Here is a 56,702-nt window from a genome sequence, read left to right as displayed (position 1 = left end):
CTTCTGATCATCTTCATGGTGGCGGCACCGCTGATGACCGTGGGCGTGCCGGTGGAACTGCCGAAAACGGCGGCCACGCCGCTGCCGTCGGTCGAGGAGGAGCCGCTGACCATTTCGATCACCGCCGAGGGCACCATCGCGCTGATGAAGACCGAGATCGCGCCCGACGAGCTGATCTCCAAGCTGCGCGCCATCGCTGCCGAGCGCACCGACGACAAGATCTTCCTGCGCGCCGATGGCCGCGTGCCCTACGAGGTGGTGGCGCAGGTGATGGGGGCGCTGAATTCCGGCGGCTTCCACAATATCGGGCTGGTGACGGACACCGGCGGGCCAAACATGGACGGGCAATAACCGAGCGCCATGAAAACCGGCTACATCATCTCGGGGATCGCGCATCTGCTGCTGATCCTGTGGCTTCTGTTCGGGGGCCTGATCCTGCGTGACCGGGATGAACCGCTCTTGAACGTGGCCGAGGTCTCGATCGTCTCCGCCGAGGAGTTCGCGGCCCTGAGCGCCCAGCCGCAGCCCGAGGCCCCCAGCCTTGCCCCCGAAATCACCGCCGCGCCGCCGCCGCGCCCGGCACCGCCGGTGCCCGAGCCCGAGCCCGAGCCCGAGCCGGAACCGATCCCCGAACCACCCGCCGTGCCGCCGACCCCCGAGGCCGTGCCGGACGACCAGCCGACCCCGCCCGAGGCCGACCGCGTCGCGCCCGAACCGGCCCCCGCGCCGGAGCCCGAGGCCGTGCCCGGCCCCGAGGTCATCGACGACACGACGCCCGCCGACACCCCGACCGATCAGCCGGTCGAGGAGTTGCCGCCGACCGCACCCGAAGAGGCCACCACCGAGATCGTGACCGAGGCCGAAACCCCGTCCTCGGCCCCCGTCACCTCGATCCGGCCCCAGGCCCGGCCGGACCGGCCGCGCCCGCCGGTCGAAACCGCCGAGCCGGCGCCGCAACCCGACCCCGAACCGGCCCCCGACCTGACCGACGCCATCGACAGCGCCGTGGACGACGCCCTGGCCGACATCCTGAACGACACCGCCACGCCCGCGCCCGATCCGTCCCCGGTGCCCTCCGGCCCGCCGCTGACGCGCGGCGAGAAGGACGGGCTGCGGGTCGCGGTATCACAATGCTGGAATCTCGGCTCGTCCTCGACCGATGCCATGGCGACAACCGTGGTGGTTCTGGTAAGCATGTCTCGCGGCGGGCAGCCGGACGCCATCCGGCTGGTCTCGTCCGACGGGCCGAACCAGACCGCGATCAACACCGCGTTCGAGGCGGCCCGGCGGGCGATTATCCGCTGCGGGGCGAACGGCTATAATCTGCCGAGTGACAAGTATGAACAATGGCGAGAGATTGAAATGACGTTCAATCCGGAGAACATGAGGATCAAATGAAACTGCTGCGTATCCTGACACTGACGCTGGTCGTCATCGGCCTGGCCCAGGCCGCCCGGGCGCAATCCGGTCCGCTCCGGATCGAGATCACCGAAGGCGTCATCGAACCCTTGCCCTTCGCCATCCCGACCTTTGTCGGTGAAGGCGGCGACGGTGCGCAATATGCCGCCGACATCAGCCGGGTGGTGGCCGCAGACCTCGCCGGCACCGGGTTGTTTCGCGAGATCCCGTCATCGGCCTTCATCTCGAGCGTGACCAGCTTCGACGCGCCGGTGTCCTACCCGGACTGGAAGGCGATCAACGCCCAGGCGCTTGTCACCGGCGCGGTGGCGACCGGGCCGGGCGGCACCCTCAGCGTCAAGTTCCGCCTGTTCGACGTGTTCTCCGGCGCACCGCTGGGCGAGGGGCTGCAATTCTCCGGCACCGTCTCGGGCTGGCGGCGGATGGCGCACAAGGTGGCCGATGTGGTCTATTCGCGCATCACCGGCGAAAACGGCTATTTCGACAGCCGGGTGGTGTTCGTTTCCGAAAGCGGCCCCAAGGATGCCCGGCGCAAGCGGTTGGCGATCATGGATTACGATGGCGCCAACGTGCAGTATCTGACCGATTCCACGTCGCTGGTGCTGGCGCCGCGGTTCTCGCCCACCGGCGACCGGGTGCTCTATACCTCGTATGAAAGCGGGCGGCCGCAGATCTACCTGCTCGACGTGGCCAGCGTCGGGCGCATGGCGCTCGATACCGGCGGCGGCAACATGACGTTTTCGCCCCGCTTCAACCCGAACGGCACGGGCGTGGTGTTCTCGCTCGAACGTGGCGGCAACAGCGACCTCTATACGATGGACCTGGGCGGCGGCGGGCTGCGCCAGTTGACCGATACGCCGGCGATCGAAACCGCGCCGTCCTATTCCCCCGACGGCAGCCAGATGGTGTTCGAGAGCGACCGCTCCGGCACCCAGCAGCTTTACGTCATGCCCGCTGGCGGCGGGGAGGCCACGCGCATCAGCTTCGGCCCGGGGCGCTATTCGACGCCGGTGTGGTCGCCGCGCGGTGACCTGATCGCCTTCACCAAGCAGAACGCCGGGCGCTTTCACATCGGGGTGATGCGGGTCGACGGCTCCGAGGAACGCCTGCTGACGGCCTCGTTCCTCGACGAAGGGCCGACCTGGTCGCCCAATGGCCGGGTGATCATGTTCACCCGCGAAACCCAGGGCGCCGAGGGTGCGCCGGGGCTTTACTCGGTCGATATCTCCGGGCGCAACCTGCGCCGGGTGCAGACCCCCGAGGCCGCCTCGGACCCGTCCTGGGGCCCGCTCCAGAACTAGGCCGATTCCCAAACCGCGCGCGATCTGCTAGACTCGCGGCTGTCGGGCGAAATGCAACGAATACAACAACGAACCAGAACACAGGAACTCAGGATGAAACACGTTACCATGGCCGCGATGCTGATCGGTGCCCTTGCGCTGGCGGCCTGCGACAAGAACAGCCGGTTCGGCGATGACGCCGCCGCGGCAGGCGGTGCCTTTGCCGCCGGGTCGGCCTCGGACCCGACCTCGCCGGCCTATTTCCAGCAGACCATCGGTGACCGGGTGCTGTTTGCCGTCGACCAGTCGACCCTGTCGCCCGAGGCGCAGAACATTCTGACCAAACAGGCCGCCTGGCTGGGCGAGAACCCGGAATACACCGCGCTGATCGAAGGTCACGCGGACGAACAGGGCACGCGCGAATACAACCTCGCACTCGGCGCCCGGCGGGCCTCGGCGGTGCAGTCCTTCCTGATCGACCGCGGTGTGGCGCCCAATCGGCTCAAGACCATCAGCTATGGCAAGGAACGCCCGCTGGCGATCTGCTCGGACGAAAGCTGCTATGCCCAGAACCGCCGCGCGGTGACGGTGCTGACCGCCGGCGTCGGCAGCAGCTAGGGCAGGGCGGCGAAAGGACGGGCGATGCGCGTTTCCAGACCTCTTGTCGCGGCCCTGGCCGCGGCGCTGATCCTTGGCCTGCCGTTGGGCGGGCTGGCGCAGGACCGCGCCCAGACGCTGGCGGATGTGCGCCAGGAACTGACCGTGCTTCATGTCGAGATCCAGCGTCTCAAGCGCGAGCTCAACACCACCGGGGGCGCCACCGTGCCCTCGACGGCGGGCACGCTGCTGGACCGGGTCAACGCGATCGAGGCGCAGGTGCAACGCCTGACCGGCAAGACCGAAGAGCTTGAGTTCCGCATCAACCAGATCGTCAAGGACGGCACCAACCGGATCGGCGATCTCGAGTTCCGGCTGGTCGAGCTCGAGGGCGGCGACGTGTCGAAGCTGGGCGAGACCTCGACCCTCGGTGGCGGCGAATTGCCCGAGGTGCCGACCGCGCCGACGCCGACCACGCCCTCGGGCGGCAGCCAGCTGGCGGTGGGCGAGCAGGCCGATTACGACGCCGCTCTCTCGGCCTTCAACGCGGGCGACTACGCGCTGGCCGCCGATCTCTTTGCCGAGTTCACCGCCACCTATCCCGGCGGTCCGATGACGGGCGAGGCGCAGTTCCTGCGCGGCGAATCGCTGGCCCGACAGGGGCTGGTGTTCGATGCCGCGCGCGCCTATCTCGACGCCTTTTCCGGCAACGAAACCGGTCCCCGCGCCGCTGAGGCGCTGCTGAAACTCGGCGCCGCGCTGGGCGAGCTTGGCCAGGTCAAGGAGGCCTGCGAGACGCTGGGCGAAGTGGCCCGGCGATTCCCCTCGGACCCCGCCGTTGCCGACGCCCAGGCCGCGCGCCGGGCGCTGGGATGCGACTGACCGACCCCGACGCGCCGCTTCTTCGGCAGGTTTGCGCCCGGCTCGACGACACCGGCCTGACCCGGCTGGGCGTCGCGGTTTCGGGCGGCGGCGATTCCACCGCGCTGTTGCATCTGCTGGCCGCCTGCGCCCCCGACCACTCGGTCGCGCTCGAGGCGGCCACCGTCGACCACGGCCTGCGCCCCGGCAGCGCCAATGAGGCCGCGACCGTCGCCGCCACCTGCGCGGGTCTCGGCATTACCCATCAAACCCTGCGCTGGCACGGCTGGGACGGCAGCGGCAACCTTCAGGCCGAGGCCCGCGCCGCGCGCTACCGCCTGCTGGCGGCGTGGGCCGGGGCGCAGGGCCTTGACGCGGTGGCGCTGGGCCATACCCGCGACGACGTGGCCGAGACCTTCGTGATGCGGCTGGGCCGCGCCGCCGGCGTCGACGGGCTGGCCACGATGGCCGATGATTTCCACCGCCACGGCGCCCGGTTCCTGCGCCCCGCGTTGGGGCTGGGGCGCGACGCGTTGCGCGGCTTTCTGCGCCGTCACGGGCTTGGCTGGGCCGACGATCCCAGCAACGACGACCCGCGCTTCGACCGCGTGAAGGCCCGCAAGGCCTTGGAAACGCTCGCCGATCTCGGCATCGCGCCGGAAACGCTGGCAGAGGTCGCGGACAACCTGGCCGAGACCCGCGCCACCCTGCGCCAGATCACCGCCGATACCGCCCGCACGCTCGCCCGCCAACAGGCCGGCGACGTGGTCATCGACCGCGCGGCGCTGGCCCGGATCGCCCCCGGCATCGCCCGCCGCCTGCTGCTGGCCGCGCTGGGCTGGGTCTCGGGCGCCGACTACGCCCCCCGGCGCGAGGCGCTGGCGGGGCTGGAGCGCGCCATCGCCGCGGGCCGCGCCCATACCCTGCACGGCTGCCTGATCCAGCCGGGTGACACAGACCTGCGCGTGAGCCGCGAATACGCCGCCGTCAAGCACCTGGCCACGCCGCTCACCGCGCCCTGGGACAACCGCTGGCAGGTCACCGGACCCGACCCCGCCCTGACCGTGGCGGCGCTGGGCGAGGGGCTGCGCGACTGCCCCGACTGGCGCGACACCGGCCTGCCACGCACCACCCTCATGGCCAGCCCGGCGGTCTGGGACGGCCCCCGCCTCATCGCCGCGCCGCTGGCGGGATTGGCGCAGGGCCACGCGGCAACAATCCACCCATCCCGCGGTGATTTCTTCACATACGCTTTATCGCATTGAACCTGCCGCGACCTTGCCTATTTTAGAAGGGACCGTGGGCGATTTGCCCGCGCCCGAAATCTTCAAAGGAGAACCTTTTGGGCAACGCGAGAAATTTCGCCTTCTGGATCGTGCTGTTTCTGCTGATCCTGGCCTTGTTCAACCTGTTTTCGAACGGGCAAAGCACCATTGCTTCGAGCACCGTGCGCTATTCCGATTTCGTGGCCGCGGTGGAGGCGGGCGAAGTGTCGCGCGCCACCATCGACGGTGAGAACGTCCAGTATGTCGGTGGCGACGGCAAACTCTATACCACGGTGGTTCCGGCCGATGCCGAACTGACCAACATGCTGATCGCCAACAACGTCACGGTCGAGGCCGAGCGGCAGGAGCAATCGGGCTTCTTCTCGCTGATGTCGCTGTTGCTGCCGGTGATCATCCTGATCGGCTTCTGGTTCTTCATGATGAACCGGATGCAGGGCGGCGGGCGCGGCGGCGCGATGGGCTTCGGCAAGTCCAAGGCCAAGATGCTGACCGAACGCGAGGGCCGCGTGACCTTCGACGACGTGGCCGGCATCGACGAGGCCAAGGAAGAGCTTGAAGAGATCGTCGAGTTCCTGCGCAACCCGCAGAAGTTCTCGCGCCTCGGCGGCAAGATCCCCAAGGGCGCGCTGCTGGTCGGCCCGCCGGGCACCGGTAAAACACTGCTGGCGCGCGCCATCGCGGGCGAGGCGGGCGTGCCGTTCTTCACCATTTCCGGCTCCGACTTCGTCGAGATGTTCGTGGGCGTCGGCGCAAGCCGTGTGCGCGACATGTTCGAACAGGCCAAGAAAAACGCGCCCTGCATCGTCTTCATCGACGAGATCGACGCCGTGGGGCGCCATCGCGGCGCCGGCTACGGCGGCGGCAACGACGAGCGTGAGCAGACGCTGAACCAGTTGCTTGTCGAGATGGACGGGTTCGAGGCCAACGAAGGCGTCATCATCATCGCCGCGACCAACCGCAAGGACGTGCTCGACCCGGCGCTGTTGCGCCCGGGCCGTTTCGACCGCCAGGTCACCGTGCCCAACCCCGACATCAAGGGCCGCGACAAGATCCTCAACGTTCATGCCCGCAAGGTGCCGCTTGGCCCCGATGTCGACCTGCGCATCATCGCGCGCGGCACGCCGGGCTTTTCCGGTGCCGACCTCGCCAACCTTGTGAACGAGGCCGCCCTGATGGCCGCCCGCATCGGCCGGCGTTTCGTCACCATGGTCGATTTCGAGAACGCCAAGGACAAGGTGATGATGGGCGCCGAGCGCCGCTCGATGGTGCTGACCGACGAGCAGAAGGCGCACACTGCCTATCACGAGGCCGGACACGCCGTGGTCGGCATGGCGCTGCCGAAATGCGATCCGGTCTACAAGGCCACGATCATCCCGCGCGGCGGCGCGCTGGGCATGGTCGTCAGCCTGCCCGAGATCGACCGGCTGAACTGGCACAAGGACCAGTGCGAACAGAACCTGGCGATGACGATGGCCGGCAAGGCCGCCGAGATCCTCAAATGGGGCGAGGACGCGGTGTCCAACGGCCCCGCCGGCGACATCATGCAGGCCAGCCAGTTGGCCCGCGCCATGGTGATGCGCTGGGGCATGTCCGAAAAGGTCGGCAACATCGACTATGCCGAGGCGGCCGAGGGCTATTCCGGCAACACCGGCGGTTTCTCGGTCTCGGCCAGCACCAAGGAGCTGATCGAGGAGGAAGTGCGCAAATTCGTGCAGGACGGCTATGAACGCGCCAAGAAGATCCTGCTCGAACGCAAGGACGAGTGGGAGCGTCTGGCCCAGGGCCTTCTGGAATACGAAACCCTGACCGGCGAAGAGATCAAGCGCGTGATGGCGGGCGAGCCGCCGCATGTCGACGAGGACGACGACGGCAGCGCCCCCGAAGAGGCGACCGCCTCGGTCGCCGCGATCCCCAAGACCAAGCCGCGCAAGAAGCCCAAGGGCGACAGCGGGCTGGAACCGGAACCGACCGCCTGATCCCGCCGACCCCATCGACCGAAACGCCGAGCCGGCCCCTGACGACTTCGTCACGGGGCCGGTTTCGTTTTCGGGGTCGGTCGGGCCTTGCGATGAATACGCATTCAGAGTATGCATTCATGGCTGAACGTGCACCGTAAAGCGCCGGAAAAGAGTCGGTTTCCCGCTGGCCTTGCCCCGGCATCGGTCTTAACGGTAGCCAATGACCACGACCAAGCCAGGGGAAAGGGAGGCCATGGCCCACAAATCCGACATCGAGATCGCCCGCGCGGCGCAGAAACGACCGATCCAGGAGATCGGTGCCAAGCTGGGCATCGGGTCGGACCACCTGCTGCCTTACGGCCACGACAAGGCCAAGGTCAGCCAGGAGTTCATCGATTCGGTCGCCGACCGCCCCGACGGCAAGCTGATCCTCGTGACCGCGATCAACCCGACCCCCGCGGGCGAGGGCAAGACCACCACCACCGTGGGGCTCGGCGACGGGCTGAACGCGATCGGCAAGAAGGCGGCGATCTGCATCCGCGAGGCCTCGCTGGGGCCGTGTTTCGGCATGAAGGGGGGCGCGGCCGGCGGCGGCTATGCCCAGGTCGTGCCGATGGAAGAGATGAACCTGCATTTCACCGGCGATTTCCATGCCATCACCTCGGCCCACAACCTCTTGGCCGCGATGATCGACAACCACATCTACTGGGGCAACGCGCTGGGCATCGACGAACGCCGGGTGATGTGGCGCCGGGTGCTCGACATGAACGACCGGGCGTTGCGCGACGTAGTGACCTCGCTTGGCGGCGTCGCCAACGGCTTTCCGCGCCAGACCGGCTTCGACATCACCGTGGCCTCCGAGGTCATGGCGATCCTGTGCCTGTCGAAGAACCTCGCTGATCTGGAGGCGCGTCTGGGCGACATCATCGTCGCCTATACCCGCGAGCGCGCGCCGATCTATTGCCGCGACATCGGGGCGGCGGGCGCGATGACGGTTCTGCTGAAGGACGCGATGCAGCCCAACCTGGTGCAGACGCTGGAAAACAACCCGGCCTTCGTGCATGGCGGCCCGTTCGCCAACATCGCGCATGGCTGCAACAGCCTGATCGCCACCCAGACCGCGCTGAAACTGGCCGATTACGTGGTGACCGAGGCCGGTTTCGGCGCCGACCTGGGGGCCGAGAAGTTCATGAACATCAAGTGCCGCAAGGGCGGGCTGGCGCCATCGGTGGTGGTGGTCGTGGCCACGGTGCGCGCGATGAAGATGAATGGCGGCGTCGCCAAGGCCGATCTCGGGGCCGAGAACGTCGACGCGGTCAAGGCGGGCTGCCCCAACCTCGGGCGCCATATCGAGAACGTGAAGGGCTTCGGCGTGCCGGTGGTGGTGGCGATCAACCACTTCGTCACCGACACCGACGCCGAGGTGCAGGCGGTGATGGATTACGTCGCGGGGCATGGCTCGGAAGCGATCCTGTGCAAGCACTGGGCCGAGGGCTCGGCCGGGGTGATCGAGTTCGCCACCCGCGTGGCCGAGATCGCCGATGCGGGCATCGCCAATTTCGCCCCGCTCTATGACGACGACCTGGGCCTCTTCGAGAAGATCGAAACCATCGCCAAGCGCATCTACCGCGCCGACGAGGTGCTGGCTGACAAGAAGATCCGCGACCAGTTGCGCGCCTGGGAAGAGGCGGGGTATGGCAACCTGCCGGTCTGCATGGCCAAGACGCAGTATTCCTTCTCGACCGACCCCAACCTGCGCGGCGCGCCGACCGGGCATTCGGTGCCGGTGCGCGAGGTGCGGCTGTCGGCGGGGGCGGGCTTTGTCGTGGTGATCTGCGGCGAGATCATGACCATGCCGGGCCTGCCGTCGAAGCCGGCGGCGATGACCATCGGGCTGAACGACGCTGGCGAGATCGAAGGCCTGTTCTGAGCGGGGACCGCGCGCCCGGGCATCGAGCCCGGCCGCGCGGTGCCTTCGGCGAGAGTATTTTGACCAAGATGAAGGGGATGGGCATGACGGCGGAAATCATCGACGGCAAGGCCTTCGCGGCCCGGGTGCGCGGCCAGGTGGCCGAGCAGGTGGCGCGGCTCAAGGCCGATCATGGCATCACGCCGGGGCTGGCGGTGGTGCTGGTGGGCGAAGACCCGGCGAGCCAGGTCTACGTGCGCTCCAAGGGCAAGCAGACCGTCGAGGTCGGCATGAACTCGTTCGAGCACAAGCTGCCCGCGGACGTGTCGCGCTATGATTTGTTCGCCCTGATCGACCGGCTGAACGCCGACCCGGCGGTGAACGGCATTCTCGTGCAATTCCCCGTGCCCGATCATCTGAGCGAGGCCGAGATCGTGGCCCGGATCGACCCCGCCAAGGACGTCGACGGGCTGCATATCGAGAACGCGGGGCTGCTGGCCTCGGGGCAGAAGGCGATGGTGTCCTGCACGCCGCTGGGTTGCCTGATGATGCTGCGCGACCGGCTGGGCGATCTCTCGGGGCTGGATGCGGTGGTGATCGGGCGCTCGAACCTGGTGGGCAAGCCGATGGCGCAGCTTCTGCTGCGCGACAGTTGCACGGTGACAGTGGCGCACTCGCGCACCCGCGATCTGCCCGGCGTGGTGCGCCGCGCCGATATCGTGGTCGCCGCGGTGGGCCGGCCGCGTTTCGTGCCGGGCGACTGGATCAAGCCCGGCGCCACGGTGATCGACGTGGGCATCAACCGGCTGCCGCACGAGGAAGACGGCGGCAAGGGCAAGCTGGTGGGCGATGTCGATTTCGACAGCGCGGTTCGGGTGGCGGGCGCGATCACCCCGGTTCCGGGCGGCGTGGGTCCGATGACGATTGCCTGCCTGCTGGCCAATACGCTGACCGCGACCTGTCGGGTCAACGGGCTGGACGAGCCTGAGGGGCTGACCGCCTGATTACGGGAAAAGTGCAATTGGTCTTGGCTTTTCCCGGCATCCGAGCCGTCGAAATGTTGAAAAAGTGCAAGTGTCGCGTCAGACCGCGTCAGTCGGTGAATTTCGGCTCGCGCTTCTCGAAGCCCGCCATCACCGCCTCGAGCTGGTTGGGCTGACCCACCAGCGCCTCCTGCGCCGCGCTTTCCTCGAGCAGCACGTCGCCTGCGCCCATCACCTCGGTGTCGGAAATCAGCCGCTTGGCCGCGCGCACCGCATCCGGCGAGCGGCTGGCGATCATCGCCGCCAGCGCCTGCGCGCGCGCCAGCGGGTCGTCGGCCAGTTCGGTGACGACGCCCCAGTCCAGCGCCCCCTCGGCGTCGAACACCTCGGCGGTGTAGGTCAGCCGCCTGAGCACGTCGCCGCGCAGGAGCCGCCGCGCCAGCACCATGCCGCCCATGTCCGGCACCAGGCCCCATTTCGCTTCCATGATGGCGAATTTCGCCGAGGGCGCCGCCACCCGGATATCCGCCCCCAGCATGATCTGGAAGCCGCCGCCATAGGCGTGGCCCTCGACCGCCGCGATCACCGGCTGCGGCAGTTCGGCCCAGGTCATCGCCGCCGCCTGAAACAGGTTGGAACGTCCGTGGCTGCGGGTCATGAACCCGGTCGAGCGCGCGAGTTCCGCGATCACCGGCATCGCCGCGATGTCGAGCCCGGCGCAGAAACTGCCGCCCGCCCCCGTCAGCACCACCGCGCGCACGTCGCGCGCGGTTGCCAGGCTGGCCCCGGCAGCCACGATCGCCTCGATCTGGGTGACATCGAGCGCGTTGAGCTTGTCGGGCCGGTTCATGGTCACGGTGGCGACGGGGCCGTCGCGGCTGATGGTGACGCGGTCGCTCATGGCGTTTCCTTCTGGATCGGGACGGGCACCATGGTGCCGGTCATCACCGCGATATGGCGGCGCGTGTCGGCATCCACTGCCCAGACATTGGCTTCGACGGTCATCAGGCGGCGTCCGGGGCGCAGCACCCGGCCCTCGGCGATCAGCCCGTCGCCGCGCGCCGGCGCCATCAGGTTGATCTTCATCTCGGCGGTCACCACTTCCTGGCCCGGCTCCATCAGGCTGAGGGCGGCATAGCCCGCCGCGCTGTCGCCGATCGAGAAGGTCAGCCCGGCGTGCCCGACGCCATGCTGCTGGCGCGCGCCCGGCGGGATCGTCGAGGTGATGCGCACATGGCCCGGGGCCACCTCGGCCAGCGTGGCGCCCAGCGTCGTCATCATCGTCTGGGCCGCGAAACTGGCGCGGATGCGGGCCTCGAAATCGGGATCGGGTGCTGTCGTCATGCCGCGAGGATGCCGCGTGCCGGGCGCCGGAGCAAGCGTGACGCCGCGCTCACCTCGGCATCGGCACCGCATGCGCCACCGGCCCGGTCATCACCGCCAGCGCCTCGGGCCGCATCAGGCGGGCCAGCGCCGCGTCATCGCTGCGCAGGCCGCCGGTATAGGTGCCGAAGGCCGGCAGGATCACCCGGTCGGCATCGTAGAGAAGGCAGGGCCGCGCCCGCGCGCGCCCGCCCGCCGAAATCCTGACCTTGGGGTGGTAGTGCCCCGAGACCTCGCCCGCCGCGCCGGGCCGGGCGATGTGGCGAAAGGTCAGCGGCGGCACCGGCAGTTCGGCCATGTGACTGCCGCCCAGCGCCACCGGGCCGGGGTCGTGGTTGCCCTCGATCCAGATCCAGCGCCGCCCCGCCATCAGCCGGGTCAGCCAGTCGCTGATTGGCGCATCCAGCCCGTCGGCGGCGGCAAGGTCGTCGAAACTGTCGCCAAGGCACACCACCATGCCCGCCCCGGTCGCCTCGATATCCGCCTCGAGCCGGGTCAGCGTATCGCGCGTTTCGTAGGGCGGCAGCAGGGCACCGGCGTTGCGGGCATAGCGTTCCGAGCGCCCCAGGTGCAGGTCTGACACGCAGATCAGCCCGTGCAGGGGCCAATAGACAGCCCCCGAGGGCAGCATTTCGAGGTCGGTTCCCGCGATGGTGAAGGCGTAGCGGCTCATCCCCCTTTGGTTCCGCGTTCGTGCCGGTTTGGCAAGCCCAAGATGCAGCCGGGCGGGGTTGTGGCCGGGCCGGGGGCTGCTAGATTGCCGCCGGATCAGGTGGAGAGGTTATGCAGATCGCATTGATGATCGGGCTGGGGTTGCTGGGGTTTGCCCTGACGCTGTTTCTGACCACCCGGGTCAGCGTGCAGGCCGGGCGGGTGACCGCCGCGGTCTCGGCGCTGTTGCTGGCGCTGGGGGCGATCGGCTTCGGCGGCGGGCGGGCGCGCGGCGCCACCACCATCGAGGCGCTGGCCGCCGATTGGTTCGCGCCGGTGGTGGTGGGGATGCTGGTCGGGTTCCTGCTGGGCAAGCGGAGGCGCGCGCAATGACCGATCTGCCCCGGATGCTGCCCGAGGTGCGCGGCACTCTGACCGAGAACCGCGATCTGTCCGGCCTGACATGGATGCGCGTCGGCGGCCCGGCGGACTGGCTGTTCCAGCCCGCCGACCTCGACGATCTCAGCGCCTTTCTCGCCGCGCTCGACCCCGCGGTGCCGGTTTTCGCGATGGGCGTCGGATCGAACCTGATCGTGCGCGACGGCGGCATTCGCGGCGTGGTGATCCGGCTGGGGCGCGGCTTCAACACCATCCGGATCGAGGATGGCCGGGTGATCGCCGGGGCCGCCGCGCTTGATGCCCATGTGGCGCGCAAGTCGGCAGAGTCGGGGGTGGACTTGACCTTCCTGCGCACCATTCCCGGCGCCATCGGTGGCGCGGTCCGGATGAACGCGGGCTGTTACGGGCGCTACACCGCCGATGCCTTTGTCGAGGGCAGGGCGGTGACGCGGGCGGGCGAGGTGGTGCGCCTGACGCCCGAAGACCTGGCCTTCGGCTACCGCCACAGCGCGCTGCCCGACGGCTGGGTGCTGGTCGAGGCCACGCTCCAGGGTCCGCCCGGCGACCCCGACGAACTGGCCGCGCGCATGGCCGAGCAGTTGGCGCGCCGCGACGAGACCCAGCCGACCAAGGACCGCACCGCTGGTTCGACCTTCCGCAACCCCGCCGGGTATTCCTCGACCGGGCGCGCCGACGACTGCCACGAGCTGAAAGCGTGGAAGGTGATCGAGGATGCCGGCATGCGCGGAGCCACGCTGGGCGGCGCGCAGATGAACCCCAAGCATCCGAATTTCCTGACCAATACCGGCGATGCCACCGCCGCCGAGCTGGAAGCTCTGGGCGAGTTGGTGCGAAAAAAGGTTTACGATTCCAGCGGCCTCACGCTAGAGTGGGAAATCATGCGCGTGGGCGAACCGGCGCAGGATCAAGAACAAGAAGAAATCGAACGATAACTGGTCGCAAAAGGCCGGGAACGAGGCAGACAATTGGGCAAGTCGAGCAGGACAGCCCTCAAGGTTGCGGTACTCATGGGTGGCCCCTCTGCCGAGCGCGAGGTGTCGCTGAGTTCAGGGCGTCAATGCGCCGCCGCGCTCCGGGGCGAAGGCTATCAGGTGGTCGAGGTCGAGGCTGGCCCCGATCTCTGCGCGCGCCTGTCCGAGGCCGGCCCCGATGTCGTCTTCAACGCGCTCCACGGCCGCTGGGGCGAGGATGGCTGCGTGCAGGGAATGCTGGAATGGATGGGCCTGCCCTATACCCATTCGGGCGTGCTGGCCTCGGCGCTTGCGATGGACAAGACCCGCGCCAAGGACGTGTTCCGCGCCGCCGGCCTGCCGGTGGCCGAAAGCCTGCTGGCCCCGAAAGCGGCGATCGTCAAACGCCACCTGATGGCCCCGCCCTACGTGGTGAAGCCCTATAACGAAGGCTCCTCGGTCGGCGTGCATATCGTGGCCGAGGGCGCCAACACGCCGCCGCAACTGACCGATGCCGACCCCGAGGTGATGATGGTCGAGGCCTATGTGCCGGGGCGCGAACTGACCACCACGGTGATCGGCGACAAGGCGCTGGCGGTGACCGAGATCAAATCCGAGGGCTGGTATGACTACCACGCCAAATACGTCGCCGGCGGCTCGCATCACGTTGTGCCCGCCGACATCCCTGCCGAGATCGAACTGCATTGCCTCGACTATGCCCTGCGCGCCCATGAAGCACTCGGGTGCCGCGGTGTCAGCCGGGCCGATTTCCGCTGGAACGACGCCGCCGGGCTGGACGGTCTCATCCTGCTCGAGGTCAACACCCAGCCGGGCATGACGCCCACTTCGCTGGTGCCCGAACAGGCCGCGGTGCAGGGCTGGACCTTCGGCCAGTTGTGCCGCTGGATGGTGGAGGATGCCTCATGCAACCGCTGAGCGCCCCGCGCCGCGCGCCCTCGGGCCGCAACACCCGCCGCGACCCGGCTCCGTCGCGTGTCGCCTACCGCATCCACCGCATGTGGCTGACGCCGCTCTATCGTTCGCTGTTTCGCGTCGGCATCCCGGTGTTCGTGATCCTGACCGCGACGGGCTGGTATTTCGCCGAACCCGCCAACCGTCAGGCGGTGGTCGACAAGGTCGCCGAAGTTCGCCGCTCGGTCGAGACGCGGCCCGAGTTCATGGTCAAGCTGATGGCGATCGAGGGTGCCTCGCCGGTGCTCGACCGCGAGATCCGCACCCGATTCCCGATCGACTTCCCGGTGTCGTCCTTCGACCTCGATCTCGACGCCATGCGCGCCGAGATCGCCGCCTTCGACGTGGTCAGGAACGTGGAACTGCGCGTGCGCCCCGGCGGCGTGCTCGAGGTCGCGATCACCGAGCGCGAGCCGGTGCTGGTCTGGCGCGCGCCGACCTCGATCGAGCTGATCGACGCCACCGGCCACCGCGTCGCCTCGCTGACCGGCCGGGCCGCGCGCCCCGACCTGCCGCTGGTGGCGGGCACCGGCGCCAACGAGAACGTGCCCGAGGCGCTGGCCATCCTCGACGCCGCCCGGCCCCTGGCGGGCGATCTGCGCGGGCTGATCCGGGTCGGCGAACGGCGCTGGGACGTGGCCCTGTCGGGGGACCGGCGCATCCTTTTGCCCGAGACCAGCCCGGTCGCGGCGCTGGAACAGGTGCTGGCGCTTGACCAGGCGCAAGACCTGCTGGCCCGCGATGTCGCCGATATCGACATGCGCAACCCGATGCGTCCGACCTTGCGGCTGACCCCGCCGGCGATGGACGAGTTGCGCCATATCCGCAGCCTGTATTTGGAGTGATCTTGCCATGACCGATCTCTATCAGCAGCAAAGAGCGATGCGCGCCATGCGCCGCGCCGCCATGCAACGCGGCGTGATCGCCGTTCTCGACATCGGCACCGCCAAGATCGGCTGCCTCGTGCTGCGCTTCGACGGGCCCGAGCGGTTTCGCGACTCGGATGGCATCGGCTCGATGGCCGGGCAGTCGGCGTTTCGCGTGATCGGCGCCTCGACCACCCGGTCGCGTGGCGTGCGCTTTGGCGAGATCGACGCGATGCAGGAGACCGAGCGCGCCATCCGCACCGCCGTGCAGGGCGCGCAGAAGATGGCCAACACCCGCGTCGATCACGTCATCGCCACTTTCGCCGGGGCCGGGCCGCGCAGCTACGGCTTGGCAGGCTCGGTCGAATTGCGTCACGGCTCGGTCACCGAAGACGACATCGCCCGCGTCCTGGCCGCCTGCGAGGTGCCCGATTTCGGCGAGGGGCGCGAGGTTCTGCATGCCCAGCCGGTCAACTTCGCCATCGACCACCGCTCCGGCCTCAGCGATCCGCGCGGCCAGATCGGCAACCGGCTTTCGGTCGACATGCACGTGCTGACGGTCGACGCCACCGTGGTGCGCAACCTTCTGCATTGCATCAAGCGGTGCGACCTCGAACTGGCCGGCATCGCCTCATCGGCCTATGCCGCTGGAATCTCGGCGCTGGTCGAGGATGAACAGGAACTTGGCGCGGCCTGCATCGACATGGGCGGCGGCGCCACCGGCATTTCGATCTTCATCAAGAAGCACATGATCTATGCCGACAGCGTGCGCCTTGGCGGCGATCACGTCACCTCGGACATCGCCAAGGGCCTGCGCGTGCCGCTGGCCACTGCCGAGCGCATCAAGACCTTCTATGGCGGGGTCTATGCCACCGGCATGGATGACCGCGAACAGATCGAGATCGGCGGCGACAGCGGCGACTGGGAACGCGACCGGCGCACCGTGTCGCGCTCGGAACTGATCGGCATCATGCGCCCGCGCGTCGAGGAGATCCTCGAGGAGGTGCGCGACCGGCTCGATGCCGCGGGCTTCGACCACCTGCCCAGCCAGCAGATCGTGCTGACCGGCGGCGCCAGCCAGATCCCCGGCCTCGACGGGCTCGCGCCCAAGATCCTCGGCCAGCAGGTGCGCATCGGCCGCCCGCTGCGGGTGCAGGGCTTGCCGCAGGCGGCGACCGGCGCGGCCTTCGCCTCGGCGGTCGGATTGTGCCTGTTTGCCGCCCATCCGCAGGACGAATGGTGGGATTTCGAGATTCCCGCCGACAGCTACCCGGCGCGGTCTTTGCGCTGGGCCGTGAAGTGGTTTCGCGACAACTGGTAGCCGGGTTGTCGGCGGGCGCCTGCCCATCGCGGCAATATCTCGCTGAAATCGCGCCGAATCGCGCCATATTTCGCGTTACCCTGTGGTTTTTTCCGTGACGGCAGGGCAAAACGCGTTTAGATTCCGTCAGGAGTGGACAACCCGTCCGGAAGTGGCGGGACGGGACAGAACGCAAAGGACAGGCGGAAGATCATGACATTGAACCTCACCATGCCAGCGCAGGATGAACTGAAACCGCGGATCACCGTGTTTGGCGTCGGCGGCGCGGGTGGAAATGCCGTGAACAACATGATCGACAAGGCCCTTGAGGGCGTCGATTTCGTTGTCGCCAACACGGATGCCCAGGCGCTTCAGCAGGCCAAGGCACCCAACCGCATCCAGATGGGTGTGAAGGTGACCGAGGGTCTCGGGGCAGGGGCGCGCGCTTCGGTCGGGGCGGCGGCGGCCGAGGAATCGATCGAACAGATCGTCGATCACCTGGCCGGCGCGCATATGTGTTTCATCACCGCCGGCATGGGCGGCGGCACCGGCACCGGGGCCGCGCCGATCATCGCCCAGGCGGCGCGTGAACTTGGCGTTCTGACCGTCGGCGTCGTGACCAAGCCGTTCCAGTTCGAAGGCGCCAAGCGGATGCGCCAGGCCGAGGAAGGCGTCGAGGCGCTGCAAAAGATGGTCGACACCCTGATCATCATCCCGAACCAGAACCTTTTCCGGATGGCGACCGAGAAGACCACCTTTACCGAAGCCTTCTCGATGGCCGACGACGTGCTCTACCAGGGCGTCAAGGGCGTGACCGACCTGATGGTGCGCCCGGGCCTGATCAACCTCGACTTCGCCGACGTGCGCGCGGTGATGGACGAGATGGGCAAGGCGATGATGGGCACCGGCGAAGCCGATGGCGAGGATCGCGCCGTGCAGGCCGCCGAAAAGGCCATCGCCAACCCGCTTCTGGACGAGATCTCGCTCAAGGGCGCGCGCGGCGTGCTGATCAACATCACCGGCGGCTATGACCTGACCCTGTTCGAACTGGACGAGGCCGCCAACCGGATTCGCGAAGAGGTCGACCCCGACGCCAACATCATCGTCGGCTCGACGCTGGACACCGAGATCGAGGGGCGGATGCGCGTCTCGGTCGTGGCCACCGGCATCGACGCGAACGAGCATTATTCCGACATGCCGGTGCCGCGCCGCCGCATGTCCGAGCCGCTGCACACCCCCGACGAGGTCGAGCAGAAGCTCGAAAGCGAAGCACCCCAGGCCATCGCCGCAGCCGCCGCGATCGAAACCGGCCATCACTTCGACGACTACGAATCCGAAGGCGACTACGCCGACGAGCCGCAGCAATCCTTCTTCGACGAGGGCATCGACGCGACCGCCGCCGCCGCCGAGGAGCAGGCCGAGAACATCTTCCCGGCCGAGGAAGCCGGTGGCGACCTGCCGCCGCCCGCCTACCAGCCGCAGCCCGAATACCGCCACCAGCCGCAGCCGACCCGCCCGATGCGCGGCGAACAGCCGGAAGTGGCGCGTTTCGTCGCCCCCAAGGCCCCGGCCCCCGGCGCACCGTCGCCCGAGGCGATGGCCCGCCTGCAGGCTGCGGTCCAGCGCACGCCGCGGCGCGAGCATGAACAGCCCGCCGCCGCCACCGCATCGGACCCGCGCGCGCCGCAGGAGCCGAACAAGCCGCGCTTTGGCATCAATTCGCTGATCAACCGCATGACCGGGCATTCCGGCGGCGGCGAGCAGACGCAGTCCTCGCCGCGCCAGCAACCGCCGGTCAAGTCGGGCTATCACGAAGACCCCGAAAGCGACCCCGAGCATGAGCGGGTCGAAATTCCGGCCTTCCTGCGCCGCCAGGCGAACTGAGCGGGCATGACAGACACGCGACAGGGCCGGCCTCAGCGCCGGCCCTTTTTTCGTTTGCACATACTCATTTCCCACGCCGTTTCGCACCCGCGATCTGTCGCCGTCACCCACCGCGACGGGGCGATGCGAAAGATGCGCAACAGCATGACAAATTCCGGGCCGAAACCATTTTGCCCCGGGAAGTTATGTGCTAGGGATGTGAGCAATCCGACCCGGACCCACTAGGTCTGGGTGTGAATCACTTGCACGGGGTAGGCGCGGGCCATGGGGGATACGCGGCAGGACGAAAAGGCAAGGCGCAGCGCGCTGAAACGGACCGCTCAGGGGGCCGCGATCACGGTATTGGCCGTGTCGCTGGCCGGATGCAGCGGCGGCGGTGGCGGCGGCGGCTGGTTTTCAAACCTGTTCGGGGGCAACGCGGTCGAGTCGAAACCGATCGAGGAATACACCGCCGAAGAGATCTACAAGCGCGCCGAATTCGACCTTGAAGAGGGCGATTTCGACAGCGCCGCCAAGTGGTTCGGCGAGGTCGAGCGTCTGTATCCCTATTCCAGCTGGGCCAAGCGCGCGCTGGTGATGCAGGCCTATGCCTTCCACAAGGATGGCGAATTCGAGGAATCGCGCGCCGCCGCGCAGCGCTTCATCGACTTCTATCCGGGCGACGAGGATGCGGCCTATGCGCAGTATCTTCTGGCCCTCAGCTATTACGACCAGATCGACGCGATCGGCCGCGACCAGGGCCTGACCTTCCAGGCGTTGCAGGCGCTGCGCGACGTGATCGAGCGGTATCCCGACACCGAATATGCCCGCTCGGCGATCCTGAAATTCGATCTCGCCTTCGACCACCTGGCCGCGAAAGAGATGGAAATCGGGCGCTACTACCTCAAGCGCAAGCATTACACCGCCGGCATCAACCGCTTCCGCGTCGTGGTCGAGCAGTTCCAGACCACCTCGCACACGCCCGAGGCGCTGCACCGGCTGGTCGAGAGCTACCTGATCCTGGGCTTCACCGACGAGGCGCAGACGGCGGGCGCGATCCTGGGCCACAACTTCCGCTCGACCAAGTGGTATGAGGACAGCTACGAACTTCTGACCAAGGCCGGGCTCCAGCCCGAGGCCAAGGGCAGCAACTGGCTGACCGCGCTCTATCGCCAGCTGATCAAGGGCGAGTGGCTGTAGGCGGCTTTTGGCCCCATGCTTAGACATCTCGACATCCGGGACGTGCTTATCATTGACCGGCTGGAACTGGAGTTCCGGCCGGGTCTGAACGTGCTGACCGGCGAGACCGGGGCGGGCAAGTCCATCCTGCTCGATTCGCTGGGCTTCGTGCTGGGCTGGCGCGGGCGCGCCGACCTTGTGCGCGCCGGAGCCGACGAGGGCGAGGTGGTGGCGGTGTTCGACCTCGAGGCCGATCACCCGGCCCGCGCGGTGCTGGACGAGGCCGGCATCCCGGCGGGCGACGAGCTGATCCTGCGACGCACCAACCGCACCGACGGGCGCAAGACCGCCTGGGTCAACGACCGCCGCGCCTCCGGCGACGTGCTGCGCGCGCTGTCCGACACGCTGGTGGAACTGCACGGCCAGCAGGACGACCGCGGCCTTCTGAATCCGCGCGTTCACCGCGACCTTCTCGACAGTTTCGGCGATCTCGGCCCCGACCGCGCCGCCACCCGCACCGCCTGGCGCGCACTGGCCGAGGCCGACAAGGCGCTGACCGAGGCCGAGGCCCGCCTGGCCGCCGCCCGCGACGAGGAAGACTTTCTGCGCCACGCCTGGGACGAGCTGGAAAAGCTCGCCCCCGAACCCGGCGAGGATGCCGACCTCGACACCCGCCGCCGCCAGATGCAGGCCGGGCAGCGGATCGGCGAGGATGTGCAGAAAGCCGCCCAGGCGCTTGGTCCGGGCGAGGGGGCCGAGGGGCGGATGGGCGACGCCCTGCGCTGGCTCGAAGCGGTGGCCGACAAGGCGGGCGACACGCTCGACGCCCCGATCGAGGCCGTGACGCGCGCGCTGGCCGAACTTGGCGAGGCCACCCAGGGCGTCGAGACCGCGCTCGAGACACTCGCCTTCGACCCCGGCGAGTTGGAGCGGGTCGAGGAACGCCTGTTCGCCATCCGCGCCGCCGCCCGCAAGCACGGCGTCGCGCCGGACGATCTGGGCGATTTCGCCGCCGGGATCGCGGCGAAGCTGGCGGCCCTCGACAAGGGCGCTGGCGACATCGCGGCGCTGACATCGGCCCGCGACGCGGCCCGGGCCGACTATGACGCCGCCGCCGCCCGCCTCAGCGCCGCCCGTGCCCGCGCGGCGCAGGCGCTCGATGCCGCGATGGGCACGGAACTGGCCCCGCTCAAGATGGAACGTGCTGTGTTCGCAACGGAAATCGCCCCCACAGCCCCCGGCCCCGAAGGCGTCGATGCGGTCACCTTCACCGTCGCCACCAACCCCGGCGCGCCGTCCGGCCCGCTCAACAAGATCGCCTCGGGCGGCGAACTCAGCCGCTTTCTGCTGGCGCTCAAGGTCTGCCTGACCCGCGACGCCACTGGGCTGACGATGATCTTCGACGAGATCGACCGCGGCGTCGGCGGCGCCACCGCGGACGCGGTCGGGCACCGGCTGATGACGCTGGCGGGCGAGGGCGGGCAGGTGCTGGTGGTGACCCATTCGCCGCAGGTCGCGGCCCGTGGCGCGCATCACTGGCGGGTGGAAAAGGCCGTCAGCGGCGGCCAGACCCGCACCCGCGTCACCCCGCTGGACGCCGCCGCCCGGATCGACGAGGTGGCGCGGATGCTCGCGGGCGAGACCGTGACCGACGCCGCGCGCGCCGCCGCCCGGGCGCTGCTGGGCGCGCCCCGGGCGGCAACAAGCTCTGGCGCGACGGGGTGATTTTCGCTAGACTCGCCCCAGACCCGGAAAACCGGGCAGGGCAGAGGCAGTAATCGGGCGTTTCTCATGACCGAGATGGTATATGGCGCGGCACCGCGGCAGGACGGCGATCCGATTCTGCCGCGCTGGTGGCGCACGATCGACAAGTGGTCGATCTCGGCGATCCTTCTGTTGTTCGCGATCGGGCTGTTGCTGGGGCTGGCCGCCTCGCCGCCGCTGGCCGAGCGCAACGGGCTGGCGCCGTTTCACTATGTCGAACGCCAGGTGGTGTTCGGCGTGATCGCCTTCACCGTGATGTTCGCCACCACCATGATGTCGCCGCAGATGGTGCGCCGTCTGGCGGTGATCGGGTTTTTCCTCGCCTTCGCCGCGCTGGCCATGCTGCCCGCGCTTGGCACCGACTTCGGCAAGGGCGCGGTGCGCTGGTATTCGCTGGGCTTCGCGTCGCTGCAACCGTCCGAGTTCCTCAAACCCGTGTTCGTCATCACCGTGGCCTGGCTGATGGCCGCGAGCCAGGAAATCGGCGGCCCGCCGGGCAAGTCGATGTCGCTGGCGCTGACCCTGGTGATCGTGGCGTTCCTGGCGATGCAGCCCGATTTCGGGCAGGCGGCGCTGGTCCTGTTCGGCTGGGGGGTGATGTATTTCCTGGCCGGTGCGCCCTATATCCTGATCATGGGCATCGCCGGTGTGGTGGTGCTGGGCGGCATGATCGCCTATGAAAACTCCGAGCATTTCGCCCGCCGCATCGACGGTTTCCTGACCCCCGAGGTCGAACCCACCACCCAGCTTGGCTATGCCACCAACGCCATCCGCGAGGGCGGGTTCTTCGGCGTCGGGGTCGGCGAGGGGCAGGTGAAATGGTCGCTGCCCGATGCCCACACCGATTTCATCATCGCGGTCGCCGCCGAGGAATACGGGCTGATCCTGGTGCTGGTGATCATCGCGCTTTATGCCATCGTCGTGGTGCGCAGCTTCATGCGGCTTCTGGCCGAGCGTGACACCTTCATCCGCCTTGCCGGCACCGGGCTGGCGGCGATGCTGGGGGTGCAGGCGCTGATCAACATGGGGGTGGCGGTGCGGCTGTTGCCCGCCAAGGGCATGACCCTGCCGTTCGTCAGCTACGGCGGCTCGTCGCTGATCGCCACCGGGCTGGCGGCGGGGATGCTGCTTGCCTTCACCCGCACCCGCCCGCAGGGGCGGATCGGCGACATCCTGTCCACCGGACGGCGCCGATGACCGAGCCGCGCGCCCCCCTGATCGTGATCGCCGCCGGAGGCACCGGCGGGCATATGTTCCCGGCCCAGGCGCTGGCCGAGGCGATGCTGCGGCGGGGCTGGCGGGTGAAGCTCTCGACCGACGCGCGCGGCGCGCGCTACACCGGCGGCTTCCCGCATGTGGTCAAGGTCGAACAGGTCTCGTCGGCCAGCTTTTCGCGCGGCGGCATCCTTGCGCGCGCGCTGGTGCCTCTGCGCATCGCCACCGGCGTGATCGGCGCCATCCGCCGGATGCGGCGCGACCGCCCGGCGGTGGTGGTGGGCTTTGGCGGCTATCCCACCATCCCGGCGCTGGCGGCGGCGCGGCTGATGCGACTGCCCCGGATGATCCACGAACAGAACGGCGTGCTGGGCCGGGTCAACACCTTCTTTGCCCGCCGGGTCGACCGGCTCGCCTGCGGCACATGGCCCACGGCGCCGATCCCCGAGGGCGCGCATCCCGTTCACACCGGCAACCCGGTGCGCGGCGCCATCCTCGACCGCGCCGGGGCGGGCTATATCCCGCCCGGCGACTACCCGATGCAGATCCTGGTGATCGGCGGCAGCCAGGGCGCGCAGGTGCTGTCGGACGTGGTGCCGCAGGCCATCGCGGCGCTGCCCGAGCACCTTTTGCAGCACATCTCGGTCAGCCACCAGGCCCGCGACGCCGACGGCGACCGGGTGCAGGACTACTACCACCACCACGGCATCCGCGCCGAGGTTCAGCCGTTCTTTCACGACGTGCCCAAGCGCATCAGCGAGGCGCAACTGGTGATCGCGCGCGCCGGGGCCTCGACCGTGGCCGACCTGACGGTGATCGGGCGGCCCGCGATCCTGATCCCCTATCCCCACGCCACCGGCGACCACCAGAGCGCCAATGCCCGCGGGCTGGTCGAGGCCGGGGCCGCCATCCTGATCCCGCAATCGCGGCTGGATGCTGCCACCCTGACCGAACAGATTGCCGCGGTGCTGGACAATCCCGCCGGGGCCGAGCAAATGGCCAGGGCCGCCCTGAGCCTGGGCAAGCCCGACGCCACCGACGCGCTGGTGGCGCTGGTCGAAGAGCTTGCAGCCAGGGGCCGGACCGCATAGCCAGACTGAAAAAAGGGCGACGCATGACCGCGACGGCAACCAAACTTCCCAGCCAGATGGGGCCGATCCACTTTGTCGGGATCGGCGGCATCGGCATGTCGGGCATCGCCGAGGTGCTGATCAACCACGGCTACGAGGTGCAGGGCTCCGACCTCAAGAAATCCACCATCACGGATCGTCTGGCCGGGCTGGGCGCGCGCATCTTCATCGGCCAGAAGGCCGACAACCTCGACGGCGCCGAGGTGGTGGTAATTTCCTCGGCCATCAAGCCCGGCAACCCCGAGCTCGACACCGCCCGCGCCCGCGGCCTGCCGGTGGTGCGCCGGGCCGAGATGCTGGCCGAGCTGATGCGGCTCAAGTCCAACATCGCGGTCGCCGGCACCCACGGCAAGACCACGACGACGACGCTGGTGGCCGAACTCTTGGTCGCCGGCGGCATCGACCCCACGGTGATCAACGGCGGCGTGATCCACGCCTATGGCTCGAACGCGCGCATGGGCGCGGGCGAGTGGATGGTGGTCGAGGCCGACGAGAGCGACGGCACCTTCAACCGCCTGCCCGCCACCATCGCCATCGTCACCAACATCGACCCCGAGCATATGGAGCATTGGGGCTCGGTCGAAGCGCTCCACCAGGGCTTTCTCGATTTCGTCTCGAATATCCCGTTCTACGGCCTCGCGGTGCTCTGCACCGATCACCCCGAGGTGCAGGCGCTGGTCGGCAAGCTGACGGACCGGCGCGTCGTCACCTTCGGCTTCAACGCCCAGGCCGACGTGCGCGCGGTCAACCTGCGCTACGAGGACGGGCGCGCGAAGTTCGACATAGAACTGCACGCCGAGGGCACGCGGATCGAGGGCTGCACCCTGCCGATGCCCGGCGATCACAACGTCTCCAACGCGCTGGGGGCGGTCGCGGTGGCGCGCCACCTTGGCATGACCGCGGATGAGATCCGCACCGCGCTGGCGGCCTTCGGCGGCGTCAACCGCCGCTTTACCCGCGTGGGAACATGGAACGGCGCGCCGATCATCGACGACTACGGCCACCACCCGGTCGAGATCGCCGCCGTGTTGAAAGCCGCCCGCCAGGCCAGCACGGGCCGGGTGATCGCGGTGCACCAGCCGCACCGCTACTCGCGCCTGCATTCGCTGTTCGACGATTTCTGCACCTGCTTCAACGACGCCGACGTGATCGGCATCTCGGACGTGTTCGCCGCCGGAGAAGACCCGATAGAAGGCGCCAGCCGCGACGACCTGGTCGCCGCCCTCACCGACCACGGCCACCGCCACGCGCTGGCCATCGACAGCGAGGCCGACCTCGAAACCCTGGTCCGCGCCGAGGCCAAACCCGGTGACATCGTCGTCTGCCTCGGGGCGGGGACAATCTCGACCTGGGCGCGGGGGTTGCAGAAGCGGCTGGAGGGGTAGGGCGATGGGCCATTCCCTGCCACGTGCGAAACGAAGCGATAGCCATGCCCGGCACCGCCGGGCAGCCCCCGTCCGCCCCCACGCGCGGGGGCTTCACCCCCACCCGCGGACGGGGGCTGCCCGGAGCAGCGATACGCGGGCATGTCCGGACACCCATGCGGAGACCAGCCCATGACCCCATCCCTCATTGCCGCCTGTCTCTGGGCGCTTGGCGGAACCGTCACCGCGTTTCTGCCGATGCGCTACCAGATGATCCCCGGCTCGCTCCTGCTGCTCACCGCGATCCCGCTGATGATCTGGATCGGGGCCGAAAACGGCTGGGTCTGGACCGGGCTGGCGCTGGCGGCATTCCTGTCGATGATGCGCCGCCCGCTGGGCTACCTGATCGCGCGCGCGCGCGGGCAGAAGCCGGAGTTGCCGCGATGACGGCCTCGCTCATTGCCGCCTGCGTCTGGGCGCTGACCGCCAACCTCATCGCGATGTTTCCGTCGCGCCGACAGCACTGGCCGGCGGCCTGGGGGCTGATCGCCGTCGGCATCCCGATCGTCGGATGGGTGACATGGCAGTCGGGGCCGCTGATCGGCCTTGTCGTGCTGGCGGCGGGGATGAGCGTGCTGCGCTGGCCGGTGCGCTACCTGGTTCGCTGGGTCAGGGATCTGGGCAGGCCGGGCGGCGCCTGACAAGAGCGAAATCGGTTTGGTCTGCAACGGAATGTATCACTTAACGCGTTGAAATCTTTGATTTCAGGCAGCGTTAAGTGATTCAGATTTACCGATTTCTGCGCTAGATCTGCTTTTCGGGCATCTGCACCACCAGCCCGTCGAGCGCATCCGTGACCTTCAACTGGCAGGTCAGGCGCGAGCGCACCGGGTCCGGCTCGAACGCGAAATCGAGCATGTCCTCTTCCATCGGCTCTTTCGGGCTCAGTTTGTCGACCCAGTCCTCGGCGACATAGACATGGCAGGTCGAACAGGCGCAGGCGCCGCCGCAATCGGCCTCGATCCCCGGAATGCCGTTGTCGCGCGCGCCTTCCATGACCGTCAGGCCGTTGGGAACGTCGACGACATGCTCGGTGCCGTTGTGCTCGATATAGGTGATCTTTGCCATCTGGCCGCCTCCGTGAAAGTCCGGGACGTTGTAGCCAAGCCGGTCGGCCCCTGCCACCCCGTTTTTCGCCGCCGTCATCCAGGTCACGCGCTGGTGACGGGCAGGGCAAAATGTTCTATGTTCGTTCTCATGGAGCATCACGCGATTCGATCCCCCCGCGGCTGGCCGCGCCCGCCCTCGGCGGTGCCGCACGGCTGGCTTGGCCGCCCGCCGGTGGGGGCGCGGGTGACGGTGGCGGGGCTGGTGCTGGTGCGCCAGCGTCCGGGCACCGCGAACGGCGTCATCTTCATCACGCTGGAGGACGAGACCGGCATCGCCAACGTGATCGTCTGGCGCAAGACCTATGAGCGGTTTCGCCGCGCGGTGGTGGCCGGGCGCGCGCTCAGGGTGACCGGCCAGCTTCAGCGCGACAGCGGCGTGGTGCAGATCGTGGCCGACACGATCGAGGACATCTCGCCGATGCTCGACACCCTGGCGCTGCCGCCGCAGGAGGGGTGAGGCCTCAGGCCCCGACCGCGCGCCGCACCATGTCGCAATAGAGGTCCTCGACCCGGTCGCGGCTCAGCCGTCCGCTGTCGCGATACCAGGTGTTCACCCCGGTCAGCATCGCGATCAGCGCCATCGTCGCCAGCTTGGTGTCGGGCACCGTGAACACGCCCGCCGCCGCGCCGTCGCGCAGGATCTCTTCCAGCACGTCCTCATAGCGTTTGCGCAGCGCCTCGATCACCTTGAAGTTCTCCGGCTCGAGGCTGCGCAACTCCATGTAGGCGATGAACACCGCGTCCGGGCGCGCCAGGTGGTGGCGGATGTGAAACCGGGTGAAGGCCTCGAGCCGCGCCGCCGGGCCGTCGCCCTCGGGCACCGCCTGCCAGGCCTGCATCAGGTCGCGCAGATGGCTTTGCATCAGGTCGAACAGCAGGCTCTGCTTGTCGCGGGTGTAGAGATAGAGCGCCCCCGCCTGCACCCCGACCTCGGCCGCGATCTGGCGCATCGACACCGCGGCATAGCCGTGGCGCGCGAACAACCGCTCGGCGGCGTCGCGCACCCTTGGGCCGGTGATGCCGGCGTGTGATCCTGACTTGCGGGCCATGCCCCTGATTAACTGAACAGACGTTCAGATCATAGGGGCATCATGCCGCCTCAGATCGGCTGACGGAAATCCCAGCGCAGTTTCGGCACGTAGATATAGGCCAGAATCGCCGCGCAGAAGGCGCCGGTCACAAGGAAGGCCCACAGCGGTGCGGCAAAGCCGGTGCCGATCAGATAGATGTTGAAGGCCAGAAGCGTCAGCGCCAGCGCGGTGGCGCATTTGGTGCAATAGCCGAACATCAGCTTGATGCCGGACAGCAGCAGGATTACGTTGCTGGCAAAATACCCCTGCACGGTCCAGACCTGCGAGGTTTCCAGGTTCGGTGAAAGATGCGCGTATTCGGCGGGCAGAATCCCCGGCGCCAGCCCCGCGAGCGCGATCAGGACGGAAAACGTCCCCAACCCCAGCCGCGCCGTGGCGCCGGCCTGCGATACAACATGCTCCATGTCTGCCTCCTCACTTGGCGGTGCCCCCCGCTCTTGTGATCAGTCAAACATCTGGTTGAGGTGCGCACAACCCTTACGAGTGTGGACCCGGCTTTGCGTTTTCGCAAAATCAGGCGTCGAGCGCGGGGCAATGGCCGCAGAGGCAGCGGCTGGGTGTCGGGAAGATATCGCGCAGCCAGTTGATTGCGCTGACGATTTTGGGGTCGCTGCGCCGGCTTTCGTGATAGACCAGCCAGATCGGATGCTCGCTGAGCTCACCCAGCGAGTCGATCGGTCGCAGGTCCGGATGCAACCGGGCGACGCAAGAGGGCAACACGCCGGGCTTGCCCGAGGACATCATCGCCGCCGCCACCGTCGTGGTCGAGGGGCAGCGCACCGATGGCGCCCCCTGGAACACGTCGCGCGCGCGTGCCATCGGAATGCTGGTCTCGAAGGCGCGCGTCAACCCGACCCAGCGCATCGTCGGCGGCGCATCGGCCAGTTGAAACGGCCCGACCCGCACCGTGGCGATGCGGCTTTTCACCAGCTTGCCCTCGGTCGGCTCGTATTCGCGGACCGACACGTCGGCCTCGCCCTTGGCCAGGCTCAGCGGGCGCGGGGAATATTCAAGTTCGAGGTCGAGTTCGGGAAACATCTCGCAGAACGTGCCGACATTGGGCGCGAAGGCCATCACATGCGCCAGCGGAAAGCTGTTGAGCACGACTCGTCCGGTCGGACGTTCGCTGCGCCGCGCCAGGTCGCGCTCGGCCCCGGTCATCTCCAGTTCCAGCTTGCGCGCGATGTCGAGCAGCGCCCGCGCCTCGCCGGTCGGCTCCCAGCGGTCGCCCTGCCGCGCCAGCAGCGGCACGCCCGCGTCGGCCTCGAGCCGCTGGATGCGCCGCGACACGGTCGAGGCGTTGCTGCCCAGCCGCTCCGCCGCCGCCAGCAGGGTGCCCTGCCGCGCAACCGCAAGCAGATACTTGAGATCGTCCCAGTTGGTCGACATCGTCGCTTGGTCTCGTCGTTACCCTGATCGCACCCTAACCCACCACGGCACCGATTGCGCGTCAAATCGTCACGCAGTGACACGACAGCGGCCGATGCCCCACATTGCACCCGCGCCGGGGTTTCGCTAACAGGTGCGAAACCACGATGAACGGAGCGCGTCCATGTCCCACAACGATCCCCTCCGCCTCGGCATCGCGGGTCTCGGGACCGTCGGCGTCGGGGTCGTCAAGATCGTGCGCCGCCACGCGGCGATGATCGAGGCGCGCACCGGGCGACAGGTGGCGATCAGCGCCGTTTCGGCGCGCAGCCGCGACAAGGATCGCGGCGTCGAGATCGGGCATTACGACTGGGAAGACGACCCGGTGGCGATGGCCAAGCGCGACGATGTCGACGTGTTCGTCGAGCTGATGGGCGGCTCGGACGGCCCGGCCAAGGCCGCGGTCGAGGCCGCCATCGCCGCCGGCAAGCATGTGGTGACCGCCAACAAGGCGCTTCTGGCGCATCACGGGCAGGACCTGGCCCTGGCCGCCGAGAAGGCCGGCGTGATGCTGCGCTTCGAGGCCGCCGTGGCCGGCGGCATCCCGGTGATCAAGGCCCTGACCGAGGGGCTTGCGGCCAACGAGATCACCCGCGTCATGGGGGTGATGAACGGCACCTGCAACTACATCCTGACGCGCATGTATGACGCCGATCTGCCTTACGAGACCGTGTTCGACGAGGCCGACAAGCTGGGCTATCTCGAAGCCGACCCGCAACTTGACGTGGGCGGCATCGACGCCGGGCACAAGCTGGCGCTGCTGGCCTCGATCGCCTTCGGGACCCAGGTGAATTTCGACGGTGTCGAGCTTGAGGGGATCGAGCATATCTCGATCCGCGACATCGAGCAGGCCGCCGACATGGGCTATCGCATCAAGCTCCTGGGCGTGGCGCAGATGACGGGTCGCGGGCTGGAACAGCGCATGAGCCCCTGCCTCGTGCCCGCCACCTCGCCGCTGGGCCAGCTCGAGGGCGGCACCAACATGGTGGTGATCGAGGGCGACAGCGTCGGCCAGATCGTGCTGCGCGGCGCGGGCGCGGGCGAGGGGCCGACCGCCAGCGCGGTGATGGGCGACGTGTCCGACATCGCGCGCGGCATCGCCATCCCGACCTTCGGCACCCCCGCGCATCGCCTTGCCCCGGCCAAACCGGCGCGCGCCACCGTGCCCGCGCCCTACTACCTGCGCCTGGAATTGCAGGACAAGCCCGGCGTGCTGGCCAAGGTCGCCACGGTCCTGGGCGAGGCCGGAATATCCATCGACCGGATGCGCCAATACAGCCACGACGCCGTCACCGCGCCGGTCATCGTCGTGACCCACCGCTGCGCCAAGTCGCAGATCGAAACCGCCCGCGAAGGCTTGCGCGCCACCGGCGTGGTGGTGGCCGAGCCGGTCGCCATCCGCATCGAGAAGGTCTGAGGTCACAACCCGTGCTGCGGATAGACGACATATCCTATTCGGTCGAGGGCCGGCCGCTGATCGTGCATGCCTCGGCTGTCATCCCCGAGGGCCACAAGGTCGGCCTGGTCGGGCGCAACGGCACCGGCAAGACCACGCTGTTTCGCCTGATCCGGGGCGAGTTGACGCTGGAGACCGGCGCGATTTCCGTGCCCAAGGGCGCGCGCATCGGCGGTGTCGCGCAGGAGGCGCCGGCGTCCAATGTCTCGCTCACCGACACGGTGCTGGCCGCCGACACCGAGCGCGCCGCCCTGATGGCCGAGGCCGAACGCGCCACCGACGCGCACCGGATCGCCGAGATCCAGACGCGGCTGGCCGATATCGACGCCTGGTCGGCCCCGGCGCGGGCGGCGTCGATCCTCAAGGGTCTGGGTTTCGACGATGCCGACCAGGCCCGGCCCTGCGCCGATTTCTCGGGCGGCTGGCGGATGCGGGTGGCGCTGGCGGCGGTGCTGTTCTCGCGCCCCGACCTGTTGCTGCTGGACGAACCCACCAACTACCTCGACCTCGAGGGCGCGCTGTGGCTGGAAAGCTACCTTTCCCGCTATCCGCACACCGTTATCATCATCTCGCACGACCGTGGCCTGCTCAACCGCGCGGTCGGCGGCATCCTGCATCTGGAAGACAAGAAACTCACCTACTACTCCGGCCCCTACGACACCTTCGCCGAGACCCGCGCGGCCCGGCTGGCCGCCGCCGAGGCCGAGAACCGCAAGATGGCGGCGCGCAAGGCGCATCTGCAAAGTTTCGTCGACCGTTTCCGCTACAAGGCGTCCAAGGCGGTGCAGGCGCAATCGCGTCTCAAGATGATCGAAAAGCTGAAGTTCACCGCCACCCCGCAAGAGGCGGCGCTGCGCAAGTTCAGCTTTCCCGCTCCCGAGGAACTGTCGCCGCCGATCATCGCGATGGAAGGCGCCAGCGTCGGCTATGACGGCCAGCCGGTGCTGTCGCGCCTCGATCTGCGCATCGACCAGGACGACCGCATCGCGCTTCTGGGCAAGAACGGCGAGGGCAAGTCGACCCTGTCGAAGCTGCTGGCCGACCGCCTGCCGGCGCTGTCGGGTCGCGTCACGCGGTCATCGAAGCTGCGCATCGGCTATTTCGCCCAGCACCAGATGGACGAGTTGCGCGCCGATGAAACGCCGCTCGATCACCTGCGCCGGTTGCGCTCGGGCGAGACCCCGGCCCGTGGCCGCGCCCGGCTGTCGGGTTTCGGCCTGATGGCCGATCAGGCCGAGACCGTGGTGGCGCGGCTGTCGGGCGGGCAGAAGGCGCGGCTGACGCTGCTGCTGGCCACGCTCGACGCGCCGCACCTGCTGATCCTCGACGAGCCGACCAACCACCTCGACATCGAAAGCCGCGAGGCGCTGGTCGAGGCCCTGGTGGATTATACCGGCGCGGTGGTTCTGGTCAGCCACGACATGCACCTGCTGTCGCTGGTGGCCGACCGGCTGTGGCTGGTCAAGGACGGGCGCGTGCAGGTGTTCGAGGACGATCTGGAAGCCTACCGCCGGTTGCTGCTGTCGTCGGACAAACCCGCCTCGGACAAGCCCAAGGCCAAGCCGCCGCGCCCCTCGCGCGACGCCGTGCAGGCGCTGCGCGCCGAGGTGCGCAAATGCGAGGAACGGCTGGGCAAGCTCAACGCGATGCGCGACAAACTGGCGAAAAAGCTGGCCGATCCGGCGCTCTACGAAGACGGCAAGCCGGGCGAGATCGAGGTCTGGCAGAAGAAATACGCCGAGGTCATGGAAGGCCTCGGCCGCGCCGAAGACCTGTGGCTTTCGGCGCAGGAAAAGCTCGACGCCGCCGTGGCCTGAGCGCGCGGGCGCGCATCATGCCGCCGGGCGGCGCCGTATCACCCCACGAAATCGAACCTGTCGATCAGCGGCAGTTGCCGCACCCGCTCGCCCGTCAGATCGAAGATCGCATTGGCCAGCGCCGGGGCCGCCGGCGGCGTGCCGACCTCGCCAACCCCGCCGGGGCGGTCCGCGTTGGCCATCAGCGCCACCTCGAATTCCGGCACGTTCGACATCCGCAAGAGCTCGTAGTCGGTGAAATTGCCCTCGTTCACCATGCCGTCGGCAAAGGTGATCTTGCCATGCACCGCCGCCGTCAGCCCGAAGACGCAGCCGCCCGTCAGTTGCGCCTCGCAGTTGCCGGGGTCGAGGATCACGCCCATGTCGGCGGCGATCCAGACCTTGGCGATGCGGATCGACCCGTCCTCGTCGACCACCTCGATCACCTCGGCCACCGGCGTTCCGAAACTGTGGGTAAAGGCGACACCGCGCCCCACGCCCTCGGGCGTCTTGCCGGTCCAGCCCGCCATTTCGGCCACCTTCTCGACCACCGCCGCCGAGCGCGCGTGTTCGGGGCGGATCAGGCCGAGGCGAAACTCGACCGGGTCCGCGCCCGCCGCATGCGCCATCTCGTCGATGAAGCTCTCGTGGAAAAACGCATTCTGCGAATTGCCGACCGAACGCCAATAGCCCAGCGGCACCGCCACGTCCGCCGCATAGCCGCGAATGCGCCGGTTCTCGATCCGGTACGGCTGATCTCCGATGCCCTCGACGATGGTGCGGTCGGCCATCGGAATGCTCATCTGCGACCCCATCACCGAGCCGCATGCGACATCGCCTGTCAGCATTGCCACCTTGCCCCCATCAAGCCGCGCGGCCATGCGCGCGATCGCGCCGGGGCGGTAATGGTCGTGGCGCATGTCCTCTTCGCGGCTCCACGTCACCTGCACCGGGGTGCCCGGCATCGCCTGCGCCACCCTTGCGGCAATCACGCCGAAGTCGATCGAGGCCCGCCGGCCAAAGCCGCCGCCCATGATCGTGGTGTGCAGCGTCACCGCGTCCTGATCCAGCCCCACCGCCTCGGCGGCGGCCTTTTGCAGCATGATCGGCGCCTGGTTGCCCGACCACAGCTCCAGCCCGTCGCCGGTGAAAAGCGCGGTCGAATTCATCGGCTCCATCGTCGCATGCGCCAGATACGGCACGCGGTATTCGGCTTCGACGAGGTCGCCGGACCCGTCGGCCTCCACATCGCCCTCGTCGCGGGCGGTGATGTTGGGCTTGTCCGCGAACGCGTCTTCGATCCTGGCAAAGATCGCGTCGGTTTCGGCGGGGTAGGGGGCCGCGCCCCATTCCACCGTCACCGCCTCGGCGGCCTGCATGGCAAGCCATGTGTTGGTCGCCACCACCGCGAATCCATCGCCCAGGTCGACCACCTTTTCCACCCCCGGCATGGTCTCGGCCACCGAGGCGTCGAACGACACCATGCCGCCGCCCAGCCGTGGCGACATCCTGACCGTGGCAAAGCGCATGTCGGGCCGGCGCACGTCGATGGCAAAGGTCGCGGTGCCGGTGGCCTTGGCGGGCTGGTCGAGCCGGATCTGGCTTTTGCCCAGGATGCTCCAGTCGGCGGGGTCTTTCAGGCGCGGCGATTTCGGCGGCTCGATCTTCGCCGCGTCCTCGGCCAGATCGGCGTAAGGAATGCGGCTGCCATCGGTGGCGACAATCGCCCCCGCCTCGGCCCGCACCTGGTCAAGCCCGACGCCCAGCCGCGCCGCCCCCGCCTCGCGCAGCACCTCGCGCGCCGCGGCCCCGGCCTTGCGCATCGGCTCGTAGGCGTCGAAGGCGGAAAACGACCCGCCGGTGATCTGCAGGCCCAGCACCTTGGGCATCGCCTGATAAAGCGTCTCCATCACCGCGCCGGGCCGCTTTGCGTCATAGTCGCGCGGGATCAGCAGCGACATGTTGGCATAGACCTCGGCGGGCGGGCCATGCTCGACGCGGATATCGCCAAGCGGCATCTCCATCTCCTCGGCCACCAGGGCCGCCAGCGTCGTCTGCACCCCCTGGCCCATCTCGGCGCGCGGCACGATCACGGTGACGCCGCGGGCGTCGATCAGCACCCAGGGGTTGAGGCGCAGGCCGTCCTCGGGCGCCCCCGGCCCCTTGGCCGGGCGCAACACCTGGTAGGCGCCGAAGGCCACGCCGCCAGCCACCGCGACCGAGCCGACGATGAAGGTGCGGCGGGTGAATGTGCGCAGTCTGCCCATGGTTCAGCCCTCTGCCTGAATGGTTTTCGCCGCCGTGTGGATCGCCGCACGGATACGCGGGTAGGTGCCGCAGCGGCACAGGTTGCCCCACATCGCCGCGTCGATCTCGTCATCGGTCGGGTCCGGCGTTTCGGCCAAGAGCGCGGCGGCCTGCATGATCTGGCCCGACTGGCAATAGCCGCATTGCGCCACGTCATGTTCGACCCAGGCGCGCTGGATCGCCGACATCGCGCCCGGCGTGCCCAGCCCCTCGATGGTCGTGACCGGCCCGTCGACGGTTTCCAGCGTGGTCTGGCACGACTGCACCGCCACCCCGTCGATATGCACCGTGCAGGCGCCGCAGGCGGCCACGCCGCAGCCGAACTTGGTGCCGGTCATTCCCAGCGTATCGCGCAGCACCCACAAAAGCGGCACCTCGCCGGGCAGATCGACCTCGTGGCTCTGACCGTTGATTTCGAGCGTGTATGCCATGCGTGCCTCCCGTGTTCACATCCCAGACCCTATGTCGCGCGGAGCCTTGCTGCAATTACGCACCCCGCGTCAGGACGGATCACAAGGGGGTGAGTCACAGGTCGGTGCGCACGTGCCAAAGCTCGGGAAACAGCTCGACCTCCAGCATCCGACGCAGGTAGCTGACCCCGCCGGTGCCGCCGGTGCCGCGCTTGAAGCCGATGATGCGCTCGACCGTGGTGACGTGGTTGAAGCGCCAGCGGCGGAAGTAATCCTCGAAGTCCATCAGCTTCTCGGCCAGTTCGTAAAGCCGCCAATGCGCCTCGGGGGCCTCGTAGACCTGCCGCCAGGCCGCGATCACGCCGGGATGCGCCTCGTGCGGGCGGGCCAGGTCGCGCCCCGTCACATCCGCGGGAATGGGGATGCCCGCGCGCGCCAGCGCCCCCAGCGCCACGTCGTAAAGGCTGGGCCGGGCCAGCTCGTCGGCCAGCAGCGCGTGGATCTCGGGCCGGTGTTCATGCGGGCGCAGCATCGCCGGGTTGCGGTTGCCCAGCGTGAACTCGATCAGCCGGTATTGCCACGACTGAAAGCCCGAGCTTTGCCCGAGGTCCTTGCGAAACCGCGTGTATTCGGCCGGCGTCATGGTGCGCAGCACGTCCCAGGCGTTGTTGAGCTGCTCGAAGATCCGCGCCACCCGCGCCAGCATCTTGAAGGCCGGGCCGAAATCGTCCGCCGCCAGCCGGTCACGGGCCGCGCCCAACTCGTGCAGCGCCAGCCGCATCCACAACTCCGAGGTCTGGTGCTGGATGATGAACAGCATCTCGTCATGCGCGTCCGAGCGCTGGTGCTGCGCCGTCAGGATCGCGTCGAGCGACAGGTAGTCGCCGTAGGACATGCGCCCGTCGAACTGCATCTGCGCGCCGTCCTTCGCGGGGTCATAGGGGTCGGTCATGGCGGGCTCCTTCAGGTCACGGCGGCGCGCTGGCGATAGGCGGGATCGTCCCAGAGCCGCCCATCCATCACCGCGGCAATCGTCGCCACCGCGCGGTCGATGTCGGCCTCGTCAAGGTAGAGCGGCGTGATGCCGAAGCGCATGATGTCGGGCGCGCGGAAATCCCCGATCACGCCCTTGGCGATCAACGCCTGCATGGCGGCATAGCCCTCGCCAAAGCGGAAACTCACCTGGCTGCCGCGCTGGCCCGCGTCGTGCGGGCTGGCAAGGCGCAGGTCGGGGCAGGCGGCCTCTACCCCTTCAATGAAGCGTTCCGACAGCGCCACCGACCGCGCCCTGAGCGCAGCCATGTCGACCCCGTCCCATATATCGAGCGCGGCCTCGAGGGCCGCCATCTGGATCACCGGCGGGGTGCCGACGCGCATCCGCTCGATGCCGTCGCCGGGGCGATAGGTCATCTCGAAGTCGAACGGCGCCTCGTGCCCCAGCCAGCCCGACAGGGCCGGGCGCACCCGCCCGGCCAGCCGGGGCGCGACATGGATGAAGGCCGGCGCGCCCGGGCCGGCGTTGAGGTATTTGTAGGTGCAGCCGACCGCGAAATCCACGTCGCAGCCGGCAAGGTCCACCTCGAACGCCCCCGCCGAATGCGCCAGATCCCAGATCACCAGCGCGCCCGCCGCATGCGCCTTGCGCGTCAGCGCGGCCATGTCGTGACGCCGCCCGGTGCGGTAATCCACCTCGGTCAGCATCAGCACCGCAAGGTCGTCGGTGATATTGTCGGCCACCGACTCGGGGTCGACCACCTGCAATTCATGCCGCCCGCCCAAACCGGCGATCAGCCCCTCGGCCATGTAAAGATCGGTCGGGAAATTGCCCCGGTCCGACAGCACCCGGCGCCGGTCGGGCCGCAGGTCGAGCGCCGCGGCCAGCGCCTGGTAGACCTTGATCGACAGCGTGTCGCCCACCACCACGCTGCCGGGTGCCGCCCCGATCAGCCGCGCGATGCGGTCGCCCAGGGCGCGCGGCTGCGCCATCCATCCGGCCTTGTTCCAGCCGGTGATCAGCATCTCGCCCCATTCCGCGGTGACCGTCTGCGCCACCCGGGCGGCGGCGGTTTTCGGCATCGGGCCCAGCGAGTTGCCGTCGAGGTAGGTCACCCCTTCGGGCAGATGAAACAGCGCCTTCGTTCTTGCGAAATCCATCACATCTGCCCCCCTGCGATCTCGATGGTCTGGCCGTTCACGCTCTGCGACCCCGGCCCGACCAGCCACATCGCGGCGGCGGAGATTTCCTCCGGCTCCAGCAGCCGCTTGTGCCGGTTGGACCCGACCATTATCGCCAGAGCCTTGTCACGGTCGCCGCCGATCCGCGCGGCGATACTGTCGATGTTGCGCGCCACGATGGGCGTGTCGACATAGCCCGGACAGATCGCGTTGAAGGTCACGCCGGTGCCCAGGTGATCCTCCGACAGCGACCGGATCAGCCCGATCACCCCGTGTTTCGAGGCGGTGTAGGCCGGTGCCCCCTTCAGCCCCTTCAGCCCCGCGACCGAGGACATCGCGATCACCCGGCCCCAGTCGGCGGCCAGCATGTCGGGCAGGCATTCGCGGATCGTGAGGAACGCGCCGTCGAGGTTGGTGGCCATGATCTGGCGCCAGAACTCCAGCGAGGTTTTCGCCAGCGAGCGCCCCTCGGCGATGCCCGCGTTGGCCACGCAGATCGCGATCGGCCCATGCGCCGCGCGCGCCGCCGCGATCCCTTCGGCCACCGATGCCTCGTCGGTCACGTCCATGATCAGCGGGTGCAGGCCGGGCTGGCCCTGCGCGGCCTCATCGAGCACCTCGCGCCGCCGCCCGGTGATCGTGACCTCGGCCCCGGCCTCGGCCAGTGCCCGGGCAATCGCCAGCCCGATGCCGCTGCCGCCGCCGGTGACCAGCGCGTGTTTCGCCGTGAGTGTCGCCATGCTCGCCTCCCATTCGCTGCCCGCCAACGCTACCCGTCACGGGCGTGGCCGCAAGGGGCTTCTGTGCGACCCGCGATATCGTCCGAATCGGGGATTGCATCGGCAAGGATCATCGCGATACTGCCGGCGCCGGGGAAAGATTGTTGCGCGAAGGGATCTGACAGGTGAAGCGATGGCTTGATTTGCCGCCGGTCTGGCTGGCGCTGGGGATATTGCTGACCTACGGACTGGATCGACTGGTGCCGGGGCTTGCGACCGGCTGGATCACGATGCGCGTGGTCGGCGCGGGTCTGGTGCTGGCGGGCTTCGGCCTGATGCTGCTGGGCGCGGTCGAACTGATCCGCCAGAGAACCACCTTTATCCCGCGCCGCGACCCATCGGCGCTGGCGCAGGGTGGCATCTACCGGCTCAGCCGCAACCCGATCTATCTGGGCGATGTGCTGGTGCTGGCGGGCTTCATCCTGTGGTGGGACGTGTGGCCGGCGCTGGTGCTGGTGCCGCTGTTCATGTGGATCATCACCATCCGCTTCATCAAGGGCGAGGAACGCCGCCTCATCAAGACCTTCGGCGAGGATGCGCGCGAATGGTTCGCCCAGACCCGCAGGTGGTTGTGAGCGTGGCATGAGAAAAATGGTCGCAAACGGCCTCTCGCGGGTCGTATCGCGCGGCGCGGTGCACTAATGAGAACCGAGACCGCCCGGCCCCCGTTGCCGCGGCGTCAGTTGAACGGAGGACTTGAGACGTGAAGATCGGAGTTCCAAAGGAAGTGGAAGCCGGCGAGAACCGGGTCGCGATGACCCCGGAATCGGCCGGAATGCTGCAAAAGCTTGGCCATGAATGCCTGATCCAGGCGGGCGCAGGCGCGGCGGCCGGGTTTTCGGACGCGGATTACGAGGCCGCGGGCGTCAAGGTCGTCAAGACCGCCGCAAGCCTGTGGAAAGAGGCCGACGTGATCGCCAAGGTCCGCATCCCGACCGAAGCGGAACTCAAGCGCCTGACCAGGGACAAGACGCTGATCACCTTCTTCAACCCCGGCGGCAACGAGGCCGGGCTGGAACTGGCCAAGGAAAAGGGCGCCAACGTCATCGCCATGGAAATGGTGCCGCGCATCTCGCGCGCCCAGAAGATGGACGCGCTGTCGTCGATGGCCAATATCGCGGGCTACCGCGCGGTGATCGAGGCGGGCAACAACTTCGGCCGCTTCTTCACCGGGCAGGTGACGGCGGCGGGCAAGGTGCCGCCGGCCAAGGTCCTGGTGGTCGGCGCCGGTGTCGCGGGGCTGGCGGCCATCGGCACCTCGACCTCGCTGGGCGCGATCACCTACGCCTTCGACGTGCGCCCGGAAGTGGCCGAACAGGTCGAATCGATGGGCGCCGAGTTCGTCTATCTCGACTTCGAGGAAGAACAGACCGACGGGTCCGCCACCGGCGGCTATGCTTCGGTGTCCTCGCCCGAGTTCCGCGAGGCGCAACTGGCCAAGTTCCGCGAGCTTGCCCCCGAGATGGACATCGTCATCACCACCGCGCTCATTCCCAACCGCGAAGCGCCGGAATTGTGGACCGAGGACATGGTCGCGGCGATGAAGCCCGGCAGCGTGATCGTCGACCTGGCCGCCGAGAAGGGCGGCAACTGCAAGCTGACCGTGCCCGATGAGAAGATCGTGACCGACAACGGCGTCACCATCATCGGCTACACCGACTTTCCGTCGCGCATGGCCACCCAGGCCTCGACGCTCTATGCCAACAACGTGCGCCACATGCTCAGCGATCTGACCCCCGACAAGGACGGCAAGATCGTGCACAACATGGACGACGACGTGATCCGCGGCGCGACCGTGACCTACCAGGGCGAGATCACCTTTCCGCCGCCGCCACCCAAGGTGCAGGCCATCGCGGCCAAGCCCAGGGCCACCGAGGTCAAGACCCTGACCCCGGAAGAACGACGCGCCCAGGAAGTGGCCGCGTTCAAGGCCCAGACCCGGCGGCAGGTCAGCCTGCTGGCCATCGGCGGCCTCGCGATGCTCGGCGTCGGGCTGATCGCGCCGGCCAGCTTCATGCAGCATTTCATCGTCTTCGTGCTGGCGGTCTTCGTCGGCTTCCAAGTGATCTGGAACGTCAGCCACGCGCTGCACACGCCCTTGATGGCGGTCACCAACGCGATCTCGTCGATCATCATCGTCGGGGCGCTGTTGCAGATCGGATCGGGGGCGTCGCTGGTGATGATCCTGGCCGCGATCTCGGTGTTCATGGCCGGGATCAACATCTTCGGCGGCTTCCTCGTCACCCGGCGGATGCTCGCCATGTTCCAGAAATCATAAAGAGAGGGCAGGGCAATGGACTTCGGATTCACCACCGCCGCCTATATCGTCGCGGCCGTCCTCTTCATCCTCTCGCTCGGCGGGCTGTCGGGGCAGGAAAGCGCCAAGCGCGCGGTCTGGTATGGCATCGTCGGCATGGCGCTGGCGGTCTTCGCCACCCTGCTCGGCCCCGGCTCGGGCCTGTGGCCGGTGTCGCTGGTGCTGATCCTCGGCGGGGGCATGATCGGCACCTATATCGCCCGGCGCGTGCAGATGACCGAGATGCCGCAACTGGTCGCGGCCATGCACTCGCTGGTCGGCCTTGCCGCCGTCTTCGTGGGCTTCAACGCCGACCTCGAACTGACCCGCGTGCTGGGGATGGACGAGGTGGCGAGACAGGCGCTTGACGGTTTTGCCGCCACGGTCGCCAAGAAGGACGCGGTCGAGCAGTCGATCCTGCGGGTCGAGCTGTTTCTGGGCGTGTTCATCGGCGCGGTGACCTTCACCGGCTCGGTGATCGCCTTCGGCAAGCTCGCGGGCAAGCTCTCCTCCGCCGCGGTCAAGCTGCCGGGCGGTCACGCGCTGAACGCGGGCGCCGCGCTGGGCTCGCTGGTGCTGCTGATCATGTATCTCAACGGCTCCGGCATCTGGACGCTGATCCTGATGACGCTGCTTGCGTTCTTCATCGGCTATCACCTGATCATGGGCATCGGCGGCGCCGACATGCCGGTGGTGGTCTCGATGCTGAACTCCTACTCGGGCTGGGCCGCGGCGGCGATCGGGTTCTCGCTGGGCAATGATCTGTTGATCGTGGTCGGCGCGCTGGTCGGCTCGTCCGGTGCGATCCTGTCCTACATCATGTGCGTGGCGATGAACCGATCCTTCATCTCGGTGATCCTCGGCGGCTTCGGCGGCCCGCAGGGCGAGCAGATGGCGATCGAGGGCGAGCAGATCGCCATCGACGCCGATGGCGTGGCGGCCGCGCTGAACGACGCCGACAGCGTCATCATCGTGCCGGGCTACGGCATGGCGGTGGCCCAGGCGCAGAACGCGGTGGCGGACCTGACCAAGAAACTGCGCGCCAAGGGCAAGAACGTGCGCTTCGGCATCCACCCGGTCGCCGGCCGCCTGCCGGGGCACATGAACGTGCTGCTGGCCGAGGCCAAGGTGCCCTATGACATCGTGCTGGAGATGGATGAGATCAACGACGATTTCCCCTCGACCGACGTGGTGATCGTGATCGGCTCCAACGACATCGTGAACCCGGCCGCCCAGGAAGACCCGAACTCGCCGATCGCCGGCATGCCGGTGCTGGAGGTGTGGAAGGCCAAGCAGGTGTTCGTGTCCAAGCGCGGCCAGGGCACCGGCTACTCGGGCATCGAGAACCCGCTGTTCTACAAGGACAACACGCGGATGTTCTACGGCGACGCGAAGGCCTCGATGGACAGCCTGATCCCGCTTCTCGACTGAGACCTGCGATGAATGATTGAAAGGCCCCGCTGGCGACGGCGGGGCCTTTTTCATTGAGACCAGACCAGTCTGAATTCGATCAGTCGACCATCCTCAGAAAGCTTGGGAGCAACCTCCAAAACCTCAATCCTTCCCGAATGGACTGAAAGTTGGTTTCGCTTGGCCGCCTTGAGTGCCTTGATGAAGTCTGGGCAGTTCGAGCGTCGGAACACTGTCTCATATTTTAGGTTTAACATTTTCGTTCCTCATTCTGAATTCGCGTAGTCGCGTGGAAGTGTCATATCAACGGTCAAGCCCCCAGTGCAGCAGAAGTGACGCAGCTTCCTTTGCCCCGGATCGCTTGCGATCCGGTTCGCGCCCGACCCGCCCCCAGGGCGGGCGCGAAGTGCGCCCACCCTCGTGCCGGGCGCAAACCTCGGTTGCCTGTCCTGATCTGCGGTATCCCGCTGTCTTGATGACGTCACCCCTCGCGCCACGCCCCCGGCTCCAGCCCGTCCAGCGACCATGGCCCGATGCGCCAGCGCACCAGTCGCAGCGTCGGCAGGCCGATGGCCGCCGTCATGCGCCGGACCTGGCGGTTGCGGCCCTCGGTCAGGGTCAGTTCGATCCAGGCATCGGGCACGGTCTTGCGACTCCTGACCGGCGGGTCGCGCGGCCAGAGCGCGGGCGGGGCGATCAGGCGGGCGCGGGCGGGCCGGGTGGGGCCGTCTTTCAGCACGACACCGTCGCGAAGCGGGGCGAGGTCGGCCTCGTCCGGCGCGCCCTCGACCTGCACCAGGTAGGTTTTTTCCATCTTGTGGCGCGGCGAGGCGATGCGCGCCTGCAAGCGTCCGTCGTCGGTCAGAAGCACCAGCCCCTCGCTGTCGCGATCCAGCCGCCCCGCCGGGTAAACCCCTGGAATGTCGATGAAATCCGACAGCGTGGGGCGCGGCGTGGGGCTGCGTGTGTCGGTGAACTGGGTCAGCACGCCGTGGGGTTTGTTGAACAGGATCAGCCGGGTCATGCGACGGTTTAGCCCGGGGGGCAAAAAAAATGCACCCCTCGCGAAAAAACTCTTGATCGGCGACGCAACTTGTCCCAAATGCGCGATCAGGACGCCAACGCACGCGCCTCTGGCCACGCCTCCCGGCTCGCGTTTATGCAGCGACGGTAACGTCTCCTTGGAACCTTGGGGTTTTCCCCTGTCTGTTGGAGATGCAGATGACCCACGTTGCACACGGCGCCTTTGCGCTGTCTTCCCGCCTTGACGCCTTCGCCGCCACCGCCGTGGTCGACCGCCCGACGCTGGTGCTCGATATCGAGCGTGTATCCATGCAATACCGCGCCTTGAAAGCCGGGCTGGGCTTTGCGCGTATCCACTATGCGGTGAAGGCCAACCCGACCCGCGAAATCATCGAGCGGCTGGTGGCCGAGGGGTCTTGCTTCGATGCCGCCTCGCGCGGCGAGATCGAACTGTGCCTGTCGCAGGGTGCCGATGCGGCGCATATCTCGTTCGGCAACACCGTGAAGAAGGCCGGCGACATCGCCTTTGCCCACCAGGCCGGGGTGACGCTGTTCGCCGCCGACGCCGAGGAAGAGCTCGAGAAGATCGCCGACAACGCGCCCGGCGCCGAGGTCTATATCCGCGTGCTGGTGGAAAACTCCCAGGCCGACTGGCCGCTCAGCCGCAAGTTCGGCTGCCGCGCCACGATGGTGCCGGAGCTGTTCGACCGCGCCGTGGCGCTGGGCCTCCGCCCGGTGGGGCTGTCGTTCCATGTCGGCTCGCAGACCCGGCGGCCGGAGATGTGGGCGGGTGTGCTCGACCATGTCGCGGAAATCTGGCGCGGGCTGCAGGCGGCGGGGCACGAGCTGAGCGTGCTGAACATCGGCGGCGGCTTTCCGGCGTTCTACGGCGATGCGGTCGAGACGCCGACCCGCTATGGCGCGCAGGTGATGGACCTGGTGACCGAGCGTTTCGGCGCCGTGCCCCGCGTGATGGCCGAGCCGGGCCGGGGCATGGTTGCCGAGGCGGGCCTGATCCTTGCCGAGGCGGTGCTGGTGTCGAAGAAATCCGCCGACGACACGCACCGCTGGGTCTATCTCGACATCGGCCGCTTTTCGGGCCTGGCCGAGACCGAGGGCGAGGCGATCCGCTACCAGTTCACCACGCCGCGCGACCATGACGCGATGGGGCCGTGCATCCTGGCCGGGCCGTCCTGCGATTCCGCCGATGTGCTGTATGAAAAGCGCCCGGTGATGCTGCCGATGACGCTGAAGGCGGGCGACCGGGTGGTGATCCGCAACACCGGCGCCTACACCTCGGCCTATTCCTCGGTCGGGTTCAACGGCTTTCCGCCGCTCGACGTGATCGTGCTGTAGCGGTTTCGCCCGGGCGTTGCCCCGGGCGACCGACCGGGGAGGGCCAGCCCTCCCCGGACCCCTCCCGGAGTATTTCGCCAAGATGAAGGGCGACGGGGCGCGACATGGCGGCGCTGGCCGGGTGGCCGTGAATGCGCTATCGAGAGCGCAGGATCACGACCCGGGGCGCGGATGATGGCGCAGATTCAGGACCATGAGCTGCGCTATGCGCTGGCCAACGAGCTGCACGCGCGCCCGTTTCCGGCGCTGACGGTGCCGTGTTTCGCCGCCTTCCTGGCGATCAAGCGGCCCGAGGATGCCGCCGGGCGCGACCGGGCGGCGGACGTGGCGCACCTGGTCGATCTGCTGGACCGGTTCGGCGCGCCGCATCCCGGCCCCGGGGCCAACCATTATTCCGGCCAGCTGGGCAAGCACCGGCTGAAATGGGAGCAGCATACCGAGTTCGTCACTTACACGCTCTTTGGCGACGGCAATGCCGCGCGCCCGTTCGATCCGGCCATGTTCGACATCTTTCCCGAGGACTGGCTGGCCGAGGCGCCGGGGGTGCGCATCACCTCGGCGCTGATCCGGGTCGAGCGGATGGCGGATGACGACAGCATGCGCACCAAAATCGACGACTGGTTCGTGCCCGAGAGCCTGGCGGCGGCGCATGTGCTTGACCGGGCTGCGGTGGTGGCGGGGGATTTCCGCATCGACCCGGGCGGCCACATGCGCTTTGCCGTGTTCGCCGCCCCCGGCGTCACCGAGCGCCGGGTCGGGCGCATCGTGCAGCGCATCAGCGAGATCGAGACCTACAAGACCATGTCGATGCTGGGGCTGGCGCGGGCGCGGGCCGTGCAGGGCCGACTGGGGGTGATCGAGGGCGAATTGTCGGGGCTGGTCAGCGGCCTGTCGGGCGAGGGCCGGGCGCATGAGGCCGAGTTGGGCGAGCTGTTGCAGATCTCGGCAGAGCTTGAGACCCTGCACGCCCGCACCTCGTTTCGCTTCGGCGCGACCCGGGCCTATGAGGCGATCGTCACCGACCGCATCGCGGTGATGCGCGAGGAGCGTTGGGACGGGCGCCAGACCTTTCACGAGTTCATGATGCGCCGCTATGACCCGGCCATGCGCACGGTCAAGTCGGTCGAACGCCAGTTGGGCGACATGGCCGAACGGGCGATGCGCGCCAGCGACCTCTTGCGCACCCGGGTCGATGTCGAGCGGTCGGCGCAGAACCAGGCGCTGCTGGAAAGCATGGACCGGCGCGCGGATCTGCAGCTTCGCCTGCAGGAAACCGTCGAGGGCCTGTCGGTGGTGGCGATCAGCTATTACGCGGTGTCGCTTTTGGCCTACATGGCCGAGCCAGTGGCCACGCGGCTGGAGATCGACAAGGGCTGGACCAAGGCCGCCCTGGTGGTGCCGGTGGTGCTGGCGGTCTGGCTGATGGGTCGGGCGGTGCGGCGGCGGCTGATCCGCAAGTAGCCGGCCCGCGACCACCGGGCGCATGGAAAAGGGCTCCGGGCGGGGCCATTTCAGGACCAGTGACAGGAGACGATGCCATGCAGACCCCCAGATTTCCCAGCCCCCGGCCTGACCGGTTCGCCACGCCGAAACCGGGGCTGTGGCGGCGCACGCCACCGGCGATCTTTCCGCCGATCCTGGGTCTGACCGGCCTGTCGGTGGCCTGGCTGCGCGCCTCGGACGCCTTCGGCATCACGCCCGGGGCCGGGCAGGCGCTGATGGGGGCGGTGACGCTGCTGTATCTCTTTGCGCTGGTCGCCTACGGCACCAAGGTGGTGCGCCGCCCCGGCGTGGTGACCGAGGACCTCAAGGTGCTTCCGGGCCGCTCCGGTCTGGCGGCGATGACGATGAGCGCGATGCTGCTGACGCTGGCCGCCCTGGCCTTCTGGCCGGCGGCGGCGCCGGTCGTGCTGGGGATCGGGCTGGCCGGGCATGCGCTGATCCTGGCGCTGGTGATCCGGTTCCTGGTGACCGGCCCGGCCGAGGCGCGCACGGTCACGCCGGTGTTTCACCTGACCTTCGTGGGCTTCATCGTGGCCCCGATCGCGGGCGTAACGCTGGGCTGGGTGACGCTGTCGACCTCGATCTTCTGGGCCACGCTGGTGATGGCGCTGGCGATCTGGGGGGCCTCGGCCATGCAACTGGTGCGGCGCGAGGTGCCGGCACCCCTGCGCCCGCTTCTGGCCATTCACCTGGCCCCGGCGAGCCTTCTGGGCACCGTGGCGATGCTGTTGGGGCAGACCATGCTGGGGTTGGTGTTCGGCGTCGTGGCCATCGCGATCTTCGCGGCCCTCGTGGTCCGTGTGCGCTGGCTGACCGAGGCGGGGTTCAGCGCGCTCTGGGGCGCGTTCACCTTTCCGCTGGCGGCGTTTTCCTCGCTGATGATGGTGCTGGGCGCGGCCGGGCAGGGCGAGGCGTTCCGGGTGATCGGGGGCCTTGCGCTGGTGGCGGCGACGCTGATCATCCCGTGGATCGCGGTGAAGGTCGGGCAGCTTTGGGTCAAGGGGGTTCTGGCCGTCAAGACCAATGCGGCAGAGGCCTGATCAGGCGCGCGGCGGCAGCGCGGCCTGCGCCTTCTTGGTGAGGCTGGCGCGCACCAGGTCGTAGCTGCGCGAAAGCTGGTGGTGCAACTCGTCCGCCTCCGCATCGAACGGGATCATCACCCAGGAGCGGTGGAAATAGGGCGCCTTTTTCCCCGCCCCGACCTCGATCAGCATCTGCGCGGTTTCGACATCCGGGGTCTTGACCGACACCCCGTCCGAGACGCTGCCCATCGCCGCGAAGATCTTGCCGCCGACCTTCCAGATGTCATGCCCCGGCCCGAACGGCTCGGACCACTCGGCGCCGGGCAGGGCGCGGCAGAAATCGTTGACGACGGCGCGGCTCATGGCGACAGTCTGGCGGATGCAGAACGGTGATTCCAGCACGAATTGGGTCGCATTGCTGCGCGGCGTCAACGTGGGCGGCGTCGCGGTCGAAATGGCGGCGTTGCGCGGGCTGGCCGAAGGGCTGGGCTGGGGCGAGGTGAAAAGTTACATCGCCTCGGGCAACCTGGTGTTTCGCGCGGCAGGTCCGGCAGAGGGGCTGCGCGCGGCGCTGGAGGCGGCGCTGGCCGGGCGCTATGGCCGTGCCATCCCGGTTCTGATCCTGTCAGGCGAGGGTTTTCGCGCCGCGCTGGCCGCGCATCCGTTTCAGCCGGAGCGGGGCAACCAGAGCCACGTCTTTTTCTGCTGGGACGCCCCGGTGCTGGATCAGGCGCTTTTTCAGGCGCTGAGGGCGCCGGACGAAGACCTGCGCGTCACCGGCGGGCACGTGCATTTCCACGCGCCGGGCGGCATCGGGCGCTCGAAACTGGCCGAGCGGCTGGGCAAGGTCGTGACCGGAACCGAGATCACCGGCCGCAACCTCAACACCGTGCGCAAGCTGGCCGAAATGCTGGACGCGGGCGGGCAGACCGGCTAAACCCACGCCATGAAGACGATCGCCGCCATCATCTGCTGCATTATCTGCTGACATAGGCCGGGGTGCCCGGCCCATTGGCGGGCGTTCTTCTGTTTCCACTTTCCGACGAAGTTGCTAAGCCCGCCGCGAACCCGACGTGCGAGGACAACATGGTTGATATCAGGCTCTACAACACCGCCACACGGTCGAAAGAGGTGTTCACGCCGCTCGACCCCCGGAATGTGCGGATGTATGTCTGCGGCCCCACCGTCTATGACCGCGCGCACCTGGGCAATGCCCGGCCCGTGGTGGTGTTCGACGTGCTCTACCGGCTGCTGCGCCATGTCTACGGCGCCGAACACGTGACCTATGTGCGCAATTTCACCGACGTGGACGACAAGATCAACGCCACCGCCCTGGCGCGGCGCGAGGCCGGGGCGTCGGGCAGTCTCGAGGCGCTGGTGCATGAACGCTCGGACGAGACCATCGGCTGGTATCTCGCCGACATGGGCGCGCTGGGGGCGCTGGAGCCCGACCACATGCCGCGCGCGACCGAGTATATCGCGCCGATGGTGGCGATGATCGAGGAGCTGATCGCGGGCGGCCATGCCTACGAGGCCGAGGGCCACGTGCTGTTCGCGGTGGAGAGTTATGCCGATTACGGCAAGCTCTCGGGCCGTTCGGTCGACGACATGATCGCGGGCGCGCGGGTCGAGGTGGCGCCCTACAAGCGCAACCCGATGGACTTCGTGCTGTGGAAGCCCTCGGGCGACGAGGAACCGGGCTGGAACAGCCCCTGGGGACGCGGGCGGCCGGGCTGGCACATCGAATGCTCGGCGATGAGCCACGAGCTTCTGGGCGACAGTTTCGACATCCACGGCGGCGGCAACGATCTGCAGTTTCCGCACCACGAGAACGAGATCGCGCAGTCGAAATGCGCCCACCCGGAGGCGGACTTCGCCCGCTACTGGCTGCACAACGAGATGTTGCAGGTCGAGGGGCGCAAGATGTCGAAATCACTGGGGAACTTCTTCACCGTGCATGATCTGCTGGAAGGGGATGAAGTTCTCGGCAAGTTTTCGGGTTCTGAGATCCGAATGGCGTTTTTGCTATCGCATTATCGGGGCTTGATGGATTTCGGAGCCGCAAGGCGCAAAGAGGCGCGTGCTGTCGTGAATGAATTCGCGCGAATCCTCGGTGCCCAAGGTAGCGAAAAGCTCAGCGCGCTGCGCGCACTTGGTGATGAGCAACCGTCACCGGAACTCGCCTTTCCGGAAGTCGTTGAGGCTCTCTCGGATGACCTCGACACTGTGAAGGCGATTGGCCTTCTGAGACGCAGAGCACTCTACGACCGCTATCCGGCATCCAGTCGCACGGGCGACTTTCTCGAGCGTGTTTTCGCTACGCAGTGGCTCCTGGGCTTTGATCTGCGTCGAAGCGATGTCGCTGTGGACTCCGCGCGAGATGCGGATGCGCGTCGGGGTGTATTTGTCCGTTCTTTCGCTACTATGGATGAAATCGAGCGCGTTAAGGGCATGATTGAAGAAGCGCGCGCACAGAAAGACTATGCGCGTTCCGACCATTTGCGGGATGCACTCGTCGCTGCCGGGGCTGAAGTCCGTATTTCGAAAGACGGCGTCTCCGTCACCAGACTCGCCGGGTTCGATCCGAGCAAGTTAACGGGGATTAGATGAATCCGAAGCAACTCGAAACACAGGTTCGCCCCCGGCCCGAGGGTGGGGGCGATTTCGCCCCCGCCCTGGGGGGCGGGTCGGGGGCGAACCGGGCCGCGGGCGGCCCGGTCGAGAGATCGATCTGTTGTCTACGAGTGGGCAAATTCCCAAGACCGAGTGGGGGCGCTGCCCCCATCGTTCGGTTTGCGGGGCAAACCGAACGTCCCCCGGAGTATTTTGGCCAAGATGAAAGAGCGGTGTGATGACTGAACGCCTCTATCTCTACGACACCACCCTGCGCGACGGGCAGCAGACGCAAGGCGTGCAGTTCTCGACGCCGGAGAAGGTGGCGATTGCCGAAGCGCTCGACGGGTTGGGGATCGACTATATCGAGGGCGGCTGGCCCGGGGCCAATCCCACCGACAGCGAGTTCTTCGAGGCCCGGCCCGAGACCCGCGCGACCTTTGCCGCCTTCGGCATGACCAAGCGGGCCGGGCGCTCGGCGGCCAATGACGAGGTTCTGGCGGCGGTGATGAACGCGGGCACGCCCGCCGTCTGCCTCGTTGGCAAGACGCATGATTTCCATGTCACCACCGCGCTGGGCATCACGCTGGAGGAGAACCTCGAGAACATCCGCGCCTCGGTCGCGCATATGGTGGCGTCGGGCCGCGAGGCGCTGTTCGATGCCGAGCATTTCTTCGACGGCTACAAGGCCAACGCGCCCTATGCGCTGGACTGCGCGCTGGCGGCCTATCGGGCCGGCGCGCGCTGGGTGGTGCTGTGCGACACCAACGGCGGCACCCTGCCGGGCGAGATCCACGACATCACCCGCGCGGTGATCGAGGCGGGCATTCCCGGCGATCACATCGGCATCCACACCCACAACGACACCGGCAACGCGGTGGCGGGCAGCCTTGCCGCGGTCGATGCGGGTGCGCGGCAGGTGCAGGGGACGCTCAACGGCTTGGGTGAGCGCTGCGGCAATGCCAACCTGGTCAGCCTGATCCCGACGCTGCTGCTCAAGGAGCCGTATCGCTCCGCCTACGACATCGGCGTGGACAGGGCGGCGCTGACCTCGCTCACGCGGGTGTCGCGCCAGCTTGACGACATCCTGAACCGGGTGCCGGTGAAATCGGCGCCCTATGTCGGCGCCTCGGCCTTTGCCCACAAGGCCGGTCTGCACGCCAGCGCCATCCTGAAAGACCCCACCACCTATGAGCACATCGACCCGGCGCTGGTCGGCAATGCCCGCATCGTGCCGATGTCCAACCAGGCCGGGCAGTCGAACCTGCGCCAGCGCCTTGTCGAGGCCGGGATCGAGGTCGACAGGGCTGATCCCCGGCTGGGCGAGATCCTCGAGGAGGTGAAGCGGCGCGAGGATCAGGGCTATGCCTATGACGGGGCGCAGGCCTCGTTCGAGCTGGTGGCGCGGCGGATGCTGGGGCTGATGCCGGCGTTCTTCGAGGTCAAGCGCTACCGGGTCACGGTCGAGCGGCGCAAGAACAAGTATGACCGCATGGTCAGCCTGTCGGAGGCCGTGGTGGTGGTCAAGATCGGCGGCGCCAAGACGCTGTCGGTGTCGGAATCGATGGACGAGATCGGCGCGGATCGCGGCCCGGTCAACGCGCTGGCCAAGGCGCTGGGCAAGGATCTGGGCCCCTACCAGGACTGCATCGACGACATGCGGCTGGTCGATTTCAAGGTCCGCATCACCCAGGGCGGCACCGAGGCGGTGACCCGCGTGATCATCGACAGCGAGGACGGCGAGGGCCGGCAATGGTCGACCGTGGGGGTCAGCCCCAACATCGTCGACGCGAGCTTCGAATCACTTCTGGACGCGATCAACTGGAAGCTGGTGCGCGACGGGGTGGCGCCGGCATGAGCATTGCCGCCTGCGCCGAAATCGTGGCGGCGGGCGACCCGGACCGCTTTCGCGCCACCATGAGCGGGCCGGTTTCGGCACGCGAGAAACTGCTGCCGCTCTATGCCTTCAACCTCGAGGTGGCGCGCGCGCCCTGGGTGAGCCAGGAGCCGATGATCGCGCAGATGCGGCTTCAGTTCTGGCGCGACACGCTGGCGGGGATCGCGGGCGGCGGGCCGGTGCCGGCGCATGAGGTGGCGGCACCGCTGGCCGGCGCGCTGCACGGGGCGGGGCTGTCGCCGGACACGCTCGATCACATCGTGGTGGCGCGCTGGGCCGATGTGGCGCGCGAACCGTTCGAGACCGAGGCGGCGCTGTGGGACTATCTCGACGCGACCAATGGCGGGCTGATGTGGGCCGGTGTGGCGGCGCTGGGGGCTGACAAGGCGCTCGAGGCTCCGGCGCGGGCGCTGGGCCGGGCGCTGGGGCTGGCCAACTGGCTGATGGCGGTGGCGGAATTGCGCGCGCGGGGCTGGGCGGCCTGGCCGTCGGGCGACTACGCCGGGCTGATCGCGCGGGCGGGCGACGATCTTGCCACCGCGCGCGCGGCCCGGTTCGGCGCCGCCCTGCCAGCGGCCCGCAGCGCCTGGCGCGCGCCTGGTGTGCTGAACCGCGCGAGGGCGCATCCCGACTGGATCGGCACGCCCCGGCTGGCCGGCGCCGAGGCGGGCGCGCGGTTGCGGTTGATCGGGGTCAGCCTGCTGCGCCGCTGGTAGGCGCGCCGCGCCCCTCGGCCAGCCGCCTCAGCGCGGCGAGGTCGAAGGCGGCAAGCTGCTGGTGTTCGCTGGTCACCAGCATCAGATGCTCGGACGGGTCGATGTCGATGCCCTTCGGCCCGCCTTCCTGCGGGTTGTAATGCCCGGCGGCAAAGGTGGCCTCGTCCATCACCCGGAAACTGGCCAAGGGTGCGCGCTCGCCCTGCCAGCGCGCCTCGGGGTCGCGGTAGAGGTGCACCAGCGGCGCGCCCGCATCGGCCACCATCAGCGCCCGGCCGTTGTCGAAGAACCGAAGCCCGTGCGGATAGCCCGCACCGGTCAGCCGCCCGCAGGGTTCGGCCTCGGGGGTGAGGCTGTCGGCGGAGGGATAGAGGCGCACCGCGTGTTCGTTGTGGTTCGAGATCGCGACCCGCCCGGTGGCACGGCAGACCGAGACTCCATCGGGAATGGCCAGCCCCGCCTCGAGCACGATGCGCCCGCCGCGCCGGATATGAAGGCCGAAGCGGTGCTGCATGGATTGCAGGGTCATGGCGTGGCGGTAGTTGAGGCAGGCCAGAAGGTCGTAGCGCCCCGGCCCGCGCCCGATCACCGCGATCGAGCCGGGGGTCTTCATCGGCTCGCCCCGGACGGCGCGGCGAATGTTGGCGCGCATCGGCGCGGTGTGGCGGCGGCCGTCGAAGGCGGTGTCGGGCAGGGAATGGACGCTCAGCCGGCCCTTGCGGTTGGCGATGGCGATGGTGCGCGCGTCGATGAAATCGACACCGTGCGGATGGTTCATGCGGGGGTGGGACAGCCACGCCATGCCGTCGAGATGCAGCTTGCCGGGGCCGGTGCCGGCGACCCGGAACACCGCGATGGACTGCGCCGCATAGCCCGCCACCAACAAAAGCCGCCCGTCCGGCGAAAAGCGGCAATCCTCGGTGCGGCCGAGGTCGGGCAGGCCGCCGGTGTCGGCGCCGGTGAAGGCGAGCCTGGCCGCGTGGTCGGAAACGTCGATACTGGTCAAGATGTGCACCCCCCGGTTTACCGGGGCAGCGTAACAGATTTCAAAGCCGTGCCAATCCCTTGCGCGGGCTCAGGTGTCCGCGTCCTGCGGGCGCATCACCAGCCAGATCAGCGCCGCCCCGGCCAGCGCCAGAAGCGGCACCATCGCGAGGTTGACCGCCGTCCAGCCGTCCTGCGCCGTGCCGCCCGAGCAGTTCATCAGCCCGCCCGAGGCCAGCGACGCCACGGTCACGCCGCCGAACACGATCATGTCGTTCATGCCCTGGATGCGGCCGCGCTCATGCGCCTCGTGGGCGCCGGCCAGCATCGAGGTGGCGCCGATGAAGCCGAAGTTCCAGCCGACCCCCAGCAGGATCAGCGCGATGAAGAAGTTCTCGAGCTCGACACCTTGCAGCGCCACAACGCCCGCGCCGCCGAGAATCATCAGCCCGGCGGCCATGATCTTGCGCGCGCCGAAGCGCGCGATCAGGTGGCCGGTGAAGAAGCTGGGGATGAACATCGCCAGCACATGCGCCGAGACGATATCGGCGGCGGTCGACTGCTCGAAGCCGCAGCCGACCACGGCAAGCGGCGTCGAGGTCATCACCAGGTTCATCAGCGAATAGCTGACCATCGCGACGATCACCGCCACCGCGATGGTGGGGGTGGTCAGAAGCTCCCACACCGAGCGCCCGCGCGGCGCGTCGACATGGGGTTTCGGCGGTTTCGGAATGTCGATGCCGAGAAACAGCAGCGACCCGATCACGTTGATCGCGATCACCGTGAGGTAGGCACCCAGGAACGGCACCACCATCGCATCGGAGGTGACCTTGACCAGTTGCGGGCCGATGATCGCCGAGGCCAGACCGCCCGCCATCACGTAGGAAATCGCCTTGGGCCGGAAATCGTCCGATGCCGTGTCGGCGGCGGCAAAGCGGTAGAACCCCTGCGCCGACTGGTAGAACCCGGTGAAGAACGAGCCGACCAGGAACAGCCCGAAACTGGCCTGCATCAGCGCATAGGCCCCGATGATCGCGCCCAGCGTGCCGCCGGCGGTGCCGACCCAGAAACCGGCGCGGCGGCCATAGGTCTGCATGATCCACGACATCGGGTTGGCCATCAGCATCGTCGCCACCACGATCAGCGAGATCGGCAGAGTCGCGAAACACAGGTTCGACGCCAGCGACTGCCCGGCCAGCCCGCCAATGGTGTAGATCATCGGCATCTGCGCGCCCAGGAACGCCTGTGCGAGCACCAGAATGGCGACGTTGCGCCTGGCTTTGCGGTCGTCGATGGGGGTGGACATATCGCTCATCGGGAATGCGTATCGCCGGGCGCGGGGAAAGGGAAGGCCAATTCCGCCCCTAGTCGACCCGGTCGATCAGATGCGCGAAGGAACCGAAAACGCGCCCCGTCGTCAGCCCCATCGGGGCCAGCGCGGCGCCCTCGGCATCGGTGGCGGCAAACAGCGGCTGGCCTTGTTCGTGCGTCACCGTGGCATAGTGGAACTCATGCGCGGCCCAACGGCCCCTGAGCGGCCCGGCGGTGGCGGTGACATGGCGATAGCCCAGGTGCAGGCTGCGGGTGGCGAAACTGGTCTCGAGGTCGACCAGCCCCAGCATCTCGTGGCGCGCGCCCGCGGCATCGACAAGCCCGCGCCCCAGCACCATGTAGCCGCCGCATTCGCCAAACACGGGACAGGTCGCCGCAACCATCCCGGCCCGGAAGGTGGCGGCGGCGGCCAGGGTGCCTGCGTGCAGCTCGGGGTAGCCGCCGGGCAGGAAGATGAAATCGGCGTCCGGGTCCGGGGCCTCGTCGGCCAGCGGCGAGAACGCCACGATCTCGGCCCCGCCCGCGCGCCAGTCGTCCAGCATGTGCGGATAGGCAAAGGCAAAGGCGCGGTCGCACGCGACGGCGATGCGCTGGCCCGGCGGGGCAAGGTGCGGCGCTTGCGGCGCATCGGGCAGGGGTGCAGCCAGCGCCGTGAGCGCGTCGAGGTCGATGGAAGCGGCGACTTCACCCGCGACCTGATCGAGCCAGGTGTCGAGGTCCGCCCGCTCGCCCGCCTGCACCAGGCCGAGGTGGCGCGACGGGTGCTGCAACCGGGCCAGCCGCGGCAGCGCGCCGATGACCGGCAGGCCCAGCGGCTCCAGCGCCCGGCGCAACATTGCCTCGTGGCGCGGGCTGCCGATGCGGTTCAGGATCACCCCGGCGATGCGCACCGCCGGATCGTGCCCGGCAAAACCCGCGACCAGCGCCGCGACGCTGTGGGCCATGCGCGCGCAATCGACAACCAGCAGCACCGGCAGGCCAAGCTGTCGCGCCAGATCGGCGGTCGCGCCCCTGCCATCGGGCGGCGCGCCGTCAAAGAGGCCCATCGCCCCCTCGATCAGCACAAGGCCGGGTCCGGCGGCCAGGGCCGCGATGCGCGCGGGCGACATCGCCCAGGCATCGAGGTTGGGGCAGGGCGCGCCGCAGGCGGCCTCGTGAAAGCGCGGGTCGATGTAGTCGGGGCCGGACTTGGCCCCCCGAACCGCGTCGCCGCGCCGGGCAAGCGCGCGCAAAAGCCCCAGCGTCAGCGTGGTCTTGCCGCTGCCCGAGGACGGCGCGGCCAGGATCAGCCCCCGGCTCACGCCTCCCCCGTGCCCAGCGGATCGGTGTCGCGCAGGGGGCGCCCGGCCACCAGCCGCTGCCAGTCGAGCGCCTGGCGCAGCTTCACGGCCTGCCCGACGCAGACGATGGCGGGGGCGGCGATGCCGGCGGCTTCGGCCTCGGCGGCGCAGGTGCCCAGCGTGGTCTCCAGCACCCGCTCGCCCGGCATCGTGGCCGAGGCGACGATGGCCACGGGCTCGGCTGGGTCGCGCCCGGCGGCGATCAGCCTGCCCGCGATCTCGGCCAGATTGCGCATGCCCATGTAGATCACGATCACCGGGCTACCGCGTGCGATGGCGCCCCAGTCGAGCCGGGGGGCAAGGCCCTCGGTGTCGTGGCCGGTGACGAAGGTCACGGCCTGGTTGACGCTGGCATGGGTGACCGGGATGCCGGCATGGGCCAGCCCGCCGATGCCCGCCGAAATGCCCGGCACGATGCGAAACGGAACCCCGGCCCGGGCCAGCGCCTGCGCTTCCTCGCCGCCGCGCCCGAACACGAAGGGATCGCCGCCCTTGAGCCGCAGCACCCGGCGGCCCGCGCGCGCCAGCCCGACCAGGCGCGCGGAAATCTCGGCCTGTGTCGGCGAAGCCACGCCGCCGCGCTTGCCCATCGCGATCCGCTCGGCTCCCGGCGCGACCCAGTCCAGCAGCCGCGCGTCGATCAGCGCGTCATGCACGATGGTATCGGCCTGCCTCAGCGCATTCAGCCCATGCAGCGTCAAAAGCCCCGGATCGCCCGGCCCCGCCCCGACCAGCCAGACCCATCCGGGCAGCATCTCGGGCCAGTCGAAAAGGGGAAGGGAATCGGGCATGGCACGGTTATACCCCGGCGCGCGGCCGGGGAAAGAGGCAAGCCGACCGCCCCGCGCGGGGGTTTCCCGGCAGGGTGTCTGGCTCTCGGTCGCTCACATACTCACAAGGGGTAAAGTGGCGGGCCCGCCTTGGGGCAAGTGTTCCTTCGCCGGGCGCAGAGCCTCGCCTGCACCTTCATCAGGTGGTCTTAGGTGTCCCGGCTGCCGCTCCCCCGGGGTGTCAGCCCGGGTTTGAGACACGGATACCACTTTCGTGCACGGGAAGCGTTATCGCAGGAAAGGATTAACGGGCATGAAACCATGCGTGCGATACTTCATCTTGGAATCAATACTCCACGGGGGTCCGGGGGTGTGAAACCCCCGGCCCGGGCTGGGAGCTTTGCCCCCAGCCCCCAGAGTATTTCGACCAGGGTCTATTCCAGCTGAGTGTTCCTGAGAGCATGTTAAGGTGCTCTTAT

53 protein-coding genes (1 of these 53 running past the window's edge) are annotated in these 56,702 nt (G+C 68.3%); 35 read left to right on the top strand and 18 right to left on the bottom strand.

The window, feature by feature from the left end; translation table 11 throughout:
- The 9 genes from tolR to folD all read left to right on the top strand — a co-directional run.
- Positions 1–351: the 3' portion of a protein TolR gene (gene tolR, locus FVF75_RS10865; RefSeq protein WP_148378008.1), read on the top strand. It extends 117 nt beyond the left edge of the window; only the last 351 of its 468 coding nucleotides appear in the window; its start codon lies off the left edge, out of view; it ends in the stop codon at positions 349–351.
- A gap of 9 nt (positions 352–360) precedes the next feature.
- Positions 361–1,398, top strand: coding sequence for an energy transducer TonB (locus FVF75_RS10860; RefSeq protein ID WP_148378007.1), 1,038 nt, complete (start codon positions 361–363; stop codon positions 1,396–1,398).
- On the top strand, positions 1,395–2,720 hold the full coding sequence (gene tolB, locus FVF75_RS10855; protein WP_148378006.1) for a Tol-Pal system beta propeller repeat protein TolB: 1,326 nt from the start codon (positions 1,395–1,397) through the stop codon (positions 2,718–2,720). The genes FVF75_RS10860 and tolB overlap by 4 nt, the downstream gene beginning before the upstream one ends.
- Positions 2,721–2,813: 93 nt before the next feature.
- Positions 2,814–3,317, top strand: a complete 504-nt coding sequence (gene pal, locus FVF75_RS10850; protein WP_148378005.1) for a peptidoglycan-associated lipoprotein Pal — start codon at positions 2,814–2,816, stop codon at positions 3,315–3,317.
- 24 nt (positions 3,318–3,341) lie between these two features.
- Positions 3,342–4,178 (top strand): tol-pal system protein YbgF, encoded by an 837-nt coding sequence (gene ybgF, locus FVF75_RS10845; protein ID WP_148378004.1) that lies wholly within the window; start codon positions 3,342–3,344, stop codon positions 4,176–4,178.
- Positions 4,169–5,422 carry a tRNA lysidine(34) synthetase TilS gene (gene tilS, locus FVF75_RS10840; RefSeq protein ID WP_148378003.1) on the top strand — a complete coding sequence of 418 codons (1,254 nt, stop codon included), beginning with the start codon at positions 4,169–4,171 and terminating at the stop codon, positions 5,420–5,422. Before ybgF ends, tilS begins: the two co-directional genes overlap by 10 nt.
- A 77-nt stretch (positions 5,423–5,499) precedes the next feature.
- A complete protein-coding gene (gene ftsH / locus FVF75_RS10835) occupies positions 5,500–7,419 on the top strand; it encodes an ATP-dependent zinc metalloprotease FtsH (protein WP_148378002.1) in 1,920 nt (639 codons plus the stop codon).
- Positions 7,420–7,654: 235 nt separating this feature from the next.
- Complete coding sequence (locus tag FVF75_RS10830) at positions 7,655–9,331, top strand: formate--tetrahydrofolate ligase (protein WP_148378001.1); 1,677 nt, start codon at positions 7,655–7,657, stop codon at positions 9,329–9,331.
- A gap of 83 nt (positions 9,332–9,414) precedes the next feature.
- Entirely contained in the window at positions 9,415–10,314 is a 900-nt protein-coding gene (gene folD, locus FVF75_RS10825; protein WP_148378000.1) for a bifunctional methylenetetrahydrofolate dehydrogenase/methenyltetrahydrofolate cyclohydrolase FolD, read from the top strand.
- Between the two features lie 88 nt (positions 10,315–10,402).
- On the opposite strand, the gene FVF75_RS10820 is transcribed toward folD, so the two are convergent.
- From FVF75_RS10820 to pdeM, 3 genes are read right to left on the bottom strand one after another with little or no spacing between them, the layout of a single operon-like run.
- Complete coding sequence (locus tag FVF75_RS10820; RefSeq protein ID WP_148377999.1) at positions 10,403–11,194, bottom strand: crotonase/enoyl-CoA hydratase family protein; 792 nt, start codon at positions 11,192–11,194, stop codon at positions 10,403–10,405.
- Complete coding sequence (locus tag FVF75_RS10815; protein WP_148377998.1) at positions 11,191–11,637, bottom strand: PaaI family thioesterase; 447 nt, start codon at positions 11,635–11,637, stop codon at positions 11,191–11,193. Before FVF75_RS10815 ends, FVF75_RS10820 begins: the two co-directional genes overlap by 4 nt.
- 49 nt (positions 11,638–11,686) lie before the next feature.
- Positions 11,687–12,349 carry a ligase-associated DNA damage response endonuclease PdeM gene (pdeM, locus tag FVF75_RS10810; RefSeq protein ID WP_148377997.1) on the bottom strand — a complete coding sequence of 221 codons (663 nt, stop codon included), beginning with the start codon at positions 12,347–12,349 and terminating at the stop codon, positions 11,687–11,689.
- 110 nt (positions 12,350–12,459) lie between these two features.
- On the opposite strand from pdeM, the gene FVF75_RS10805 reads away from it, so the two are divergent.
- From FVF75_RS10805 to FVF75_RS10745, 13 genes are all read left to right on the top strand, one after another.
- On the top strand, positions 12,460–12,720 hold the full coding sequence (locus FVF75_RS10805) for a hypothetical protein (RefSeq protein WP_148377996.1): 261 nt from the start codon (positions 12,460–12,462) through the stop codon (positions 12,718–12,720).
- Positions 12,717–13,679 (top strand): UDP-N-acetylmuramate dehydrogenase, encoded by a 963-nt coding sequence (gene murB / locus FVF75_RS10800; RefSeq protein WP_148377995.1) that lies wholly within the window; start codon positions 12,717–12,719, stop codon positions 13,677–13,679. Before FVF75_RS10805 ends, murB begins: the two co-directional genes overlap by 4 nt.
- A gap of 33 nt (positions 13,680–13,712) precedes the next feature.
- Positions 13,713–14,633 (top strand): D-alanine--D-alanine ligase, encoded by a 921-nt coding sequence (locus FVF75_RS10795; RefSeq protein WP_148377994.1) that lies wholly within the window; start codon positions 13,713–13,715, stop codon positions 14,631–14,633.
- Positions 14,621–15,514, top strand: coding sequence for a cell division protein FtsQ/DivIB (locus FVF75_RS10790; protein WP_148377993.1), 894 nt, complete (start codon positions 14,621–14,623; stop codon positions 15,512–15,514). Before FVF75_RS10795 ends, FVF75_RS10790 begins: the two co-directional genes overlap by 13 nt.
- Positions 15,515–15,521: 7 nt before the next feature.
- On the top strand, positions 15,522–16,856 hold the full coding sequence (gene ftsA, locus FVF75_RS10785) for a cell division protein FtsA (RefSeq protein WP_148377992.1): 1,335 nt from the start codon (positions 15,522–15,524) through the stop codon (positions 16,854–16,856).
- Between the two features lie 192 nt (positions 16,857–17,048).
- Positions 17,049–18,719 (top strand): cell division protein FtsZ, encoded by a 1,671-nt coding sequence (gene ftsZ / locus FVF75_RS10780; RefSeq protein WP_148377991.1) that lies wholly within the window; start codon positions 17,049–17,051, stop codon positions 18,717–18,719.
- 264 nt (positions 18,720–18,983) lie between these two features.
- Entirely contained in the window at positions 18,984–19,898 is a 915-nt protein-coding gene (locus FVF75_RS10775; RefSeq protein WP_148377990.1) for an outer membrane protein assembly factor BamD, read from the top strand.
- 15 nt (positions 19,899–19,913) lie between these two features.
- The gene (gene recN / locus FVF75_RS10770; protein ID WP_148377989.1) at positions 19,914–21,602 is read left to right on the top strand and encodes a DNA repair protein RecN; all 1,689 of its coding nucleotides are present in this window, start codon (positions 19,914–19,916) and stop codon (positions 21,600–21,602) included.
- A gap of 66 nt (positions 21,603–21,668) precedes the next feature.
- Positions 21,669–22,838, top strand: a complete 1,170-nt coding sequence (gene ftsW, locus FVF75_RS10765) for a putative lipid II flippase FtsW (RefSeq protein WP_148377988.1) — start codon at positions 21,669–21,671, stop codon at positions 22,836–22,838.
- On the top strand, positions 22,835–23,947 hold the full coding sequence (murG, locus tag FVF75_RS10760) for an undecaprenyldiphospho-muramoylpentapeptide beta-N-acetylglucosaminyltransferase (protein ID WP_148377987.1): 1,113 nt from the start codon (positions 22,835–22,837) through the stop codon (positions 23,945–23,947). Before ftsW ends, murG begins: the two co-directional genes overlap by 4 nt.
- Before the next feature lie 23 nt (positions 23,948–23,970).
- Entirely contained in the window at positions 23,971–25,371 is a 1,401-nt protein-coding gene (murC, locus tag FVF75_RS10755; protein WP_148377986.1) for a UDP-N-acetylmuramate--L-alanine ligase, read from the top strand.
- Between the two features lie 171 nt (positions 25,372–25,542).
- Positions 25,543–25,797: a DUF2484 family protein gene (locus FVF75_RS10750; protein ID WP_148377985.1), complete on the top strand. Its 255-nt coding sequence runs from the start codon at positions 25,543–25,545 to the stop codon at positions 25,795–25,797.
- On the top strand, positions 25,794–26,051 hold the full coding sequence (locus FVF75_RS10745; RefSeq protein ID WP_148377984.1) for a DUF2484 family protein: 258 nt from the start codon (positions 25,794–25,796) through the stop codon (positions 26,049–26,051). Before FVF75_RS10750 ends, FVF75_RS10745 begins: the two co-directional genes overlap by 4 nt.
- 103 nt (positions 26,052–26,154) lie before the next feature.
- Here FVF75_RS10745 and FVF75_RS10740 read toward each other — a convergent pair whose 3' ends face one another.
- Positions 26,155–26,478, bottom strand: a complete 324-nt coding sequence (locus tag FVF75_RS10740; RefSeq protein WP_148378221.1) for a 2Fe-2S iron-sulfur cluster-binding protein — start codon at positions 26,476–26,478, stop codon at positions 26,155–26,157.
- A 117-nt stretch (positions 26,479–26,595) separates the two neighbouring features.
- Here FVF75_RS10740 and FVF75_RS10735 point away from each other — a divergent pair, with 117 nt between their 5' ends.
- On the top strand, positions 26,596–26,976 hold the full coding sequence (locus tag FVF75_RS10735) for an OB-fold nucleic acid binding domain-containing protein (protein ID WP_148377983.1): 381 nt from the start codon (positions 26,596–26,598) through the stop codon (positions 26,974–26,976).
- 4 nt (positions 26,977–26,980) lie between these two features.
- On the opposite strand, the gene FVF75_RS10730 is transcribed toward FVF75_RS10735, so the two are convergent.
- The 3 genes from FVF75_RS10730 to FVF75_RS10720 all read right to left on the bottom strand — a co-directional run bounded on the left by FVF75_RS10730 (position 26,981) and on the right by FVF75_RS10720 (position 28,999).
- Entirely contained in the window at positions 26,981–27,568 is a 588-nt protein-coding gene (locus tag FVF75_RS10730) for a TetR/AcrR family transcriptional regulator (RefSeq protein WP_148377982.1), read from the bottom strand.
- A gap of 50 nt (positions 27,569–27,618) precedes the next feature.
- Complete coding sequence (locus FVF75_RS10725) at positions 27,619–28,014, bottom strand: hypothetical protein (RefSeq protein ID WP_148377981.1); 396 nt, start codon at positions 28,012–28,014, stop codon at positions 27,619–27,621.
- A gap of 109 nt (positions 28,015–28,123) precedes the next feature.
- A complete protein-coding gene (locus tag FVF75_RS10720; protein ID WP_148377980.1) occupies positions 28,124–28,999 on the bottom strand; it encodes a LysR family transcriptional regulator in 876 nt (291 codons plus the stop codon).
- Between the two features lie 163 nt (positions 29,000–29,162).
- Here FVF75_RS10720 and FVF75_RS10715 point away from each other — a divergent pair, with 163 nt between their 5' ends.
- Positions 29,163–30,455 (top strand): homoserine dehydrogenase, encoded by a 1,293-nt coding sequence (locus FVF75_RS10715; protein ID WP_148377979.1) that lies wholly within the window; start codon positions 29,163–29,165, stop codon positions 30,453–30,455.
- Positions 30,456–30,466: 11 nt separating this feature from the next.
- Positions 30,467–32,311 carry an ABC-F family ATP-binding cassette domain-containing protein gene (locus FVF75_RS10710; protein ID WP_148377978.1) on the top strand — a complete coding sequence of 615 codons (1,845 nt, stop codon included), beginning with the start codon at positions 30,467–30,469 and terminating at the stop codon, positions 32,309–32,311.
- Positions 32,312–32,349: 38 nt separating this feature from the next.
- On the opposite strand, the gene FVF75_RS10705 is transcribed toward FVF75_RS10710, so the two are convergent.
- The 5 genes from FVF75_RS10705 to FVF75_RS10685 form a co-directional block, all read right to left on the bottom strand.
- Positions 32,350–34,557, bottom strand: a complete 2,208-nt coding sequence (locus tag FVF75_RS10705) for a xanthine dehydrogenase family protein molybdopterin-binding subunit (protein ID WP_148377977.1) — start codon at positions 34,555–34,557, stop codon at positions 32,350–32,352.
- A 3-nt stretch (positions 34,558–34,560) separates the two neighbouring features.
- Positions 34,561–35,028, bottom strand: coding sequence for a (2Fe-2S)-binding protein (locus tag FVF75_RS10700; RefSeq protein ID WP_148377976.1), 468 nt, complete (start codon positions 35,026–35,028; stop codon positions 34,561–34,563).
- A gap of 94 nt (positions 35,029–35,122) precedes the next feature.
- On the bottom strand, positions 35,123–35,959 hold the full coding sequence (gene kynA, locus FVF75_RS10695; protein WP_148377975.1) for a tryptophan 2,3-dioxygenase: 837 nt from the start codon (positions 35,957–35,959) through the stop codon (positions 35,123–35,125).
- An 11-nt stretch (positions 35,960–35,970) separates the two neighbouring features.
- Positions 35,971–37,164 (bottom strand): kynureninase, encoded by a 1,194-nt coding sequence (gene kynU, locus FVF75_RS10690; protein WP_148377974.1) that lies wholly within the window; start codon positions 37,162–37,164, stop codon positions 35,971–35,973.
- Entirely contained in the window at positions 37,161–37,922 is a 762-nt protein-coding gene (locus FVF75_RS10685) for an SDR family NAD(P)-dependent oxidoreductase (RefSeq protein ID WP_148377973.1), read from the bottom strand. Before FVF75_RS10685 ends, kynU begins: the two co-directional genes overlap by 4 nt.
- 164 nt (positions 37,923–38,086) lie before the next feature.
- On the opposite strand from FVF75_RS10685, the gene FVF75_RS10680 reads away from it, so the two are divergent.
- The 3 genes from FVF75_RS10680 to FVF75_RS10670 all read left to right on the top strand — a co-directional run bounded on the left by FVF75_RS10680 (position 38,087) and on the right by FVF75_RS10670 (position 41,688).
- Complete coding sequence (locus tag FVF75_RS10680) at positions 38,087–38,536, top strand: methyltransferase family protein (protein WP_148377972.1); 450 nt, start codon at positions 38,087–38,089, stop codon at positions 38,534–38,536.
- A 128-nt stretch (positions 38,537–38,664) separates the two neighbouring features.
- A complete protein-coding gene (locus FVF75_RS10675) occupies positions 38,665–40,239 on the top strand; it encodes a Re/Si-specific NAD(P)(+) transhydrogenase subunit alpha (protein ID WP_148377971.1) in 1,575 nt (524 codons plus the stop codon).
- Positions 40,240–40,254: 15 nt separating this feature from the next.
- Positions 40,255–41,688, top strand: a complete 1,434-nt coding sequence (locus tag FVF75_RS10670) for an NAD(P)(+) transhydrogenase (Re/Si-specific) subunit beta (RefSeq protein WP_148377970.1) — start codon at positions 40,255–40,257, stop codon at positions 41,686–41,688.
- A gap of 460 nt (positions 41,689–42,148) precedes the next feature.
- On the opposite strand, the gene FVF75_RS10665 is transcribed toward FVF75_RS10670, so the two are convergent.
- Positions 42,149–42,691 carry a pseudouridine synthase gene (locus FVF75_RS10665; protein ID WP_148377969.1) on the bottom strand — a complete coding sequence of 181 codons (543 nt, stop codon included), beginning with the start codon at positions 42,689–42,691 and terminating at the stop codon, positions 42,149–42,151.
- 191 nt (positions 42,692–42,882) lie between these two features.
- Between FVF75_RS10665 and FVF75_RS10660 the strand changes: the two genes are divergently transcribed.
- The 3 genes from FVF75_RS10660 to FVF75_RS10650 all read left to right on the top strand — a co-directional run bounded on the left by FVF75_RS10660 (position 42,883) and on the right by FVF75_RS10650 (position 46,589).
- The gene (locus FVF75_RS10660) at positions 42,883–44,046 is read left to right on the top strand and encodes a type III PLP-dependent enzyme (protein ID WP_425463230.1); all 1,164 of its coding nucleotides are present in this window, start codon (positions 42,883–42,885) and stop codon (positions 44,044–44,046) included.
- Between the two features lie 174 nt (positions 44,047–44,220).
- Positions 44,221–45,507, top strand: coding sequence for a DUF3422 family protein (locus FVF75_RS10655; protein ID WP_148377967.1), 1,287 nt, complete (start codon positions 44,221–44,223; stop codon positions 45,505–45,507).
- Positions 45,508–45,584: 77 nt separating this feature from the next.
- A complete protein-coding gene (locus tag FVF75_RS10650; RefSeq protein WP_148377966.1) occupies positions 45,585–46,589 on the top strand; it encodes a TDT family transporter in 1,005 nt (334 codons plus the stop codon).
- On the opposite strand, the gene FVF75_RS10645 is transcribed toward FVF75_RS10650, so the two are convergent.
- Complete coding sequence (locus FVF75_RS10645; RefSeq protein ID WP_148377965.1) at positions 46,590–46,934, bottom strand: MmcQ/YjbR family DNA-binding protein; 345 nt, start codon at positions 46,932–46,934, stop codon at positions 46,590–46,592.
- Between FVF75_RS10645 and FVF75_RS10640 the strand changes: the two genes are divergently transcribed.
- The 4 genes from FVF75_RS10640 (at position 46,933) to FVF75_RS10625 (ending at position 51,797) form a co-directional block, all read left to right on the top strand.
- Positions 46,933–47,508, top strand: a complete 576-nt coding sequence (locus FVF75_RS10640) for a DUF1697 domain-containing protein (protein WP_187393048.1) — start codon at positions 46,933–46,935, stop codon at positions 47,506–47,508. The two genes, FVF75_RS10645 and FVF75_RS10640, sit on opposite strands and share 2 nt — an antisense overlap.
- Positions 47,509–47,657: 149 nt before the next feature.
- Entirely contained in the window at positions 47,658–49,181 is a 1,524-nt protein-coding gene (gene cysS / locus FVF75_RS10635; protein ID WP_148377963.1) for a cysteine--tRNA ligase, read from the top strand.
- Between the two features lie 241 nt (positions 49,182–49,422).
- Positions 49,423–51,042 (top strand): citramalate synthase, encoded by a 1,620-nt coding sequence (gene cimA, locus FVF75_RS10630; RefSeq protein ID WP_148377962.1) that lies wholly within the window; start codon positions 49,423–49,425, stop codon positions 51,040–51,042.
- Positions 51,039–51,797, top strand: coding sequence for a squalene/phytoene synthase family protein (locus FVF75_RS10625; RefSeq protein ID WP_187393047.1), 759 nt, complete (start codon positions 51,039–51,041; stop codon positions 51,795–51,797). Before cimA ends, FVF75_RS10625 begins: the two co-directional genes overlap by 4 nt.
- Here the strand turns inward: FVF75_RS10625 and FVF75_RS10620 are convergent.
- The 4 genes from FVF75_RS10620 to cobA all read right to left on the bottom strand — a co-directional run bounded on the left by FVF75_RS10620 (position 51,775) and on the right by cobA (position 56,244).
- Entirely contained in the window at positions 51,775–52,803 is a 1,029-nt protein-coding gene (locus tag FVF75_RS10620; RefSeq protein WP_148377960.1) for a YncE family protein, read from the bottom strand. The two genes, FVF75_RS10625 and FVF75_RS10620, sit on opposite strands and share 23 nt — an antisense overlap.
- 69 nt (positions 52,804–52,872) lie before the next feature.
- The gene (locus tag FVF75_RS10615) at positions 52,873–54,096 is read right to left on the bottom strand and encodes an MFS transporter (protein WP_148377959.1); all 1,224 of its coding nucleotides are present in this window, start codon (positions 54,094–54,096) and stop codon (positions 52,873–52,875) included.
- Between the two features lie 49 nt (positions 54,097–54,145).
- Entirely contained in the window at positions 54,146–55,414 is a 1,269-nt protein-coding gene (locus FVF75_RS10610) for a cobyrinic acid a,c-diamide synthase CobB (RefSeq protein ID WP_148377958.1), read from the bottom strand.
- Positions 55,411–56,244: a uroporphyrinogen-III C-methyltransferase gene (gene cobA / locus FVF75_RS10605; protein WP_148377957.1), complete on the bottom strand. Its 834-nt coding sequence runs from the start codon at positions 56,242–56,244 to the stop codon at positions 55,411–55,413. The genes FVF75_RS10610 and cobA overlap by 4 nt, the downstream gene beginning before the upstream one ends.
- Positions 56,245–56,702: the final 458 nt, after the last annotated feature.

The sequence above is a fragment of the Maritimibacter fusiformis genome (assembly GCF_008086115.1).
Lineage (GTDB): Bacteria > Pseudomonadota > Alphaproteobacteria > Rhodobacterales > Rhodobacteraceae > Muriiphilus > Muriiphilus fusiformis.
Note: the sequence above shows the minus strand (reverse complement) of the source record. Positions and strands in the feature narration are given on the sequence as shown.

Coding starts and splice junctions, on each gene's coding strand:
- FVF75_RS10685 (WP_148377973.1), bottom strand. CDS start 37,922: ATGGCGACACTCACGGCGAAACACGCGCTGGTCACCGGCGGCGGCAGC.
- FVF75_RS10790 (WP_148377993.1), top strand. CDS start 14,621: ATGCAACCGCTGAGCGCCCCGCGCCGCGCGCCCTCGGGCCGCAACACC.
- tolB (WP_148378006.1), top strand. CDS start 1,395: ATGAAACTGCTGCGTATCCTGACACTGACGCTGGTCGTCATCGGCCTG.
- cimA (WP_148377962.1), top strand. CDS start 49,423: ATGACTGAACGCCTCTATCTCTACGACACCACCCTGCGCGACGGGCAG.
- FVF75_RS10725 (WP_148377981.1), bottom strand. CDS start 28,014: ATGGAGCATGTTGTATCGCAGGCCGGCGCCACGGCGCGGCTGGGGTTG.
- FVF75_RS10740 (WP_148378221.1), bottom strand. CDS start 26,478: ATGGCAAAGATCACCTATATCGAGCACAACGGCACCGAGCATGTCGTC.
- FVF75_RS10665 (WP_148377969.1), bottom strand. CDS start 42,691: ATGACCCGGCTGATCCTGTTCAACAAACCCCACGGCGTGCTGACCCAG.
- FVF75_RS10670 (WP_148377970.1), top strand. CDS start 40,255: ATGGACTTCGGATTCACCACCGCCGCCTATATCGTCGCGGCCGTCCTC.
- ybgF (WP_148378004.1), top strand. CDS start 3,342: ATGCGCGTTTCCAGACCTCTTGTCGCGGCCCTGGCCGCGGCGCTGATC.
- cobA (WP_148377957.1), bottom strand. CDS start 56,244: ATGCCCGATTCCCTTCCCCTTTTCGACTGGCCCGAGATGCTGCCCGGA.
- FVF75_RS10735 (WP_148377983.1), top strand. CDS start 26,596: ATGTTCGTTCTCATGGAGCATCACGCGATTCGATCCCCCCGCGGCTGG.
- pdeM (WP_148377997.1), bottom strand. CDS start 12,349: ATGAGCCGCTACGCCTTCACCATCGCGGGAACCGACCTCGAAATGCTG.
- pal (WP_148378005.1), top strand. CDS start 2,814: ATGAAACACGTTACCATGGCCGCGATGCTGATCGGTGCCCTTGCGCTG.
- FVF75_RS10645 (WP_148377965.1), bottom strand. CDS start 46,934: ATGAGCCGCGCCGTCGTCAACGATTTCTGCCGCGCCCTGCCCGGCGCC.
- FVF75_RS10640 (WP_187393048.1), top strand. CDS start 46,933: ATGGCGACAGTCTGGCGGATGCAGAACGGTGATTCCAGCACGAATTGG.
- FVF75_RS10815 (WP_148377998.1), bottom strand. CDS start 11,637: ATGACGACAGCACCCGATCCCGATTTCGAGGCCCGCATCCGCGCCAGT.
- FVF75_RS10660 (WP_425463230.1), top strand. CDS start 42,883: ATGCAGATGACCCACGTTGCACACGGCGCCTTTGCGCTGTCTTCCCGC.
- recN (WP_148377989.1), top strand. CDS start 19,914: ATGCTTAGACATCTCGACATCCGGGACGTGCTTATCATTGACCGGCTG.
- FVF75_RS10745 (WP_148377984.1), top strand. CDS start 25,794: ATGACGGCCTCGCTCATTGCCGCCTGCGTCTGGGCGCTGACCGCCAAC.
- FVF75_RS10615 (WP_148377959.1), bottom strand. CDS start 54,096: ATGAGCGATATGTCCACCCCCATCGACGACCGCAAAGCCAGGCGCAAC.
- FVF75_RS10775 (WP_148377990.1), top strand. CDS start 18,984: ATGGGGGATACGCGGCAGGACGAAAAGGCAAGGCGCAGCGCGCTGAAA.
- tilS (WP_148378003.1), top strand. CDS start 4,169: ATGCGACTGACCGACCCCGACGCGCCGCTTCTTCGGCAGGTTTGCGCC.
- FVF75_RS10700 (WP_148377976.1), bottom strand. CDS start 35,028: ATGGCATACACGCTCGAAATCAACGGTCAGAGCCACGAGGTCGATCTG.
- FVF75_RS10730 (WP_148377982.1), bottom strand. CDS start 27,568: ATGGCCCGCAAGTCAGGATCACACGCCGGCATCACCGGCCCAAGGGTG.
- FVF75_RS10655 (WP_148377967.1), top strand. CDS start 44,221: ATGGCGCAGATTCAGGACCATGAGCTGCGCTATGCGCTGGCCAACGAG.
- FVF75_RS10715 (WP_148377979.1), top strand. CDS start 29,163: ATGTCCCACAACGATCCCCTCCGCCTCGGCATCGCGGGTCTCGGGACC.
- FVF75_RS10650 (WP_148377966.1), top strand. CDS start 45,585: ATGCAGACCCCCAGATTTCCCAGCCCCCGGCCTGACCGGTTCGCCACG.
- ftsW (WP_148377988.1), top strand. CDS start 21,669: ATGACCGAGATGGTATATGGCGCGGCACCGCGGCAGGACGGCGATCCG.
- FVF75_RS10750 (WP_148377985.1), top strand. CDS start 25,543: ATGACCCCATCCCTCATTGCCGCCTGTCTCTGGGCGCTTGGCGGAACC.
- FVF75_RS10820 (WP_148377999.1), bottom strand. CDS start 11,194: ATGAGCGACCGCGTCACCATCAGCCGCGACGGCCCCGTCGCCACCGTG.
- cysS (WP_148377963.1), top strand. CDS start 47,658: ATGGTTGATATCAGGCTCTACAACACCGCCACACGGTCGAAAGAGGTG.
- FVF75_RS10805 (WP_148377996.1), top strand. CDS start 12,460: ATGCAGATCGCATTGATGATCGGGCTGGGGTTGCTGGGGTTTGCCCTG.
- FVF75_RS10625 (WP_187393047.1), top strand. CDS start 51,039: ATGAGCATTGCCGCCTGCGCCGAAATCGTGGCGGCGGGCGACCCGGAC.
- FVF75_RS10860 (WP_148378007.1), top strand. CDS start 361: ATGAAAACCGGCTACATCATCTCGGGGATCGCGCATCTGCTGCTGATC.
- murC (WP_148377986.1), top strand. CDS start 23,971: ATGACCGCGACGGCAACCAAACTTCCCAGCCAGATGGGGCCGATCCAC.
- FVF75_RS10720 (WP_148377980.1), bottom strand. CDS start 28,999: ATGTCGACCAACTGGGACGATCTCAAGTATCTGCTTGCGGTTGCGCGG.
- ftsA (WP_148377992.1), top strand. CDS start 15,522: ATGACCGATCTCTATCAGCAGCAAAGAGCGATGCGCGCCATGCGCCGC.
- kynA (WP_148377975.1), bottom strand. CDS start 35,959: ATGACCGACCCCTATGACCCCGCGAAGGACGGCGCGCAGATGCAGTTC.
- murG (WP_148377987.1), top strand. CDS start 22,835: ATGACCGAGCCGCGCGCCCCCCTGATCGTGATCGCCGCCGGAGGCACC.
- folD (WP_148378000.1), top strand. CDS start 9,415: ATGACGGCGGAAATCATCGACGGCAAGGCCTTCGCGGCCCGGGTGCGC.
- murB (WP_148377995.1), top strand. CDS start 12,717: ATGACCGATCTGCCCCGGATGCTGCCCGAGGTGCGCGGCACTCTGACC.
- ftsZ (WP_148377991.1), top strand. CDS start 17,049: ATGACATTGAACCTCACCATGCCAGCGCAGGATGAACTGAAACCGCGG.
- FVF75_RS10830 (WP_148378001.1), top strand. CDS start 7,655: ATGGCCCACAAATCCGACATCGAGATCGCCCGCGCGGCGCAGAAACGA.
- FVF75_RS10705 (WP_148377977.1), bottom strand. CDS start 34,557: ATGGGCAGACTGCGCACATTCACCCGCCGCACCTTCATCGTCGGCTCG.